At 70.6% G+C, this 57,671-nt stretch carries 40 protein-coding genes and 2 pseudogenes (2 of these 42 only partly in view); 23 read left to right on the top strand and 19 right to left on the bottom strand.

From position 1 onward, the window contains the following. The 4 genes from NQZ70_RS45420 to NQZ70_RS45405 form a co-directional block, all read right to left on the bottom strand. Positions 1-1,692: the 5' portion of a type VI secretion system Vgr family protein gene (locus tag NQZ70_RS45420; protein WP_129579797.1), read on the bottom strand. The gene continues 738 nt to the left of window position 1, outside the view; only the first 1,692 of its 2,430 coding nucleotides appear in the window; its start codon is at positions 1,690-1,692; the stop codon falls past the left edge of the window. Between the two features lie 238 nt (positions 1,693-1,930). Continuing rightward, positions 1,931-3,088, bottom strand: a complete 1,158-nt coding sequence (locus NQZ70_RS45415; protein ID WP_129581970.1) for a UDP-N-acetylmuramate dehydrogenase — start codon at positions 3,086-3,088, stop codon at positions 1,931-1,933. Beyond that, a complete protein-coding gene (locus NQZ70_RS45410; protein ID WP_129579796.1) occupies positions 3,085-7,101 on the bottom strand; it encodes a hypothetical protein in 4,017 nt (1,338 codons plus the stop codon). Before NQZ70_RS45410 ends, NQZ70_RS45415 begins: the two co-directional genes overlap by 4 nt. A 134-nt stretch (positions 7,102-7,235) precedes the next feature. Next, the gene (locus NQZ70_RS45405; protein WP_237244646.1) at positions 7,236-8,498 is read right to left on the bottom strand and encodes a PAS domain-containing protein; all 1,263 of its coding nucleotides are present in this window, start codon (positions 8,496-8,498) and stop codon (positions 7,236-7,238) included. A 552-nt stretch (positions 8,499-9,050) separates the two neighbouring features. On the opposite strand from NQZ70_RS45405, the gene NQZ70_RS45400 reads away from it, so the two are divergent. The 7 genes from NQZ70_RS45400 to istB all read left to right on the top strand — a co-directional run bounded on the left by NQZ70_RS45400 (position 9,051) and on the right by istB (position 15,677). Then, complete coding sequence (locus NQZ70_RS45400; protein ID WP_237244645.1) at positions 9,051-9,473, top strand: DUF6210 family protein; 423 nt, start codon at positions 9,051-9,053, stop codon at positions 9,471-9,473. Positions 9,474-10,762: 1,289 nt separating this feature from the next. Then, a complete protein-coding gene (locus tag NQZ70_RS45395; RefSeq protein ID WP_129579794.1) occupies positions 10,763-11,089 on the top strand; it encodes a hypothetical protein in 327 nt (108 codons plus the stop codon). A gap of 183 nt (positions 11,090-11,272) precedes the next feature. Next, a complete protein-coding gene (locus NQZ70_RS45390; protein WP_129579793.1) occupies positions 11,273-12,049 on the top strand; it encodes a hypothetical protein in 777 nt (258 codons plus the stop codon). 10 nt (positions 12,050-12,059) lie between these two features. Then, complete coding sequence (locus NQZ70_RS45385) at positions 12,060-13,010, top strand: hypothetical protein (RefSeq protein ID WP_207217645.1); 951 nt, start codon at positions 12,060-12,062, stop codon at positions 13,008-13,010. A 13-nt stretch (positions 13,011-13,023) separates the two neighbouring features. Beyond that, entirely contained in the window at positions 13,024-13,251 is a 228-nt protein-coding gene (locus NQZ70_RS53625; protein ID WP_129579791.1) for a hypothetical protein, read from the top strand. Positions 13,252-14,422: 1,171 nt separating this feature from the next. Then, entirely contained in the window at positions 14,423-14,953 is a 531-nt protein-coding gene (locus NQZ70_RS45380) for a Mu transposase domain-containing protein (protein WP_129579790.1), read from the top strand. Then, positions 14,940-15,677, top strand: a complete 738-nt coding sequence (gene istB, locus NQZ70_RS45375) for an IS21-like element helper ATPase IstB (RefSeq protein WP_129579789.1) — start codon at positions 14,940-14,942, stop codon at positions 15,675-15,677. The genes NQZ70_RS45380 and istB overlap by 14 nt, the downstream gene beginning before the upstream one ends. A gap of 291 nt (positions 15,678-15,968) precedes the next feature. Here the strand turns inward: istB and NQZ70_RS45370 are convergent, their stop codons facing one another. Further along, the gene (locus NQZ70_RS45370; RefSeq protein WP_129579788.1) at positions 15,969-18,626 is read right to left on the bottom strand and encodes a pentapeptide repeat-containing protein; all 2,658 of its coding nucleotides are present in this window, start codon (positions 18,624-18,626) and stop codon (positions 15,969-15,971) included. Between the two features lie 209 nt (positions 18,627-18,835). On the opposite strand from NQZ70_RS45370, the gene NQZ70_RS53620 reads away from it, so the two are divergent. The 3 genes from NQZ70_RS53620 to NQZ70_RS45360 are packed head-to-tail and all read left to right on the top strand — an operon-like array spanning position 18,836 to position 20,187. Next, a complete protein-coding gene (locus tag NQZ70_RS53620; protein ID WP_129581968.1) occupies positions 18,836-19,333 on the top strand; it encodes a LysR substrate-binding domain-containing protein in 498 nt (165 codons plus the stop codon). Then, positions 19,299-19,661 (top strand): FG-GAP repeat protein, encoded by a 363-nt coding sequence (locus NQZ70_RS45365; RefSeq protein WP_165374488.1) that lies wholly within the window; start codon positions 19,299-19,301, stop codon positions 19,659-19,661. Before NQZ70_RS53620 ends, NQZ70_RS45365 begins: the two co-directional genes overlap by 35 nt. A gap of 10 nt (positions 19,662-19,671) precedes the next feature. Continuing rightward, on the top strand, positions 19,672-20,187 hold the full coding sequence (locus NQZ70_RS45360; protein ID WP_129579786.1) for a putative immunity protein: 516 nt from the start codon (positions 19,672-19,674) through the stop codon (positions 20,185-20,187). Between the two features lie 168 nt (positions 20,188-20,355). On the opposite strand, the gene NQZ70_RS45355 is transcribed toward NQZ70_RS45360, so the two are convergent. The 4 genes and pseudogenes from NQZ70_RS45355 to NQZ70_RS45345 form a co-directional block, all read right to left on the bottom strand. Continuing rightward, entirely contained in the window at positions 20,356-21,615 is a 1,260-nt protein-coding gene (locus tag NQZ70_RS45355; protein ID WP_165374487.1) for a peptide-N-glycosidase F-related protein, read from the bottom strand. A gap of 240 nt (positions 21,616-21,855) precedes the next feature. After that, a pseudogene (locus NQZ70_RS53615) lies at positions 21,856-22,140 on the bottom strand (cupin domain-containing protein); the annotation flags it as partial. A gap of 343 nt (positions 22,141-22,483) precedes the next feature. Beyond that, positions 22,484-23,311, bottom strand: coding sequence for a hypothetical protein (locus tag NQZ70_RS45350; protein ID WP_129579785.1), 828 nt, complete (start codon positions 23,309-23,311; stop codon positions 22,484-22,486). Then, positions 23,308-23,589: a hypothetical protein gene (locus NQZ70_RS45345; RefSeq protein WP_129579784.1), complete on the bottom strand. Its 282-nt coding sequence runs from the start codon at positions 23,587-23,589 to the stop codon at positions 23,308-23,310. The genes NQZ70_RS45350 and NQZ70_RS45345 overlap by 4 nt, the downstream gene beginning before the upstream one ends. A gap of 417 nt (positions 23,590-24,006) precedes the next feature. On the opposite strand from NQZ70_RS45345, the gene parA reads away from it, so the two are divergent. The 4 genes from parA to NQZ70_RS45325 all read left to right on the top strand — a co-directional run bounded on the left by parA (position 24,007) and on the right by NQZ70_RS45325 (position 29,528). Further along, complete coding sequence (gene parA, locus NQZ70_RS45340; protein WP_129579783.1) at positions 24,007-24,690, top strand: ParA family partition ATPase; 684 nt, start codon at positions 24,007-24,009, stop codon at positions 24,688-24,690. Continuing rightward, on the top strand, positions 24,641-25,330 hold the full coding sequence (locus NQZ70_RS45335) for a hypothetical protein (RefSeq protein ID WP_129579782.1): 690 nt from the start codon (positions 24,641-24,643) through the stop codon (positions 25,328-25,330). The genes parA and NQZ70_RS45335 overlap by 50 nt, the downstream gene beginning before the upstream one ends. A 584-nt stretch (positions 25,331-25,914) precedes the next feature. Further along, positions 25,915-28,827, top strand: coding sequence for a PAS domain S-box protein (locus NQZ70_RS45330; RefSeq protein WP_129579781.1), 2,913 nt, complete (start codon positions 25,915-25,917; stop codon positions 28,825-28,827). A 278-nt stretch (positions 28,828-29,105) separates the two neighbouring features. Further along, on the top strand, positions 29,106-29,528 hold the full coding sequence (locus tag NQZ70_RS45325) for a response regulator (protein WP_129579780.1): 423 nt from the start codon (positions 29,106-29,108) through the stop codon (positions 29,526-29,528). A gap of 101 nt (positions 29,529-29,629) precedes the next feature. Here NQZ70_RS45325 and NQZ70_RS45320 read toward each other — a convergent pair whose 3' ends face one another. After that, positions 29,630-32,608 carry a HEAT repeat domain-containing protein gene (locus NQZ70_RS45320; RefSeq protein WP_129579779.1) on the bottom strand — a complete coding sequence of 993 codons (2,979 nt, stop codon included), beginning with the start codon at positions 32,606-32,608 and terminating at the stop codon, positions 29,630-29,632. 178 nt (positions 32,609-32,786) lie between these two features. Further along, complete coding sequence (locus tag NQZ70_RS45315) at positions 32,787-33,899, bottom strand: alkene reductase (protein WP_129579778.1); 1,113 nt, start codon at positions 33,897-33,899, stop codon at positions 32,787-32,789. Positions 33,900-34,041: 142 nt separating this feature from the next. On the opposite strand from NQZ70_RS45315, the gene NQZ70_RS45310 reads away from it, so the two are divergent. The 5 genes and pseudogenes from NQZ70_RS45310 to NQZ70_RS45290 all read left to right on the top strand — a co-directional run bounded on the left by NQZ70_RS45310 (position 34,042) and on the right by NQZ70_RS45290 (position 43,466). Further along, on the top strand, positions 34,042-34,485 hold the full coding sequence (locus NQZ70_RS45310) for a helix-turn-helix domain-containing protein (RefSeq protein ID WP_129579777.1): 444 nt from the start codon (positions 34,042-34,044) through the stop codon (positions 34,483-34,485). 228 nt (positions 34,486-34,713) lie between these two features. Continuing rightward, positions 34,714-36,375, top strand: coding sequence for an ATP-binding protein (locus NQZ70_RS45305; RefSeq protein WP_237244644.1), 1,662 nt, complete (start codon positions 34,714-34,716; stop codon positions 36,373-36,375). Continuing rightward, positions 36,372-36,812 carry a response regulator gene (locus tag NQZ70_RS45300; protein WP_044986901.1) on the top strand — a complete coding sequence of 147 codons (441 nt, stop codon included), beginning with the start codon at positions 36,372-36,374 and terminating at the stop codon, positions 36,810-36,812. The genes NQZ70_RS45305 and NQZ70_RS45300 overlap by 4 nt, the downstream gene beginning before the upstream one ends. Before the next feature lie 194 nt (positions 36,813-37,006). Next, positions 37,007-41,260, top strand: a pseudogene (locus NQZ70_RS45295) (HAMP domain-containing protein); the annotation flags it as partial. Positions 41,261-41,276: 16 nt separating this feature from the next. Then, complete coding sequence (locus tag NQZ70_RS45290) at positions 41,277-43,466, top strand: ATP-binding protein (protein ID WP_129579775.1); 2,190 nt, start codon at positions 41,277-41,279, stop codon at positions 43,464-43,466. 825 nt (positions 43,467-44,291) lie between these two features. On the opposite strand, the gene NQZ70_RS45285 is transcribed toward NQZ70_RS45290, so the two are convergent. Continuing rightward, entirely contained in the window at positions 44,292-45,533 is a 1,242-nt protein-coding gene (locus NQZ70_RS45285; protein ID WP_129579774.1) for a VWA domain-containing protein, read from the bottom strand. A gap of 297 nt (positions 45,534-45,830) precedes the next feature. Between NQZ70_RS45285 and NQZ70_RS45280 the strand changes: the two genes are divergently transcribed. Both NQZ70_RS45280 and NQZ70_RS45275 read left to right on the top strand, forming a co-directional pair. Next, positions 45,831-48,200: a DUF4215 domain-containing protein gene (locus NQZ70_RS45280; protein WP_237244643.1), complete on the top strand. Its 2,370-nt coding sequence runs from the start codon at positions 45,831-45,833 to the stop codon at positions 48,198-48,200. Further along, positions 48,197-49,213: a hypothetical protein gene (locus NQZ70_RS45275; RefSeq protein ID WP_129579773.1), complete on the top strand. Its 1,017-nt coding sequence runs from the start codon at positions 48,197-48,199 to the stop codon at positions 49,211-49,213. Before NQZ70_RS45280 ends, NQZ70_RS45275 begins: the two co-directional genes overlap by 4 nt. A gap of 95 nt (positions 49,214-49,308) precedes the next feature. Here NQZ70_RS45275 and NQZ70_RS45270 read toward each other — a convergent pair whose 3' ends face one another. From NQZ70_RS45270 to NQZ70_RS45240, 7 genes are all read right to left on the bottom strand, one after another. Next, positions 49,309-49,695, bottom strand: a complete 387-nt coding sequence (locus NQZ70_RS45270; protein WP_129579772.1) for an AgmX/PglI C-terminal domain-containing protein — start codon at positions 49,693-49,695, stop codon at positions 49,309-49,311. Positions 49,696-49,746: 51 nt separating this feature from the next. Next, complete coding sequence (locus NQZ70_RS45265) at positions 49,747-50,295, bottom strand: OmpA family protein (RefSeq protein ID WP_165374486.1); 549 nt, start codon at positions 50,293-50,295, stop codon at positions 49,747-49,749. 110 nt (positions 50,296-50,405) lie between these two features. Then, positions 50,406-51,074, bottom strand: a complete 669-nt coding sequence (locus NQZ70_RS45260) for a UPF0158 family protein (RefSeq protein ID WP_129579770.1) — start codon at positions 51,072-51,074, stop codon at positions 50,406-50,408. A gap of 230 nt (positions 51,075-51,304) precedes the next feature. After that, positions 51,305-52,690, bottom strand: a complete 1,386-nt coding sequence (locus tag NQZ70_RS45255) for a sigma-54 dependent transcriptional regulator (protein ID WP_129579769.1) — start codon at positions 52,688-52,690, stop codon at positions 51,305-51,307. Then, positions 52,687-54,150 carry a sensor histidine kinase gene (locus NQZ70_RS45250; protein WP_129579768.1) on the bottom strand — a complete coding sequence of 488 codons (1,464 nt, stop codon included), beginning with the start codon at positions 54,148-54,150 and terminating at the stop codon, positions 52,687-52,689. The genes NQZ70_RS45255 and NQZ70_RS45250 overlap by 4 nt, the downstream gene beginning before the upstream one ends. A gap of 118 nt (positions 54,151-54,268) precedes the next feature. Then, on the bottom strand, positions 54,269-54,505 hold the full coding sequence (locus NQZ70_RS45245; protein ID WP_129579767.1) for a hypothetical protein: 237 nt from the start codon (positions 54,503-54,505) through the stop codon (positions 54,269-54,271). A 920-nt stretch (positions 54,506-55,425) separates the two neighbouring features. Beyond that, positions 55,426-55,746 carry a putative quinol monooxygenase gene (locus NQZ70_RS45240; RefSeq protein ID WP_129579766.1) on the bottom strand — a complete coding sequence of 107 codons (321 nt, stop codon included), beginning with the start codon at positions 55,744-55,746 and terminating at the stop codon, positions 55,426-55,428. A gap of 155 nt (positions 55,747-55,901) precedes the next feature. On the opposite strand from NQZ70_RS45240, the gene NQZ70_RS45235 reads away from it, so the two are divergent. Both NQZ70_RS45235 and NQZ70_RS45230 read left to right on the top strand, forming a co-directional pair. Further along, entirely contained in the window at positions 55,902-56,831 is a 930-nt protein-coding gene (locus NQZ70_RS45235; RefSeq protein WP_129579765.1) for a LysR family transcriptional regulator, read from the top strand. Positions 56,832-57,022: 191 nt separating this feature from the next. After that, positions 57,023-57,671 carry the 5' portion of a hypothetical protein gene (locus NQZ70_RS45230; RefSeq protein ID WP_237244642.1) on the top strand. The gene runs 272 nt beyond the window's last position, so only the first 649 of its 921 coding nucleotides appear in the window; it begins with the start codon at positions 57,023-57,025; its stop codon lies beyond the right edge, outside the window.

The raw sequence follows: 57,671 nt of genomic DNA, 5'->3' as shown, positions 1-57,671 counted from the left end.
GGAGTATCCCCCGACCATGCTCAGGGCGAAGCCTCCCACGATGCTCTCGGAGATCCCCGCGGTGATCGCCGTCCGGTTGCCGCCCACGATGTTCTCGGAGGATCCTCCGATCCACGTGAACGCGTGGCCGTTCGTCTTGACCTCGTAGGTCGAGCCGGCGTTGGGCGCCCCCATCCGGATGTAGGTATTCGCGTGCGGCGTCGACAGGGTGATCCGCTCTTGACCGGCCTGGTCTTCGATCTCGAGCCGGTTCCGCCCGCCCGTCTGGATCACGTTGCGCGTGTTGTTCCCCGAGGTGACCGGGCTCGGCGTCAGCGCGTTGGGCGCGACCCCGACGACGGCCGGCCGGTCGGGGTCGCCCCCCTCGAAGGCGCACATGACCTCGGTTCCGGCGCGCAGCGGGAAGTGGAAGCCCTCGATGCCGCCGCCGTGGGGCTGGAGCATCCGGACCCAGGTCGACGCCTTCCCCCCGGTCAGGTCGCTCTCGTCGAAGTGGAACTTGATCCGGTAGCGGCCATGGGTGTCGATCTGCGCGTACTCGCTGACCGCCGCGCCGTCGACGACCGCGGGCTCGGTGCCGTAGATGCGCGGCCACGCGGTGACCTGCGGCGCGCGGAACTGCACCGTCGCGGGGATGGCCTTGGCCTCGATGCGATAGTTTTCACTCCACGACACGAACTCTCGAAGCTCGGGCATGTCCGGGGTCTGGCTGCACCAGTGCTCGGCCTCGATGGCCAGATACTTCGTGTTGAACGCGGCCCGCGGATGCTCGTCGAGCTCGAAGGTGAACCCAGGGAGCAGCGTCGCCGCGTTGCCCATCACCTGGTAGACGACGCCGGTCGCGGCGAGGCTCTCGGCCTTGATCCGCGCCAGCCGCGCCCCGTCGCCCGCTGAGAAGAAGCGCGCGCCGAACAGGCTGACCTCGCCGAAGCCGTTGGGGGAGACCACCGCCTGCCCGGTGACCGGCACGGCCGGATTGGCGTAGTTATGGTCCTTGAGGCGGACCGCGCTGGGCACGGCTTCATGCCGGCAGGTGAAGGCGTAGACGGAGTCTTTCGCGGTGTTGGCGCCGCCGGGCTGCGGGTAGTAACGAACGGGCTTGCCGCCATACGGCTGATGAACCGATTCGTCGTCGGTCAGCACCAGCGTCTCGCCGCCCTCGCCATGCTCGAAATAGTAATAAATGCCCTCGCGCTCCATCCACCGGGTGATGAAGGCGTAGTCGCTCTCGCGGTACTGGCAGACATGCTCTTCGGCGACGTAGGCGCCCTGGAGCTGGAGGGTGCAGTCCGTGACGCCGCCCTTTTGAAGCACGGCCTGGATGATCTCCGGGATGGCCTTCTCGGTGAAGATGCGGCTGTGAAACGCCATGGTCAGCAAGGCGAGGCGCGGGACCAGGGTGGCCCGGAAGACGCACCGGCCTTCGAAGTCGTTGATCAGCTCGATGCTGCCCAGGACGCCGCTTCGAACGAAGGGTGAGTCGCCGCTGTTCTCGCTGTCGCTCCGCTGCAGAGAGAGGGTCAGCGGCTGGCCCACGGCCGCGGCCATATCGAAGCCATGGCCGACGTCGTTGGTCATCACCAGGTAGAGCTCGAAGCGATAGAGCTTCGAGATGCCCTCGGTGCCATGAAAGGCGACGAGCCTGGTGGAAGAGGGCAGGGCGCTCGATTGAACGACGAATTGGTCGGGCATGGGGAGCCTTCGAGGGTGAGGAGCGGCGGCAAGGACAAGAACGCGCCGTGGAGCGTAGAGGGGCTCTGTGGCGATCGTGTGTCGGGACGCCTCCTAGTTGCTGTCGTCCAGGACGGCGCTCGCAGCTGAAGCGGTTATTTCCGCTCGGATCCGCTCGTGGCGCGGCGGGAGCCCGCGCGGTCGCCGGCGCGCTGGATGACCGCGCCGCCGGGGCCGGGGCGGCGGCGCGCGGGGCGGCTCAGCGGCCCTGGCCGGCCGCGTGGGCGTCGCCGACCAGATCGTCGATGTCGCCGGGCGCGAACCCGACCAGATCGGGCTCCGGCGTGAGCGCCACGCCGAACCGATCGAGCACCCCGCGCCGCACGCGCCGCGCGAGATCGAGGAGCTCCGCCGCGGTGGCGCCGCCGCGGTTCACCAGCGCGAGCGTGTGGCGCGTCGAGATGCCCGCGGCGCCGTGGCGCGTCCCCTTCGCGAACCCGGCGCGCTCGATGAGCCACGCGGCCGACAGCTTCACCCGGCCCTCGCCCGCCGGATATTGCGGGATCGCCTCGCCGGGCGCGAGCACGCCGGCGGCCTCGATGCGCGCGAGGGCGCCCGCCGCCGCGCCGGCCTCGAGCGTCGGGTTCATGAAGAACGACCCCGCGCTCCGGCCGTTCTCGTCCGCCGGATCGAGCACCATCGACTTGCCGCGGCGGAGCGCGATCACCGCGCGGCGCACCTCGGCGAGCGGCGGCGGCGCTCCTCCCGGAGGCGCGGCGAGCGCCCGCTGGAGCTCGGGGTAGCGGACGGTCGCGGCGCCGCCGGGGCGCAGCGCGAACGTGACCGCCGTGATGACGTACCGCCCGCGCCACGCGCGCTTGAACCGGCTGTCGCGGTACCCGAAGCCGCAGTCCGCCCCGGCGATGGCGACGGCCGCCCCGGTCGCGCGGTCGATCGCTCGGACCTCGGCGATCGTCTCCGCGACCTCCTGGCCGTACGCGCCCACGTTCTGGATCGGCGTCGCGCCGACGTCGCCCGGGATGCCGGACAGGCACTCGACCCCGGCCCAGCCCTCGGCGACCGCCCGCGCCACGAGGTCGTCCCAGCCCTCGCCCGCGCCCGCGCGCACGAGGACGCGCGGGCCCCGCCCGCCGTCGCCGGCGGCGTCCCCCCCGCCCGCGAGCTCGATCCCGCGGACGCGCACGCGCAAGACCAGGGCGTCGACCCCGCGGTCGGCGACGAGCAGGTTCGAGCCGCCGCCCAGCACGAACAGCGGCACCCCGCGGGCCTCGGCGAAGCGGAGCGCCTCGACCACCGCGGCCTCGTCGGCCGCCTCGGCGAAGAAGCGCGCCGGGCCGCCCACGCCGAGCGTCGTGAGCGGGGCCAGCGGGACCGACGCGCGGACGTCGAGGCTCAGGGCTTCTTCTCCGCGCCCTGCGGCCGCGCCGCGCCGCGCCCCGCCGCCTTCGGCGCGCCGCCTTCCGGCGCCGGCCGCGCCACCCGGATGCCCGCCATGAAGCCGCTGTCGACCGCCTGCACCCGCGCGACGAACGCCTTGTACTCGTCGGCCGACACCGTGCCCGTCGGCAGGCTCAGCGCGAAATCCTCCTCGATCGCCGCGCCGTAGCTGCCCTTGCGCGACGCCTCGAGGCCCGCGTGCTCGACCCGCACGCCCTCGGGCGCGCGCTGGACCGCGTACCCCTCCGGCAGCTCGATCCGGCGGCGCACGTGGTACTGGAGCGCGGTCTCGATCGCGAGCGCGCTCTTGCGCGCCCCGCGCGAGGCGTACGTGGCGCCGAGCGTGCCCGCGAACGCGCGCGGGAACGCGAGGTGCACCGGCTCCAGCCCCGGCAGCGTCCACGCCGCGGCGTCCTTGCCCTCCGGCCGCGCGAAGCCGTGGATCGTCACGGCCGCGCGGAGCGCGACCTCCCACGAGCCCTCCGTCGACGAGACCACGACGTCCTCGACGTCGGCCCACGGCAGCCAGCCGAGCACGACGCTCCGGAGCATCTCGCGCCGCGCCGTGCCGACCACCGTCTCGAACGCCTCCGAGAGCGCCTGCGCCGACCGGCCGTGCAGCAAGATCGTGAACGATCCCGAGGCGTTGCCCTGCGCGTCGACCGCGAGCCGGAGGTCGACCTCGTCGCCGGTCTCGCCGCTCGTGCCGGCGACCGTGACGAGCTCGCCGCCCGGCAGCATGGCGGCGCGGCCGCGCAGCTCGGGGCTGATGCGCCCGGGTGGGAGCGGCGGGCCCTCGACGTCGGCGTCGATCCACACGTCGCCGCCCGGCAGGCGCGCGATGACGAGCGGGTGGCGGAAGCGCCCCGCGTGCGGCGGGAAGTCGGACGACGAGCTGAACGGCTCGGTCTCGGCGATGGCGAGGTCGGCGCGCACGCCGAGCTCGCGCAGCGCGCGGTAGACGACCCACGACCGGCTGCCCTGGCCGAGCTCGATCATCGCGCGCGCCGTCGTGCGCTGCGGGCCGCCGGCCATGAGCGCCGCGAAATCCGAGAGCTCGGCGCCGCCGGCGACCTTCAGCGCCTTGCCGGCGGCCGCGACGACGCGCTCGAGCAGCGCGGGCGACGGCGCCCGCTCCGGGCCCGCCGCCTCCCGCGCCCAGCGGGTCATGTACGGGTCGCGGTCCGAGAGCGCGCGGAGGTTCTCGTCGATCGCCGCGGCCACGTGGCCCCAGGTCTGCGTCCCCAGGCTGACCCCCACGCCCATCTCCGTGCGCGGCACGCCGTCCTCCATGCGCCGCGGCGGCTGGTCCTTGATGCGCCAGACGCTGACCGTGGCGGCGCCCTCGACGCGCTCCTCCGCCGCGCCGAGCAGCGGGTGCGACCAGACCGCGAGCGGGAGCGACGACGGGCGGCGGACCTCGATCGTCGCCTCGCGGACGCTCGTCCGCTCGGGGAGCAGATCCCAGGTGTCGATGACGAGCTGGCCGCTGTCGCCCGGCAGGGCGTAGCCCTCGGTGACCTGCTCGACGTAGTCGCCCTGCTCGAGCTGCGAGAGGTCGCTGTGCTCCTGCGCGGCGTTCGACGCGGCGTCGGGCGCGAGGATGCGGCCGTCGCGCTTGTGGATGCGGCGGCGCAGGAGGCGCGGCATGCCGCGGCCCTCGATGAGCGGGCCGAAGGCGACCGCGCCCTGGGCGACGTCCGTGGTGCCGGAGACGCGGCGGAGGTCGTAGGTCACGTAGTGGACGAGCCCGTCGGGCGCGATCGTGAACCGCTCGACGTGGCGGAGCACCGCGACCGCGGCGCCGGGCAGGAACGCCTTGGCCTGGTCCTCCAGCACGAGCTTGCGCCCCTCGGCCTCGAGCGGCGGCGCCGGGTCCGGCGTGAGGCCGAGCGCGCGGGAGATGGGGCCGAGCGCGGCGGGGGCGTCGCGCGCGGTGGCGCGGTCGCGGGCGAGGCGGCCCCGCGCCGCGCGGACGTCGCCGCGGCCGGCGGCGAGGCCGAGCGCCTCCAGCATCACGCGCTCGCCCGGCGGCATGGCGTCGTACACGGCGAGCGCGCCGCGCAGGTCGCCGCGGGCGACCCGCTCGCGGAGCTCGACGCCGCGCAGGGCGTCCGGCGCGCGGCGGAGCCGGCGCAGCCGCTGGATCTCGGCGAGGACCGCGGCGCGGTCGCCGCTCGCGCCGAGGAGCGCGGCGAGGCACGCGTTGCCCGAGCGATCGAGCCCGCCGTCGCAGGCGGCCTTCACCGCGTCGACCCCGGCGCGGCCGTGGACGCGGTCGTCCACCGCGGCGAGCAGCGCCGAGCCCGGCGCGGCGGCGGCGAGCCTCGCGTACGCGGCCTCGGCGACGTCGGTGACGCCGGCGCGGCGGGCGACCATCGCGAGCTCGGCGAGGAGCATCCGGTCGGCGTCGGGGACCGCGGGCGCGCTCGGTCCGGCCGGCCCAGGCAGGGCGACCCTGACCCCGAGCTCGCGGAGCGCGTCCATCGTGCCCTCGCCCTGGCCGCCGCGGCGCTCGGCGAGCTCCGCCCGGTAGAGGCGCGCCTCCCACGACGCGGGCCAGGCGGCGAGCGCGCGATCGACGGCGGCGCGGGTGCGCTCGACGACCTTGGTCTCGGGCAGATCGCCCACGCGGCGGACGGCCCGCGCGTAGAGCAGGTCGAGGCGCGGCGAGCGCGGCGCGGCGCGGGGCGACGACCCCGGCGCGGACGCCGGCGCGGGCGCGCCGCCCTGGTCGAGGCGGCCGTCGCCCTCCGGGTCGAGGAGGCGCTCGGCCGCGCGCGCGTCGCCGAGCGCGAGCAGCGCGGCGGCCGCGACCTCGACGGCGGCGGGGCCGAGCCGCGCGCCCGGGGCGGCCGGCGCCGGGACCACGCTGATCGCGGCGGGCCGCGCCGCGGTCGCGGACGCGGCGGCGCCGGGGCGCGGCGCGCGGGCGCGGAGCGGGAGGCCGTTCTCGCCGAAGGCGCTGAGCTCGATGGCGCCGCCGTCGCCCTTCTGCGCCACGCGCACGACGACGCGCAGCGTCCCCGGCTGGACCTCCACGGTCGCGAAGCGCGTGACCTGCGCGCCGCCGGCCGCGTAGTCGCGCTGGAGGGCGGGCACGCCGCCCACCTCGAGCGCGGCGGCGGACGACGAGGCGAGCGCGAGGCTCACCCGCTGGGCGACCGGGTTGTGGAGGTCGACGACCACGGCGCGCGTGCCCTGGAGGGCGCTCACCGCGTCGACATCGATGGCGCAGGCGTCGGCGCGGACCACGATGGGCGAGACGGCCCTCGCGAACGGCGCGATGCCGGGGTACGAGCGCGCGAGCGGCGCGCCCGGCGCGGAGCTCACCGGCGAGGGGCGGTCGAGGCTCTGGAGCGGGGCCGCGTCGAGCGGGCCGACGAGGGCGGCCTCGTTCGCGCAGCCGCGGCGCGCGCTCCACGTCGCGGCCGCGGCCTCGTCGCCGACGTGGAGGGCGATGCGGTGGAGGGCGCTCGCGAGCGCGCCGCGCAGGAACGGCATCTCCGGCGCGCCGCGGCCGGAGACGTCGGCGAACGCCCAGGCGCGCTGGAGGCGGCGGGCGACCTCGGGGAGCGCCTCGCGCGAGCGGAAGGCGATCGCCGAGGCGTCGGGGGCGGAGCCGCCCGCGGTGCCGGCGCCGAAGACGAGCGCGTCGAGCGACGCGATCGCGGTGGCGAGCGCGCCCTCGTCGCCCGGCGCGTCGACGGCGGCCTCGATGGCGGCGAGGTACGGCGCCGCCGCGGCGGAGCTCGCGATCTCCGCCTCGAGCGCGGCGCCGAACGCGGCGGGCAGCGGCGCCTCGACGACGGACGGGGCCGCGGCCCCCCGCGGCGCGCACGCGGCGGGCGCGGCGCCGGCGAGCGCGAGGGCGAGCCCGAGGGCGGCGCGGCGCGCGAGGGCGCGCCCTGCGCGGCGCGGGCTCCCGGGGCGCTGGCCGACGTTCCTGGGGCTCTGGAGCGGGGTTGTCACGATCGGCGTCTCCCGGCGCCGCGCGGGGCGCCTGTCCGCCGTTCCTTACGGGGCTGAGATTGCCGAAGCAAACGCGAACTTCGGGCGGCGGGGCGATCCGGCCGACCCGCGAGGCCGGCTCCATCGCCTCCGGCTCAGCCGGAGCCGCCTCCCGGGAGCCTCGGCGGGGCGCCTCGTTCGGGCGCGCGCGCCGGCGCTGCGCCGGGCGACGCCGCGCCGCGCGCCGCCGCGGCGCTCGCCGCCAGGCGCTGCATGCAGAGCTTGAGGCCTGCGCGGAGGTTTCCCACGGTCGCGATGCCCGACAGGTCGAGCCCGAGGGAGACCATGGTCTGCGCCACGTTCGGCCGGATGCCCGTGATGACCCCCTCGGCGCCGAGGAGCCGGATGGCGCGGACGAGCTCGATGAGATAGCTCGCGGTCTTCGTGTCGACGACCTCGACGCCGGTGAGGTCGAGGATCGCGAAGCGGGCTTGCTTGTCCGCGATGGCGGCCAGGAGGTCGTCCATCACGTCGGCGGCCCTCTTGCTGTCGACGACGCCCACCATGGGGAGGGTCAGCACGCTGTCCCAGACCTCGATGATGGGCGTCGACAGGTCGCGGATCACCTGCTGCTGGCGCTCGATCAGCTCGAGCCGCGATTTCAGCTCGTCTTCCCTGAGCTTCGCCTCCGTGGCGTCGACCGTGAAGCTGACGGCGCCGTCGGGCTCCCCGCGGGCGTCGCGGATCGGGATGATGCACGTCTCCCAGGCCATCCCGAACGCCTCGACGCGGGTGCGGACGAGCTCGCCCCGGACCGCTCTTCGCATCGGCTCCATGTCCATCGGCGCGGGAGGTTCGTCGAACACGTTCATTCCGACGAACTGTCCCGGCGTCAGGCCGAGGGACTTCAGGTTCTTGCCCTCGTGGAAGGTGCAGAATCCGTCGCGATCCATCCGGGTCACGGCCGTGTCCACGTTGTCGAGGATGGCCCGGAGGATGACGTCGCTCTCCCTCAGCCGCTCGACGGCCTTGTCTTGCTCCGTGACCTCCAGCCCGAAGCAGAGCAGCCGAATCGCCTCGCCGCCGTCGTCGAGCACGGGCGCGAGTCGCCACTCGCACACGACGGCGCGCCCGTCCTTGCGGGTGTGGGTGCAGCGGATCGGGGCGCCCGGCTGCGCGAGCGAGCGCCGAAAGGCCTCGGCGTCCGGTCCGGTCAAGATCGTGTCCGTGAGGCGGCGGCCCACCGCTTCGTCAGCGGTAACTCCAAAGATGCGTTCCGCCTCGCCGTTCCACTCGGCGACGGCGAGATCGCCGAGGTCCCCCGCGCACTCGATCACCGCGAAAGACGTGCTGCGGACTGCCCTCATGGTGCTCGCGGGGAGCTCCGGGGAGCGGGGAGCGGTGGGTGTGCTCGTCATCGTTGGTCCTCAAGCTAACGTGGGCCGGCGGCCGGTGTCGAGGGCGACCGACGAGCGGCCCGCGAGGGACGAGAGGGGTGAGCCGAGCGTGTGAGGTGAGGTTCGATCGCGTCGCCGGGCCGCTGGGATCCGGCGTGCTGTTCACCGTCGCGCGGAGAGCTCCCTTACGCTCGCCGAGGGGCTGGGCGGGCTCAGCTTGGCGAGAGGACCCCCGGCGCGGTGGTGGGCTGCGAGGGAGCGGACTTTCCGGCGAAGGTTCTGCCGGGGGAGGAGAGGGAGTGAGGATCATGGCGCTCACCGTGTGGCGCCGCGGCGCCGTGCGGCGGGCGCGGCACGGTGGGCGCACGGCGGCGCGGCGCGCGGCGGGGGCGAGGGCGGGGGAGGCGCCGCAACCTGCGGGCGGCGCCGCGACCTGGGTCGGCTCGCTGCGCCGCAGCGGTTCCCCTGGGATCGTCTGCGGATCGCGGCTCCCTGTGGTAGCCTGCCGACCGTTCCGCCCTGCGATGCAGGCGCTTCCGGCGATGGTCCGGGCTGCTCATGGAGACGGGGATCATGACGGCGCTCATCCGACTCTACGACGCAGGACTGGGGCTCATCATCCAGCACCCGAGCGGAGTGCTCTATACGAACCAGACCTGTGGTGTTTGCTGCGCGCAGCCGGAGATGGAGGGGGTCTTCGTCCCGTTCGACGCCGAGGAGAGCTGGCTGCGGCTCAACGCCTACTTCGAGGGACCCAAATACGGAGGAACTGGCGCCATGCAGGGCCTCGACGACGAGGACGCGACGTTCATCGAGTCGGTCGTGCGTGACGGACGCATCGGTGTTCCGCTCATCGTGGACCGATCTCGCCTGAAAGAGTCGCATGAGGCCTGGGTGCACGTGCTCATTGAGGGCGAGGTCGAGCAGTTTGGTGTCGTCTCAGGTTTCGGCCCGTACCCCCGGCGAGGAGTGCTGACGTGGCCGAACTCGGACTAGCGACGGTGGGCGCACCGCCAGCACGAGCGGCAAACCGTTGAGCGGAGCGGCATCGTCCAGCAAGAGATGGGTGGCACCCATCTCGCCGGTGGACGTGCCTCAGAAAAAGACGGGAGGCACCCGTCTCCGGGTGGACGTGCCTCCAGAAAAAGACGGGAGGCACCCGTCTCCGCCACCACCACCGACGCAGTGAACGAGCTCGATCCGGGTCCGAGATTTGTTCTCGTGGCGCACGACCTGGACGGGATCTCGATGGCCCAGATAGCCGAAGACACAAGGCTGCCTCTCTCTGCACCCTACAAGCGACGCGCGAAAGCCATCGGTGCACTGCCCGATGTCTTGAGTCGCCCGGAGGCTAGAGAGATTTGTACGCAGAAAGTGGCGATGCGATGAGCATCAAAGGTATGGCTGTGCGCTTCCGGCGCGCCTTGCAAGACAACGAGGCGGAGCGAATGAACGACGCTATCATGTGGCTCGGCTCCGGCGCGATCTCCCAGGGGGCGTCGTGGGGGAACTCGCGGCGCCTGAAGGCGTGCTGGTGATGGTTGGACGCTACGTTCAGCGCGACCCTTCAAGCCAGGCACGGAGCGTCCGGGGAGGGGTCGCGTCCACGCACGGGCGGTAGCGCTGGGCTTGCGCGCTCGTCCACGCCCCCAGCAACATGTCCTGAGTCACGTCGTCGAGGTCGATGGCGCGCACACCGAGGCCGCGCAGCACGCCGCGGATGTCCGACGTCTGCTAGGCGATCTCGGCGATGGTGAGGGCGGCCTCACGACACAGAGCTCGGTCCGCAGAACGGATCACTGCTGGAGCGGTCAAGAATGCCCGCTAGAACCTCGTGCCTGCCCCTTGAAGGCGGCGTGCAGCTCCCGTCAAGAATTTCAACCTGTGCAAGTTTGCACGGAGCGGGCCCTGCGCGAGCGAGCTCCGCGCCCAGCTCCTCTCCTCGCAGCGTCCAGACGGAGCCTGCCCGTGATCCGCTCAGCCGGTCTGGGCGCGATCCGAATGGGGGTTGCTGACAGCCCCCACCCCGTCGAAGCTTCGCGTGACCAGCGTTCTCGGTTCATCGAAGCCAAATTCCCGAGGAACTGGATTACGCTCCGCTTCTCCGCAGAGCCGCCAACAAAGAAAAAACAATAGATTCAACGGGTTCACTCGTCCGTGTGACACTCCCACGCCAGGCTGATCGCCGTCGGGAGCGCGCGATGCCGCCCAGGTGGGGGTTGACGTAGGCAATAGTTCCATGGCCTCCTGGCCGCAAGGCTCTGCTCAAGCGCAACGAGGCCATCATGGTGCCGCAGAATCGCGAGAAGCACATCGAGGTGAAGGAGACCGACACGACGAGCATAAAACGCTTCGAGCAGATTGAGAGCAATCGCTCGGCGGCAGCGATCGGCAACCGAAAGGCCCCGGTCGGAGGTACGCAAACAAATCGCGTCAAGACGGACGAGGTCGAGCGAACCCGATGGATCCGGCGGCTTCGCGTCGGGGAAGCTCAGGATATTTGTTCCTTGACGCTCGGTGCGCAAGTTCCAGTCCCGTGCCGTGGAACGAGATCTGCTTCGAGGCTGAAGGGCATGAGCCTGCTCGGCCCTCGTTGGCATGCTGGACCCTGAACGGGCGCCTTAAGGGGAGATTCTTATGTTGACCCTTAGGTTAGGCCAGCGCAGCGCAGTGTTTCGCGGAGTGAAGGATAAGCGCTGCGCCAAGCGCCGTCTCTCCCCGGCCGCCCTGTCCAGGTCATGATGAACCCCCCCCCGAGAGCATCAGTGTACGAGTATAGACACGCGAATCTAAAGATGAAGATTCACTCCGATCAATTGACTGTGTTCCAGCAGGACGCGCTCCGGCGGTTTGAAATGGACATGGTTGAGCACCTCAGGCAATTCAGTCCTATACACTCTGACTTGATGGGGGATCGCGCCCTTCGAGAACTGATACGGTTCGGCGCTGACCAGGCAAACAGATATGGATTCTCCAAGCGTGGCCCAGTGCGGCTCTACATTGAGCTGATCTTCATTCTGGGAGTCGACTTCGATACAGATCCACAATTGCCATGGACCAAGGAGATACTGCGTGACCCGAATTTCTCAGACCAGATGTTGCGAGCTAAGCAGCTTTATGAGCGCGCCCTGTTCTATATAGAACGCGTGACTGGGCCCGATTATCATTTGTCAAGAACAGCTATCGGCCGTGTGTTCCAGGGGCGCATTGTTGATTCGAGAGTGTCAGCGGAATACATTAGTGATGAAGTTGTCGAGTACTTGTATGGCATACATCCTCAAAAGTGCGAGTATGTAGGAAGGCCCGTGCTCCACGAAATCTATCGCAAGGCCCTCCAATTGGCCGAGCAGCATGGAATCGGATGCTATTCTGGAGTAGCGCTCTGTGCAGGGCTGATGCTTGTTTTTGGTCACGGGTTTATTCACGATCCCAAGATCCCCTGGGTGAGTGCGGTTTTTGCCGCGCGCCCCGCCCACGAACCTGAGACGTGGTTAAATGAGTTCTACTCGCTGGCGATGGCGTATCTGACCCGCATCGCGGAAATGGCAAGAGGTGAACGTCTTGTGTATTGAATGCTCCACGATGCCCTCGGACCCCGACGCTGGCAATGGAGGAATCGCATGTGACGAGACGCGAGAATCTTGTCCTGAATCGCCAAGCCTGGCCTATGCGCGTGGCTTCCTCTTCATCGTGTTCGAGCAGCTCCCCGAGGTGGGGACGGGTAGGATCATCCGGAAGGTGGCGGCGATTCCACGGGACTTCTCGCTCACCCCAGCAAATCCATCGGGCGCGCTTACGCCTGCCGAACATGTCCTGAACCTCAATCCTTCCCAGAGCCAGTTCCTCTCCGCGAGCAACCGGCCGTTCGGGGCGGCGACCATGAACGGTCAGCCGCTCCTGATGGATGTGGCCAGGATCCAACAAGCAGGGGGACGGATCTATCAGGTGGCCGAGGTGGTGAACGACCTCGAGCGTTTCGCTGCGCAAAACCCGGCGGCTCGAGCACAGGTGGACAGGCTGATATCGACGATTCGAGACATCGAGGGGGAGGTGTTGGTCGAGGGGCGTACGCCCCCGGGCTCCGCCAGCCGACCCACCGCGGCGCATCAGAGCTATATCCGGTCCGCGGAGAATCTGTGGGCGGAATACCGCGCAAATCGGATGACACGGGCGCAACTCCAGCAGGAACTGGCGAACCTGGAGCGCGCATATGCACGGGCCCGCGTCGTCGGCCGTGTAGGTCGCGTGCTGATGGTTGTCGGGGTGATTGTGACAGCGGCAGAACTGGCCCAGGCGACGCACCGTTCGATCGAGCAGCGCTCTTTTCGGCCCGTAGGCGCCGAAGTCGTGCGGCAGGTGGGCGGCTGGGGCGGAGCCCTCTTAGGAGGCAAGATTGGCTTCGTTACAGGTGGGTTGTTCGGCATCGAGACGGGCCCCGGGGCCATCGTGACAGGAGCCCTTGGAGCCATAATCTTTGGCGCGTTCGGCTACTTCGGGGCCGATTGGGCAGCGGATTACATTTCACCAAACTAGGGCGGTGCCGTCGATGAACCGTCAGATTTCCAAGCTCCCTGTCCGACCACCCTGGGTCGAATATCCGGGCAACGATCCCTGGTGGGGCGGCTGGCGTCAAGGCGAATCGGAAGAATGGCTGCGCACGGTCTTCCTTCCGTTCTGGCAACGGCTAGGGCCCGAAGAGCGGGACTCATACTTGACGCGGTGGCCGCCGCCGGACGAGAACTGGAGGAGCTATCTCACCGAGAACTGGACGTAGCTCGCGTTGAACCAGGCCAGCACAGTGGCAGTGGCCGGCTTTTACCAAGCACGCTCAGTGACGCGCCCGCAGTGTTCCCCGCTCACGGTTTGTGATGGGGATGCCAGCGTGGCTGGGTGAGCCCCATCGCCGCAGAAGACCGAGCCCCGGTTCGGACGCGGAGGCCTCGCTGGTCGCTTTACGGTCAAGCACCCAGAGTTGCCATGCGTTCGCCAGGCGTTCGTGGAGTATCACGTCGCAGGGGCATGGGTGCAGGGTCATGGGGCCAAGGGGAGACGACGTGGTCGGTCTCGACCATGCCTTGATGTCAACCATGAGCAGCTTTCGGTAGGGCATCGGCCTCACGACGGCGACCCGCGCCGTCATCGGAAGGAGCCCGTCTCAGATCCCGACCGCGGCGTCCCGAACTGGCCCCATGAGGCTGCAAAAGACCTCGGAAGCTGGCCCCATGACCCTGCAAAAAACTGGGTCATGCCCCCGCGCGGGTGGCCCCATCCTCCTGCGTTTGGGATGGCCCCATGACCCTGCAAAAAACGCCGTCAGGTGGCCCCATGAGGCTGCAAACTAGCAGTCCGGACCTCGGGCCGGCCGAGCGCCAGCACCATGAAGGGTAAGCGCTGCATGAAGCGCCGTCGTTCCCCAGCCGCCACGTCCAGCGCATGATGGCGCGCATGAGAAGGACATCGTCGACAGAAGCGAAATGGGCTGATCGAGTCCGGGCGTGGCGCAAGAGTGTCAGGGACCGGCCTATTGGATCGCGACCGGGATGGCGAAGCGGATCGGCCTCGGGCCGGCCAAGTGGATCGGGGTCGGGTCGGCCAAGCGGATCACGACAGGTAGGCGCCTGACGGCAGGGAGGGCCCTCGGAGAGAGAGAAATTGGATCGAGCTTCCGTAATGCGTCGCACGCGCTGTCGGAGACGGCGCAGCGCCCTGGCGGGTCGCGAGGGGCAGGACGTGGGCGAGGTGCGCGCGGCGCTCGGTCGACGGATCGTCGAGATGGCGGGCACACGGCAGCACGGCACCACGAAGCGAAGGCCGCTCGAGGTGTTCGAGGCCGAGGAGAAGAGCCGGCTTCAGCCGCTGCCGCTGCACCCGTACGAGCTCGTGACCTGGAAGCGGGCGCGGGTGCATCGCGACTGCCACGTGAGCTTGGAGGAAGGCTGTACTCGGTGCCCTGGCGCCTGGTGGAGCGCGAGGTGTGGCTGCGCGCGACGCCATCGAGCATCGTGGTGTATGCCGACGACGAGGCCGTGGCACGGCACGAACGGCGCGGCGCCGGCCTGCGCAGCACGCTCGAGCGGCACCTGCCCGAGGGGCGCGCGGCGCTGCGACACCGGAGCCGCGCCTATTGGGAGCAGCGCGCCGACCAGATGAGCCAGGACGTGGGCAGGTTCGTCCGCGAGGTGTTCGACGCCGCCGACGTGCTCTCCCAGCTGCGCAAGGTGCAGGCGATCGTCACGCCCCTGGAGAAGTTCCCGCAGGAGCGCGCGCAGGCCGCGTGTCGTCGAGCGAGCCATTACGGCAACCTCAGCTACCAGGGCGTTCGCGACATCCTCCGGCGCGGGCTCGACTTCGAGCAGAGCCCACAGAGCGCTGCGCCGGCGGCGTGGGCGGATGCGCCTCCGCGGTTCGCACGCGACCTCCGGCTGCAGGCGGCGTCGCGGCTGTCGTCGACAGGAGGGGACCATGGGCCTCACTGACGAGCTGGTGCCGGTGCTCAAGAAGCTGCGGCTGTCGGGCGTGCTGCAGTCGCTGGAGGTGCGCGTGCGGCAGGCCGTCGACGAGCAGCTCTCGCATGAGGAGTTCCTCGTGCAGCTGCTGTCCGACGAGGTGGATCGCCGTGACGGGCGGCAGTTCGATCAGCGCGTCCGCCGAGCGGGCTTCGACAGCCTCAAGACGCTGGAGGACTTCGACTTCCAGTTCAATCCGAGGGCGCCGAAGGCGAAGGTGATCGACCTGGCGACCTGCTCCTTCGTCGAGCGCCGGCAGAACGTGCTGCTGGTCGGCCAGGCGGGGGTCGGCAAGTCGCACATCGCTCAGGCGCTCGGTCACCGCGCCTGTCGCGCTGGCTACCAGGTGCTGTACGTGGGCGCCGGCGACATGCTCAAGCAGCTGCGCGCCGGCCGCGCCGACGGCAGCTACGACCGACGGCTTGCGCGGCTGGTGGGGGTCGACCTGCTCGTCGTCGACGACCTCGGTCTCCGCTCGCTGACCGTCGAGGAGGCGGTCGACGTCTACGAGGTCATCCGGCTGCGTTACCAGCGCGGGGCGATGATCCTGACGTCCAATCGCGCCGTGGAGGAGTTCGGCGGCCTGTTCGGCGACCCGCTGCTCGCCAGCGCCGCCATGGACCGGCTGCTCCACGACGCCCACGTCCTCGTCCTCGAGGGCGACTCGTACCGCAACCCTCCCCCGGGCCGGTGACGCCGGGCGGCGGAGGCATCGAAGGAGAGCAAGACATGAGCACTCGAGCGGGTGGCAGGATCCGCTTGGCCGACCCCGAGCGTCGATCGCCCGGGTCGTGATCGCGACGCTGACGGCGCTCGCGATCACAGGATCCGCTTGGTCGACCCAGGCGCGATCCATGAGGCCGAGCTATGACACCCGGCCTCGAGCACGAAGCGCACGGAGGGCAGTACGCGGGTGGGCCCGCTCGCTTTGGCCGCTGATCCGCCCGCCTTCGTCACCGGCGTGTACCGCCGGAAGTAAAGGCTGCTACGGGCGTTTGGAGCCCTGCGGGAGCTTGGCGCCGTCGAACTTGGCGCCGTCGAGCTTGGCGCCAGTGAGCTTCGCGTACTGCAGGTCCGCGTCGCGGAAGTCGGCGCCGCGGAGGTCGGCGCCGGTGAACTCGGCGCCGGTGAACTCGGCGCCGGCCAGCTTCGCTTCGCGGAGGTCGGCGTTCGAGAAGACGACGCGGCCGCAGCGAGCGCCTTCGAGATCCGCCCCGCGGAGGTCGGCGCGGCGGAAGACGCAGTCGTAGAGATTGACCCCCTTGAGGCGCGCGTTCGAGAGCTTCGCCTCTTCGAACGGGATCACCATGAGGTCTGCCTTTCGCAGGTCGGCTCCCGTGAGATCGATGCCCGAGAGCTGCACGAACCCGCCGCTCAACGTGCGCCAGCGCGACCGCCAGCGGTTCCAACGCTCGACGCCGTCTTTGACATCACCTCGCAGCATCGCGCGCGACTCTTCGAACGTAGGAAGCAGCATCTCGATGAGCTTCTTCTCGCTCAGCTTGATGACTTTGTCGCCCTTGGCGATGCGCGCGTCGATCTCGGTCTCCGCCTTCGACGGGACGTGCGTCACGTACGGAATACGCGCGCCGACGAAGTGCGTCGCGTCCTTCGCCTTCTTCGCGATCGTTCCGCCGAGCTCGAGCAGCATGTCCTCGCGGAACTCGCGCGACGTGCGCACATCCATCTCCGACCTCTGGAATTTGCCTGCGTAGAGAACGCATATCCCGGCGAGGCGCTCCTCGAACATGCCCTGCGGCTTCTTCTCCGCCAGCGGGGTGAAGCCGAGATCGAAGGGAGTGACACGCTTCTTCGTGCCTTCGATCGCGCGGATGGCGAGGTTGCCGTTCCCGTCGATGTACGCGATCTCGGTTCCGTCCTCGGAGGCGGTGAGCGGGAGGATCTCGAAGCCGTGGAACTCAATGTCTTTCGGAGCCTCGGGCTCGTCGATCCATTTGCCCTCCTCGGCGTCGGCCGTCCTCGTACGGCCCGCGGAGTCGACGACGACCGCGCGGGCATCGTCGATGAACGCGACCTGCCCGAGGCGCTTGTCTGGATGTGAGAGGGTGGCTGTCACCTCACCCGAACGCGGATCGATGAAGACGAGCGCGCTGTCCGACGAATGATTGCTGATGTCACGATCGATGCTGACGGCGATCCATCCGGCCCGCGAGACGGCGACGCCGCCGCAGTGCTCGGGCGCGCCGCTCTCCAGCTCGATCGTATGGACGGGTGTCTCCGGATCGTCGAGCCGCCAGATTCGGACCGCGTCGGACACCGAAACGGCCCAGGTGTCGTCGGACCCGAACGTGCAGGCCGACACCTCGGCGTCGTGCGAGAGCGTCGCGGTGCGGACGCCGCGCGCACGGTCCCAGAGCTCGACGTTCGACGCGACGGGGAGCATCACCGTCTTTCCGTCGCGCGAGACCGCCACCACGCCCTGGGGAGAGGTCGCGTCGTTCGCGAAGATCGCCTTGCCCTTGTCGGTGATCTCGCGCACCACGACGGCGTTATTTTGCCCGACGATGAGCAGCTCTCCCTGCGGGAGGTTCGCGAGCGCCGCGGGGCCGCTCGCGCGCCGCTCGCTGACCGTGCCGTCGGTCCTTCGCCAAGACCAGATCCCCGACGAACCGGCGACGACGACGCGTTCGCGGCTCAGCGCGATCGCGTGTGGCGCGTCGATCCCGAGCTCGCTCGAAGCCGGCTCGCCGTCCGAGGTCCAGATGCCGATGCCAGACGCCGTCGAGCCTGCGGCGAGCCACTTCCCGTCGCGCGAGAGCGCCATCGCGGGGCCTTGGCCGTACGCGTGGTGGCGAGGCGTGCGGACGCGACGGATCTCCGCGCCGCTGCGCTTCCACCAGCGAAAGTAGCGATCGTTGCCTTGCGAGACCACCGTCTTGCCGTCGGCCAGGAACGCGAGCCAGCGACAACCGGCCGGCCCCCCGTCCTGCTCGCCCGAGCCGTAATCTTCCTGGAAGCGATGCGAGCCCAGGAGGCGGACGGGCTCGAGCGATGCGCCGTTCCAGAGGTGGACGTCGCCTTGTCCGTGGCCGCCGGCGAGCACGCTGCCCTCGGGTGAGAACGCGAGTACGAGGATCTTGGAGCTCTTTCGTCGGGCGAGCTCCTTCTTCGACTTGCGATCGAAGACGCGGACGATGCCCTTCTGTCCGCCGGTCGCGAACGTCGCTCCGTCGGGTGAGAAGGCGAACGCGAAGATCTCGCCTGCGGGCTCGCCCAGGTCGTGAAGTCGTTCGCCGGTACGCGCGTCGAAGACGTTGGCGACGGAGTCTCCGCCGTAGGTCGCGACGGCCGCACCGTCGGCGCTCACGGTCGCGAAGGCGAACTCCTTCGTCGCCTTCTCTCCGAGCTTCCACGAGAGCTCGCCGTCTTGACCGAGGCGCGCGATGGATCCACGCGCCCACAGGAGAAGGTCGCCGTCAGGCAACGCGAAGACGCCAGTGAAGCAACCGGTGACCGTCTGCTCGTCGAGGGCACGACCGTCGTCGACGGCGAAGCGATGCACCTTCGTGCGCTTCTCGCCGGTCACGAGCGCCACGAGCGTTTTGGAGTCCGGAGAAAAATCGAGACCAGTGAAGTTGCCGGGCGCGTTGAAGCGGGTGGCGCCGAAGACCTGTCGGATCATCGAACCGATCTTATTCGGATCCGTCGCCTTTCAGCGCTCCATCGGTCGTCATTTTCGGACGTGCGAGCCGGCGCGCACATGTGGTGACCGTCGGGGCTCGACAGGCGCTGACGTCGCCGCCGAGCCCACCGGGATCGAGGACGAAGCGGCGCCGTTCCCGGCCGGGGCGCTGTGGGGCCGCCTGGTAAAGCTGAACTGCTCGCGTCGCGCTGCCGAAGGGCCATCGCCTCGCGAAGCGAAGGGCGCTGCGCATCGCCGACCTCGAGAACGAACGCTTCTTTTGGACGCGTCGCCTGGTCAGCCCGCCCCTGTACGACGTCGTCGTGTCCGCGTTCGGCGCTCGAGGGCGGTCGCTGGTGATCCACGAAGAGGACGACGTCGAACCGTTGCTCACGCTCGTCGCGAGCGGCGAGGGCCTCACCTTCTTCTCCGAGAGAGCGGCTCAGGGTGCTGGCGCGCGGCGCGTGCACGCGAGCCGGTTCGGGGCCCCGAGGCACGAGACCGTCGTGGCCGGCGCCGCGACGCGATGCGCCGAGCAAGAACGCGCAGCATCGTCCCTGGTGACGCGGCGCCAATTTTCTGCTCGAATGAAGGCATACCACGTTCATGGCATCAGGTCCGCCGCGCCGCCGAGGACGTGGGGGCGGGCGCGCCTCGGTGACGTTCAGGTTCGTGGGTTGTACTTGTCTTGCGGAGGTAACCTATGAGGTTTGCGCGACACAGCAGCGGACGGTCTTTCCGCACGACGCCGAGCGCGGGTTCGACACGACCGGGCAGCAGGTCTTCTTCGAGATCACGCCGCCGAGCTCGAGCGTCTCGTTCGTCTCGGTCGCGGTGGGCGACGTGAACAACGACGGACGCCAGGACGTCGCCGCCGTCACACACGAGCACACCGACGGGCCGATGCGGGTCTGGATCCTGCGTTTCGGCGTCGGCGTCACCGATTTCGACTGCATCGGGTGCCCTGACGTCGTGGGCGCCCAGCGCGACGGTCTGGTCGTCTTTCGCGGTCGCGGCTGCGCGACGGCGCCTTGAGGGCTCCACCATGATTCTCCCCAAAAAACGTGATCCACGGTTCATCACCATCCGCCGCGGAGGGCTCCTGGACGACGGCACCCATCACGCGCTGGCGATCTGGGCCGCGGATTGCGCGCAGCACGTCGTGAGGTTCTTCGATGAATACAGGCCAGACGACGACCGGCCGCGCAGGGCGATCGCGCTCGTGCGGGCGTGGACCCGGGGCGAGGCTACGATGAGAGAGTGTCACAACGCGGCGTTCGCCTCCAACGCCGCGGGCCGCGAGGCGCCCCCCGCCGCCAAACTGGCCGCCCTCTCGGCGGGTCAGGCCGTGGCGGTGGCGCATGTAGCCGCCCACGAGCTAGGGGCTGCGGCGTACGCCATCAGGGCCGCCAGGGAAGCCGCACCACCGGGCCAAGGGGACGCGGCCGCGCGAGCCGAACGCCAATGGCAGTGGGAACAGCTGCCCGACGCGATACGAGACCTCGTCCTCGACGACCAAAAACTGCGAAACGCGCTCTGTTGGAACGTGTTCGTCGACTGAGCCGACGGCGCTGCCTCTATCGTACCCCCGGTCCATCGTCCACGGCGAACCACGTCTGGACGACCGATCGCCCCATCGACGAGGTCGCGACGGGGGTCCAGGGCGCAGCGCACCCGGCCCTCGGACAGCGTCGCGACGCACGTCGTCGAGGACGTCGGAGGGACGCATTCACTGAGCCTGCACGTAGAGCGAGAACGGGAAATTGCCTTGCCCGTCGACGAAGGTCGCGTCAGGGACGTCGATCACGAACTCGTGCATGCCGGCGCTCGCGGCCCCCCACGGGACGATCCGCGTGTCGATCGCGTCGCCAGGGCACCAATTGCTGAACGACTGCCACTCTTCGTCCGACCGCGGGGACCGCCCGTAGATGCCGTTGCTCTGGGTATTGTACTTGCGAAACGGCTCGCACGACGTGCGCCCGGGCCTGTACTGCAAGGCGAGCTTGCCGTCGATGTACACGTGATGCTCGCGGCGAATATACTCCTCGCCGCCCTGGTTGGCGCCGTGATTCGACGTGATCAGCACGAGCTGCGCATTCTGTGTAGCGGCCGGCAGCTCGAAGCGGACGGTCTTGCGGGTCGTGCCGACCTTGTCGCTGGCGCCCATGGCGTAATTGTTGAATTCCTCGCCGATCGCCAGCGGCAGCAGGACGCTGAAGTCCTGGGCCTCCTGCGTGCTGTCGGTATATAGCAGCAGCGATCCGAGCTGCGTGTCATTGCGACCAGCGCAGCCGGCGACCTCGTCGTTCGCGGCGTAAGGAACGCCGAAGATGCTCAACTCGAACCAAAAATCGTGCGCGGCCAGGAGGTCGGGGTCTTTCAAGATCGGTACGAGGTTGCTGGCCTCCCATTCGTAGGGGACCGTCGTCGGCTGCTTGTTCATGTCCATGAAGGGCGTGACGAACCGCGCGACCTCGATCCGGTCGACCTCGGCGGGAACGTAGGTCTGGACACCCTTGGGGACCAGCGCCAGGTTGACCGAGCCGAGTCGATCGTAGTTGTCGCACCGCGCTCCCACGACCACGCGGACCTTCAGGGTGGTTTGGACCTTGGCGAGCTGCTCGTCGGTCAACCTGGTCGCAACCAGCGAGTTGTCGTGGCGGATCACGCCGTCCGGGATCGGTTCGTCGACCGTCGCGGCGTAGCCGTCGTAGAACACGATGTTCTCCAGCACCGGGAGCTCCTCGGGATCCCGGGGCGGCACGTCGCCGCCGCCGCCGCTGGCGTCACTGCCGCCGCTGGCGTCACTGCCGCCGCTGGCGTCACTGCCGCCAGTGCCCGCGCTGGTCCCGGTCGCTGTGCTCGTGCTCCCGGTGCCCTCGGCGGCCCCGGTGCCTCCGCCAGTGCCCACGTCGGAGCGCTGTTCATTCGTGCACGCGGCGAGCAGGGCCAAGAGACAGAAGTATGGGATCGCGCGACGCTGGCTCATTCGCCAAACTTATCAGATCGCCGCTTCGACGTCGCCCTGGGCGGTCGGGTCGGTCGAACGGGAGCTCTTCGAGGGGCGCGGCGACGAGCACGACCAGGAGCGGCGCGGCGACGAGCACGACCAGCGCCGGGACGACGAGCGCCTGGCGTATTTTTCGCACGGTGCTGGTGGCGCTCGTCGCAGCGACGGTCGAATACAGAGGACCGATCTCCGGGTGGAGCCGGCAGGGAGCCCCATGACGGCCTTTAGATCGTCGTCTGGGTACGACCCGGAATCACCAGGCAGACGATCTCCGATCTCCAGGTATACGACGTCCTCCGTCGACCGGTTCACCAGATGATGCCCGTCGGGATCTCCCCCCGGGAACCCCATGCACATGCCGAGGTGGAGCGTTGTCTCTCCGGCATCGGTGATGAGCGTGGGATGACCTGAAAGGATGTAGATGTGCTCGTCCTGGACCGAATGCCAGTGACGCAGGGCCGACATCGCGCCGGGCTTCAACGTGGTGCGATTTACGCCAAAGTTCCTGTTTCGTCACGTGCTTTCTCCTTCTTTGCGTACCTGACGACGCGATTGCCGATCTGGGGCTCAAGCATCCCCATCCGCGACGCCGTCCGTGGCGAACGGCGTGCTTTCAGGCGCGCACTGCCGTGGAAATCCGAAGCAGCCACGGCCTACGTCGGCGCCAGCCGCTTGTCCGACTGTATCCTCGGGCTCGCTCTAACGGACGGCCTGCCGGACGAGCTCGTCAGCGCGTGTCGGGTCGCCTCGGTGGTTCCATCGTGCATCATCCAGCAGAGCCTTCCACGCCATGGTTTCACCAAATCACCGGCACCAGTCCAACGTGCCCGTAAGAACGCGGCGCGCGCTACGCTCGTCGCGCATTGGACACCCATGCTTCCAGCTGCGTCCGCTTTCGTGGAGCCATGCTTAGAGCGGGGTTCGCGAGCGCTTCGCGAACCAGGGGCCCCACCGCTGCTGCAACATCGTATATCCACGTGCTTCCGCCGCCGTCGGCATCACGAAGTGCCACCGAAACAACCTCGGTGGCGAGCCGCAGGCGCTCGATCCCGCCCGAGCGGAACAGCTCACACAGACGCGACGGAGCGATGGGAATATCAGCGAGGACGTTCGCGGCGACGTGCCAACGAATGCGCCCAGCGCTGGCTGCCTCGAGAAGAGCGGCCTCCGCGCTCGGCGACCTGAAGCGCGCGAGCCCGTAGGCGGCACCTTCGCGAGACGTCTGCTTCGGGGCGTCGCGGAGGAGCATGCAGAGGTCCGAGAGGGCATGTTCGCCAAGAATCTTCGCAAGCGCGGGACCAGCGTAGCTCTCGGCGAGCATCCCGGGGGCGCTCAACAGAATCTCGCGAACCAAGGCGTAGCCAACCTCGTGGCCGATGCAGCCGAGGAGATGCGCAACCAACCAGGGTGGGGCCTCTCCGGCGCGATAGGCGTCCACGAGAGCGCCGGCAGCGTCGGCGTCGGGCGCACGCCGCCCAAGCTCTGCCGCGACGTGCTTGAACCTCGCATGATCCGCGAGCGCGGCGGCGACGAGCTTGGTGGACGTGTCTGACATCATGGATTCGCCCTCGTCTGCTTGCTCCTGCGCCATGCCTGTACAACGAATTCCGAGTCGAGCCGCGAGCGGGTATGGCCCGCCCGCCGGATCAGGTTCGATGTCCGGCGGCTCTTTCACGCCGCCGAATCTTCAAGCGCTTGCTCGTAGATCCCTCGCAGGTGCGGAGATGGCCATTTGTGGTTGTATTCGTCCAAATACATGAGCAGCTCCCTCTCTGCGCCGTCGTGCCAGCGGCAAAGGAGGTCCGGGATCTCGTGTATGGCTTCCCAGAGGTCGTTGATCTGTCGCCGGGAGACCTCCTCGTGGAGCGTCCAGTTGCGCGTCGTGTACGATGCCACGTGGAGGACCCGTAGCGCTGCACGCAGGGTTGGCTCGGGTGCCATCCTTCTAATCATGCGCCCGCCTGCATCCTCTCCAAGAGGATCCGTCGTGCTCGCTCCGGATTGAAGCGGCCGCCTGGATGAACAGCAGGTCCCATTGGATGCCTTCTGTGACCTATGCCAACTCGTCGAGATGGCAGCCGGAATGTGAGGCTGATCGCCGCCCGGCGCACCCCGAGCCAGCCGTCGATGTCGTGGAGGTTGTGCGCCATACGGCTCTCCGCTTTATCTTAGCCTCAAAACGGCAGATGGCGGATGGCTCGCGCGGATGGCCGACCGCGATGGAGATCGCCTTCGCGCGCCGGCCGCTCGGCGCCGGCAAGGGGCGCGCGCTCCGTCCACGCTCCACGCTCCACGCTCGCGCGAGATCCCCGTCGGCCAGGGACCTCCAGAAATTGGGCGGCGCCGCGAAAATTCTGCTAGGGGGGGCTCATGATCATCGCGCTCACCGGACAGAAGGGTGGGATCGGCAAGAGCACCACGGCCGTGAGCCTCGCCGTGGCCGCGCTGGCGAAGGGCCGGCGCGTGCTCCTCGTCGACGCCGATCCCCAGGGGACCGTCCGTACGTGGGGCGACGTGGCCGCCGAGGCGGGGCACGAGACCCCGACCGTCATGGCCATGGGCGCCTCGATGCACAAGCCGGGGCAGCTGCCGGACGTCGCCGCCGCGTACGACCTCACGGTCATCGATTGCCCCCCGCGTCACGGCGAGATCGCGCGGTCGGCCCTGATGGTCGCCGACGTCGCCATCTATCCTTGCGGCCCCACGGCCGCGGACGCCTGGGCCCTCACCGCCGCGATCGAGGTGTTCCGCGAGGCCGCGGCGCTGCGGAGCGCGCTCAAGGGCTGCATCCTCATCACGCGCAAGCAGGGCCGCACGGCCCTCGGCAAATCGGCGCGCGCGGTGCTCGAGACGTCGGGCCTGCCGGTGCTCGCCACGGAGCTCGGCTATCGCATCGCCTACCAGGAGTCCCTCGCCTGCGGGCAAGGGGTGACGGGCTACGCGCCGCGGGACGCCGCGGCCAAAGAGATCACCCACCTTCTCGAAGAACTGGAGAAGCTTCATCATGGCGAAAAAGCAAGTCGCGGTCTCGCTAAGAAAGCCGCCGTCGCCTGAAAAGGTCGACGCGTTCGTCGCGGGCGGCGAGGGCGGCGCGCCGGCCCACGACGCGGTGAAGTCGAGGCCCGCCACCGACAGGCGAGCGCACGACGACAAGACGGCCGAGGCGAAGCAGGAGCGAGCGCCGGAAGCGCGAGCGCCCGAAGCGCGGGCGCCCGAGGCGCCGCCGAGCGCCGAGCCGCCGCCGTCCGTCGCGCCGCCGCCGCAGGCCAGCGCGGCCGCCGAGCCCCAGGCGCTCGCCACAACCGCGGAGCCGCCGGCCGTTCCGCCGGTGCTCGTCGGCAACGACGGCCGCGCGCGGCGCGCGGTCACGGTCTACCTCCCCGACCCGCTCGCGGACCGGCTGCTGCTCCACTGCATCGAGCACGATCGCGACGTGAGCAACCTGGTCGGCGAGGCGGTCGAGGTGCACCTCGACAGGCGCCTCGGGCCGGCGCCGGTCTCCGCGGCCCCCGCCGCCGGCGGCGCGGCCGCCGCGCACGATGCCGCGCCGCCGGGCCCGAGCTACCGCGCCGAGCCGTTCCGCGCCGAGCCGTTCCGCGCCGCCGACACCCGCCCGAAGGGGCGCGTCGGCCGGATGGTCCAGGTCGGGCGGGTGCTGATGACCCTGTGGCGACAGCGGCCCAGGGCGAGCTGACGCGAGCGCCCGGACGCGCGGCGCGACTCCCCCTCTCGAACCCGAACGAACCCCGGCGCCGACCCTGAACGAACCCCGGCGCGGGCCACCGCTCCGGGGTGGCCGGACAGCCGTTGACGGCGCGCGGGGTTAAATAAACAAGGATTTTCCCGTCTAGCCCCTATCTCGACGCGGCGGTGAGCCTCTCCGGTCCAAACAGGCCATCCGCCGGTCTGCCGAGTTTCAGCGCGCAGCCCGCGTCCAGCATCCAGACGGCATGACGCGCGTCGCCGCGGGCGCGGTCACACAGGCCGCTCCGCGAGGGCGCCCGCGCGGCCGCGGACAGGCGCTCTGTCGCGCTCGCGCCGGTCGCTCGCGGCCAGACGCGGTGAGCGCAATTACCGCGCTGTCGTGAGCGCGGGCCGCGCCCGCCGGGCCGACGCCGCGCCTTCCGGGGGGGACGTTGACATTCATGGGGTGACCGGGCAGGCTCTGAGTCGCCGCGACGCCGCGCGAGAAGCGCACTGCTCCCGCCGCCGAGCGCGCCGTGGCTCCAGCGTCACGGGGCCGTTCGCCGCGGCGGCGACTGACCACCAGGACGAGCGATGACCCAGCATGTTCGGGACGAGGGGACGACCGCGCGTGGGCTCAACCAGAAGGAGGCGCACGTCGCGAAGGAGGCGCAGGTCTCGTCCGACGCCGGTCGCTCCGTCCACGCGATGTTCCTGGAGGCGCCCACCGCCATCGCGGTGTTCCGTGGCCCCGACTGGGTGATCGATTTCACGAACCGGCTCGCGCAGCGGCTCTTCCGCGACCGCACCACCGTGGGCAGGCGCCTCTTCCAGTGCGCCCCGGAGCTCGCCGGCTCCCAGCTGGCCGAGCTGCTCGAGCGGGCCTACGGCTCGGGCCAGCCCGCCGCCGCGTGCGAGCTCCTGATCCTGCTCGACCGCGGCGCCGGCGACGGGGCGCTGGCCGAGGGCTATTTCAACGTGACGCTGCAGCCCATCCCGGCCGGCGCCGGCGGGGCGCACAGCGTGGTGCTCTTCGCGGTCGAGGTCACCGACCAGGTGCTCGCGCGGCGCCGCATCGAGCAGCTCGCCGAGCAGCTCGAGCACGAGCGCCACAAGCTGGAGCAGATCATCCAGCAGATGCCCCACGCGGTGTACATCGCGGAGGCCCCCTCGGGGCACCTCGTGATGGGCAACGCCCAGGGCGCCGCGCAGCTGGGCCGCCCCTTCGTCGCGTCGGAGGACGTCGAGGCGTACAGCGCGGCCTACCGCGGCTTCCACGGGGACGGCCGCCCCTACGCGCCGCACGAGTGGCCGCTCGCGCGCGCGGTCCTGAGCGGCGAGCTCGTCCGGACCGAGCCGGTGGAGATGCTGCGCACCGACGGCACCCGCGCCATCATCGAGTACAGCGCCGCGCCCATCCGCGACGCCTCGGGGCAGATCGTGGCCGGCGTCGTGGTGGGCGTCGACGCGACGGAGCGGATCCGCGCCCTGCGCGAGGAGCGGCGCCGCAGCGAGCAGCTCAAGGGGCTCGCCGAGGCGTCGCTCGCCGTCAACTCGGCGACGTCGCTCGAGCGGATGCTCGCGGAGATCACCGAGCGGGCGCGCGCGCTCATCGGGGCGCACCAGTCGGTCATCAGCATGACCGACGACCAGAACTGGGCGCACGCCATCAACGCCGTCAGCCTGTCGGACAAGTACGCCGCGTACCGCGGCTACGACGCGAAGAGCGACGGGTGCGGGATTTACACGCTGGTCTGCGAGACCAACAAGCCGCTCCGCATGACGCAGGCCGAGCTCGAGGCGCACCCGGCGTGGCGGGGCTTCGGCGGCGAGGCGGCGCGCCACCCGCCGATGCGCGGCTGGCTCGCGGCGCCGCTCATCGGGCGCGACGGCAGGAACCTCGGGCTCGTCCAGCTCTCGGACAAGGAGGAGGGGGAGTTTACCGGCGACGACGAGTCGATCCTGGTGCAGCTCGCGCAGCTCGCCAGCGTGGCCATCGAGAACGCGCGGCTGCGCGAGGAGGCGCTCGCCGCCGAGAAGCGCTTCCGCTCCATGGTCGAGGCGACCGCGGTCGTCGTCTGGCGGACCGATCCGCGCGGCCACGTGGTGGAGGACTCCCCGTCCTGGCGCGGCTTCACCGGGCAGCGCCACGAGGAGTGGGTGGGCTACGGCTGGCTCGACGCCGTCCACCCCGACGACCGCGAGCGGGCGAGCGCCGCGTGGCGAGGGGCCGTCGCGTCGAGGGCGCGGTACGAGGTGGAGTACCGGCTGCGCCGGCGCGACGGCTCGTGGGCCCACACCGTCGCGCGCGGCGTCCCGCTCATCGCGGACGACGGCTCGATCGACGAGTGGGTCGGCTGCAACGTCGACGTGAGCGACATCCGGCGCGCCGAGGAGGCGTTCCGGGTCCAGCACCGGCTCGTGCGCACCATCGCCGAGAACGCGACGCTCGGCCTGTTCATGATGGATGCGCACCAGCGCTGCACCTTCATGAACCCGGCGGCCGAGAAGATCACCGGCTTCACGTTCGACGAGATCCGGGCGCTCGATCGCCCCCTGCACGAGATCGTGCACCACACGCGGCCGGACGGCAGCCGCTATCCCATGGAGGAGTGCCCAATCGACCGGGCGCTGCCGCGCAAGAGCCAGGAGCAGGGAGAGGACGTCTTCGTCCGCGAGGACGGCTCCTTCTACCACGTGGCCTTCACCGCGAGCCCGATCCTCGACGGCGACGTCCCCGTGGGCACGGTCATCGAGATCCGCGACATCACCGAGCAGAAGCGCGCCGAGGCGGAGCGCGAGCGCCTCATCGCCGCGCTGGAGCGGAGCAACAAGGAGCTCGACCAGTTCGCGTACGTGGCCAGCCACGACCTGAAGGCGCCCCTCCGCGGCATCGCAAACCTGACGCAGTGGATCGAGGAGGACCTCTCGGGGACGCTCCAGGGCGAGTCGCGCGAGCACATGAGCCTGCTGCGCGGCCGCGTCCGCCGGATGGAGGCGCTCATCGACGGGATCCTCGACTACAGCCGCGCCGGCCGGGTGCGGCACGCGGCGGAGCCGGTCGACGTGGGCCAGATCCTTGCGGACGTCGTCGAGCTGATCGCGCCGCCGCCCGAGGCGAGCGTCGAGGTCGCGCCGGGGCTGCCGGTGCTGCGGACCGAGCGGATCCCGCTGCAGCAGGTGTTCATGAACCTCGTCGGCAACGCGCTCAAGCACGCGCGGCGCGCCGACGCGCGCGTGCGGATCGGGCACCGCGACGCCGGCCTGCTCCACGAGTTCTTCGTCGAGGACAACGGGCCAGGCATCGCCCCGGAGTTTCACGAGCGCGTCTGGGGCCTCTTCCAGACGCTCGAGGCGCGCGACAAGGTCGAGGGCACGGGAATCGGGCTGTCCGTGGTGAAGAAGATCGTCGAGAGCCGCGGCGGACGCATCTGGATCGAATCGTCCCCAGGACAGGGCGCGATCTTTCGCTTCACCTGGCAGAAGCGCGATCCGATCGATCCCTGAAACGTGGCGCTCGCGCCGCGGAGCGCGAAAGCAGCAGGCTCAGCAGGTGTGCGAGAGCTCGTCATTGGAGTTGAACCCGACGGACCGGTGGTCCAAGCTCGAACGATGAGACGCCTCGAGAGAGCCTGCGCGGGTAGGGGCAGGTCGGAGTGCGTCCAGGCTCACCGGCGGCCGCGAGACCTCCGCGGCGGTCGCCGTGCTGCTATGGGAATTGCCGCGGCGGCGATCGCGCGGAGGTTGACGTTCACGTCCTCCTCGCCAAGGAGATCCAGGAGACCATGAGCGTCGAAGAAAAACTCCTCAACATCCTCCTCGTCGAGGACGACGAGGTCGATGTGATGAACGTCCGACGGGCGTTCAAGCGCAACAACATCTCGAACCCCCTCTGGGTCGCCGGCAACGGCGTGGAAGCGCTGGAGATGCTGCGCAGCGGCGCCATCCCCGTGGAGCGCCGGCTGATCCTGCTCGACCTGAACATGCCGAAGATGAACGGCATCGAGTTCCTTCGCGAGCTGCGGGCCGATCCGGATCTCGTGGCCACGTCGGTTGTCGTGCTGACCACGTCGAACGACGATCGCGACAAGGTGGGGGCCTTCAACCTCAACGTGGCCGGTTATCTCCTCAAGCCCGTCACATTCCTCAGCTTCGTTGAGCTCATGGCAGCGCTCAACAAGTACTGGAGACTCGTCGAGCTACCTTAGCGAAACTCGCCGGCTTTCTGCCCACCTTCGCGAGGGGCGGTGAGGCGGCGATACGCGCGGCGCCCCACTTTATCGCGCGTATCGCGATAAAGTGGCGCTGGCTACTTGCTCCGCTTGACCACGCCGAGCGCCTTCTGCGCCGCCTTGATGGCCGCCTGCGCCTCCTTGCCCTCCGCCCCCGCGAGCGCCGCCGCGATCGCGGTCGCGACCTCGCGCCGGCTGTGCGGGTGCACGTCGGCGAGCTTCAGGTAGAGCTGCGCCTTCTCGGCGAAATCGGCGTCGCCGCCCCGCGCCTCGATCCGCTCGAGCAGGCAACCCGCCACCGCGGTGTCGTCCATCTTCTTCAGCGCGTCGAGCGCCGCCGCCCGCTTCGCGAGCTCCGGCCGCGCCTCGATGAGGTCCACGAGCGGCGCGAGCGCGACGGGGCCGAACGCGCGGATCGCGTCCGCCACGATGCCGGGCTTGTACCCCTCGGCGTACGCCGACAGCAGCTCGCTCAGCCCGCGGACGTCGCCCAGGTAGCCGAGCGCGTACGCGGCGATCTTCGCCTCCCGGTCGTCCTCGCCGCGGCTCGCCAGCATCCGCGCGAAGGTCTCGACCATCTCGACGTCGCCGAGCTGGGCGAGCGCGTACGCGGCCTCCTCGCGCACGCCGCGGGCGGCGTCCGCGTAGAAGGCGCGGCGGAGCGCCGGGAGCGCGGCGAGGTCCCCCAGCTCGGCGAGCGCCTTGAGCGCCTCGAGCCGCTCCTCCTTGGTCGGCGCCGCGCCGAGCGCCTTCGCGAGCTCCTGAACCCGCTCCATCCGGGCGGCGCGGCGCGCGCGCACCGCGGCCCCGCCCGGCCCGGCCGCGTCGGCGACGTCGAGCGCGTCGCGGGCGAGCGCCCGCAGGCCGGCGTCCTTCGCGTGCTCCGCGACCCGGCCGAGCATCGCCGCGGCCTCGGCGCGGGCCGGGCCGCCGTGCTGCACGACCGCCTGCAGCACCCGCACCGCGGTCAGCTTGGCCACGCGGCCGGCCTTCACCGTGAGCGCCTTCTCCGCGGCGGCGAGCGCCTCGGCCCCGAGCGGCGCGAACGTCCGCGCGATGGTCGGCGTCGCGGTGCCGTCCGCCCAGATCGGGAAGATGCTACGGACGAGCTCGCCCGGCGGCAGCGACGCGTAGTAGCGCGCGTGGTGGACCGCGGCGACGTAGCGGCTCATGGCGCCGGCGGCCCGGCGCCGCGCCACCTCGTCCGGGGGGAGCGTCTCGTCGGGCCGCGCCACGGCGACGCTCTCGTAGGTCGGCACGCGCTCGATCGCCCCGCCGGCGCGATCGATGTGCGTCGCGCCGGCGAGGCGCACGAGCGCCATCTCGAGCACCTGGTAGAGCTTGATGAAGTCGTCGAGCCGGTCCGCCGGATCGGGCCGCTGCGGCAGGGCCTGGAGCAGCGCGGCCTGCTTCTCGAGGCGGAGATCGCGGAGCCGCTCGGCGAGCGGGTCGATCGCGCGGGCGCTGAGGCCGGTCAGCCCGGTGGCGAGCGCCTCGGCGAGCTCCTCGCGGACCTCGCCGAGCGCGATGGCCGCGGGCGAGGCGCCCGCCTCGCGGGCGGCGGCGTTCCACGCGGAGCCCTCGAGCGGCCCGCTCCGCGCGGCGGCCCCCGGCTCGACGACCGGGAGCAGCGAGAGGCCGAGCGGGCCCTCGACGATGGCGGCGAGCGGCCACAGGGTGGGCAGCGCGGCGTCGATCCCGACGTCGCCGAGCAGCGCGCGCAGCCGGGCGTCGCGGAGCGAGCCGGCGAGCCGCTCCTCGAGCGCCGGGTCGTCGGGCAGGTGGAGGGCCTCGCCCTTGTCGTCGACCGCCGAGAGCCGCGCGCCGCGCGCGAAGAGCGTGTCGATGCGCACGGCCACGGGCACGAGGTCGGGCGCGAAGACGTCCTTGCGGTGCTCCTGGAGGGCCGCGAGCGCGGCGCCGACGTCGGGCAGCGCCCGCGCGAGCACGGCGTCGAGGGCGCCGGCGTCCAGCGGGCGCTTGTCGCCGAGGTCGGTGAAATCGAGCCGGAGCGGCGGGTAGCCGGGGTAGGTCGTCGCCCGCGCCCCGGCGAGCACCTCGCCGGCGAAGCTCCGCTTCGGGTCGCCCCGCTTCGCCATGAACGCCGGGACGATCTGCTTTTCGCTGAAGTGCCGGCCGGACTCGAGGTCGAGGAAGCGGCTCTCCCGGATGACGAAATCGTCGCTCGTGGTCCGCGTCGAGAAGGCGTACTCGACGAGCGTGAGCCCGTCGATGGGCTTGCGGTCGGACGCCTTCCACGTCTTGCCGACGAGCTCCTCGACGTGGCGGTCGTCGAGCGGCTCGCCCGCGAGGTGCTTCTCGAGCTTGCGGGCGGTGAGCAGGAGATCGGCGATCAGGTTCGCGTAGGCGACCGCCGGGAGCGCGCCGCGGCGAGCGCCCGCCTGAGGGCCGGCCGCGGCCTGCGGACCCCGCGCGGCTTTATCAACGACCCGCGCGCCCGCGGCCTGCCCCCGCAGCAGCGCGGCGAGGTCGAGCGTCCGGGCCGAGAGCCGCCGGAGGCGGTTTTCCCGGAGCCCCTCGGCGAGCTTCTCCATCTGCTCGATGCGGTCGGCCCCGATCGTCGCGACGCCGGCCACGCCGAGCTCGCGCACGAGCGTGCCGACCTGCTCGACGCCCGATTTCATCAGCGCCTCTGGCTTCGCGGCGCCCTTCTTCACGCTCTTCCGCGCGGTCTCCCCGCCCGGCGCGCCGGGCGGCGCCGCGTCGCTCACGGCGAACGACTCGGGCGCGCGCGCCCAGGCGACGAGCAGCGCCGCCGCGTGCTTGCAGAACGCGGTGTTGAAGGTGCGCGCCGGGCAGGTGCAGCGCCCCTTGAACCCGGGCGCCGGCGCGTCGCTGTAGACGAGCGTCACCTTGTAGGGCGACGCCCCCGAGCCCCGGGCCTCGCAGAACAGCTTGTTCTCGTAGCGCGCGAGGTTCAGGAGCTGCCCGCCGTCGTACAGCAGCGTGCCCTTCTTGAGCTCCCCCGCGTCCTGGATGAACGCCCGGAGCTCGGCGGCCCCGATGCGCTGCACCTCGCCCGGCGCCGCGCTCACCGCGCCTCCGCGGGCGAGCGCGCCGCGCCCGGCGCCGGGGGAAGTCCATCGTTCGGGAGCGGAGGAGCGGCGGCCGACATCGGCCTCTGAGCCTATCATGGGCCGCGGCGCCGGAGCTCCTGGCCCAGGCGCCCGGCCGGGGCCGCGGATCCCGGGCTCAGGCCATCGCGCCCTCGGGTCAGAGCGCGGCGCTGGCGGCCTGCGCCTCGCCGAGGCGCGGGTAATCGACGAAGCCGCGCGGGCCGTCGGAGTAGAAGGTCGCGACGTCGGGCGCGTTGAGCGGCGCCCCGCGCCGCAGGCGCTCGGGCAGATCGGGGTTGGCCAGGAACGGCGCGCCGAAGGAGACGAGGTCCGCCGCGCCGCTCCGCAGCGCCCGCTCCGCGGTCTCCCGCGTGTAGCCGCCGTTCGCCATGAACGCGCCGCGGAACCGGTCGCGCAGGAGGGGCGACACCCGCTCCGGGGCGTCCGGCGGCTCCGCGGAGATCGCCTCGACGACGTGCAGATAGCCGATCTTGCGCGCGGAGAGCTCGGCGGCGACGTGGCCGAAGAGCGCCTTCGGATCGGAGTCGCTCATGTCGTTGAAATCGGCCCGCGGCGAGACCCGCACGCCGACCCGGTCGGCGCCGAACACGGCGGTCACGGCGTCGGTGATCTCGAGCAGGAACCGCGCGCGGTTCTGGACCGAGCCGCCGTACCGGTCCGTCCTCCGGTTCACGCCGTCGCGGAGGAACTGGTCGATGATGTACCCGTTCGCCGCGTGGAGCTCGACTCCATCGAAGCCGGCGGCCTTGGCCTGCCGCGCCCCGTGCTCGAACTGCGCGACGACGCCCGGGATCTCGTCGATCTCGAGGGCGCGCGGGGTGCTGTACGGCTGCGGGCCCTCGGGCGTGTGCGCGTGGCCCTTGCGGATGGCGACGGCCGAGGACGAGAGGGGCGCCTGCCGGTTCGGCTGGAACGAGACGTGCGACGCCCGCCCGACGTGCCAGAGCTGCGCGAAGATGCGCCCGCCCGCCCGGTGGACCGCGTCGGTCACGAGCCGCCACCCCTCGACCTGCGCGTCGGTGTGGATGCCCGGCGTGCGCAGGTAACCGATGCCCTGCGGGCTGACCTGCGTGGCCTCGGTGATGATGAGGCCGGCCGAGGCGCGCTGCTCGTAATACCGCGCATGCAGCTCCGTCGGCACGTGACCCTCCGCGCGGCAGCGCGTCATCGGCGCCATGACGAGGCGGTTCGGCAGCGACAGGGGACCGAGCGCGAGCGGGCTGAACAGCAGGTCAGAGGCGGTGGTCACGATCGATTCTCCTTGCAAAAGAGACGTAGCTTCCGAAAGGGAAGTAGCATCCGTCGGACGAGCATCATGCGTCGTAGCTACCTCGTGTCAAGGCACTTCCTTTTTGGTAGTGAAGAGGTCATGCTGCGCACGGGGACGAAGAATGAAGCACTCTTGCCAGCACCTCTGCGACAGGTTCCAGACGGCGATGAGCGTGCTCGCCAAGCCGTGGAACGGCCTGATCATCGCGACGCTCGAGGAGGGGGCGCTGCGCTTCGGCGAGATCGGCGAGCGGCTCGACGCGATCAGCGATCGGATGCTCTCCAGCCGGCTGAAGGAGCTCGAGGCGCTCGGCCTCGTGGAGCGGCGGGTGCTGCCCGGCCCCCCCGTCCGCGTCGAGTACGAGCTGACCGCCGCCGGGCGGGGGTTCGGCGAGGTGGCGCAGGCGATCTCGCGGTGGGGGGAGCTGCTCGCGGAGAGCGCGGCGCGCGCCGGCGGGGCGAAGGGCGGCCCGCGCGCGGCCAGGCCCGGCCCGCGCGCGGCCAGGCCTAGCCCAGCGGCGAAGCGCGCTCGGCCGCGCGCCGCTCAGCCACGCAAGGGCCCGTGACGGATGCCACGAGGGGTCCGCCAGATCCCGAATGTCACTCAGGGATAGCCTGACGCCGAGCCCTCGTGTGGCGAGGTAGCGAGAGGAATGCCTCTACCGAGCTCGTGGAAGGCCTTGCCGCTCGGGGGAAATGATGATGTGATTCGAGGGCTTCGCACGATCGGAAGCCGCCGATGATGCGAGGCGTCAACGCGATGGCGTCCTCCGGGCGCCGCGGTGGATCGTCGTATGGACCCGAAGCACCAGCGCCGACCCGCGGGGATGAGGCTCGCGCACCAGTTCTGGCTGTCGCTCGTTGTTCCGATCGCGATGGCGATCGCGGTGTATGGGCTGTTCTCCTCGGCGCACCGCAAACAGGTGCTGCGTCAGGAGGCCACGGCGGAGCTCCGGAATTACGCCACGCTGCTTCAGGCGTTCGTCGAGAGCGCGCTGCAGCGCAGGGACATCGCGCTCGTCCGGCGGCGCGCGGAGCACTTCGCGAGCGCCGAGCGCATCCAAGGCGTCGCCGCGTTCACCCGGGAGGGCGAGGCGGTCTTCATCACGGAGGGGGTCAAGGGGGAGCAGGAGCGCCTCGAGGCGCTCGCCCACCGGGCGTTCATCGAGGGAGGGGACATCGAGGAGCGCACGAGCCTGGTCGGGCAGCCGGTGCTCGTCCGCACGGTCGCCATCCAGCCGAGCAGCGCCAATCCACCGCTGGTGGCCGTCCTGGTGCGCGACCGGCATTATATCGAAGTGCTGGAGAGCTCGTTGAATCGGGGCCTGGCGGCGACCGGCGTCGTGCTGCTGCTGGTCAGCGCGGTCGTCGCCGGGGTCGTGGGTCGCTTCACCGTCGCGCTCCCTGCGAGGGCGATCCTCTCCGGGGCCGAGCGCGTGGCGAGCGGCGATCTCGACGCGGCCGTGCCCGAGAAGGGCGCGGAGGAGCTGTCGCGCCTGGCCCACGCGTTCAACACGATGACCTGGTCGCTCCGGGAGGCCCGGGCGCGCGCCGAGCGGGAGGAGATGGCGCGGGTGAACGTGGAGCGCAGGCTGCAGCAGGCGCAGGCGCTCGCCGCCGCGGGGCAGGTGGCGACCTCGCTCGGCCACGAGATCGGCTCGCCGCTGAACGTGATCCAGGGCCGCGCGCGCCGGGCGGCCGACCTGCCCGGCTGCCCGGAGCACCTGCGCGCCGAGCTGGAGACGATCGCGCGGCAGTCCGAGCGGATCACGCGGGTCGTCTCCCGCCTCGTCTCCCTCGCTCGGCCGTCGCGACCGCAGCAGGGGGACGGCGATCTGCGGCGCGCCATCGACGATGTGGTCGCCTTCCTCGGCCCGGAGTGCAAGAAGCGCGACATCGAGACGAGCGTCGAGTGCCCGCGGGACAGCGGGTCGTGGGCGCGCGTCGCCCTCGACTCCGATCGCCTGTTTCAGGTGGTGTTCAATCTGTGCCTGAACGCCATCGAGGCCCAGGACGGCGGCGGCGAGCTCGTGGTGCGCGTCCTGCCCGAGTACGATGGTCCGGCGGGCTCCCGCGCGGTGTGCTTCGAGGTCGAGGACGCGGGGCCCGGGGTGCGCGCCGAGGACATGCACCAGATCTTCGAGCCGTTCTTCACGACGAAGTCGACCCGCGGTGGGAGCGGCCTCGGCCTCGCGATCGTCCAGGGGATCGTCCAGGAGGCGGGCGGCTCGGTCGAGGTCGCCTCCTCGTCGACCGGCGGGGCGCGCTTCCGGGTCACCCTGCCCACGGTCGCGTCCGCCTCGCCGTCGAGCCGGGACGCGAGCCCGGCTGCGAGCTCATCCGTGGGCATGCAGGCGAGCCCGGAGGCGAGCTCGGCAGTCGACGCGGAGGCGCGCCTGGCCATGGGCCCGGAGGCGAGGACAACAGGGGGCACGGAGGAAGGACAGAAGGGATGAGTTCGAGCTCACCGAACGTGTTGATTGTCGAGGACGACGACGACCTTGGCCGGTTCGTCGTTGACATCGCAACGGACCACGGCTACCAGGCGACGCACGTTGCCGATGCCCTGTCGGGCCTCCGCCTGCTCCCATCGGGCAAATTCGAGCTGCTGATCACGGACATCCGCATGCCGGGCATGGACGGCATCGAGCTGATCGCCCGGGCCAAGCAGCACGACCCGTCCCTGGCGGTCATCGCCATCACCGCGTTCGGCTCCGTCGAAACGGGGATGCGTGCCCTGCGCGTCGGCGCCTCCGATTACCTCTCGAAACCTTTCCGTTCCGATGAGCTAAGCTCTCGCATGCGGCGCGCGCTCGAGCGGCGCGCCCGCGAGATCGAGCACGCTCGTCTCCAGCGACAAGTCGAAGAAGTTCTGCGCCGCGGCAAGTCGTGAGACGGCGGCGCACCCGGGGCCCCGTGACGCCGACCTCCCCCGGCGCCGCGCGGGCCTGAACAGCCTCCAGCGGGATCGAGATTTCCAGGCGCGCACTCGTCGTCAGGAAGGTATCCATGCAACCGAACAACATCGCGGCGACCAAGGACAAGAACGGACACGGCGCCAGCAAGAAGAAGCCGCCGTCCCGCAGGCGCGGCGCCGACGGGACCCACCTGGATGTGCGAGAGATGCAGCTCCAGGCGATCCTGGAGGTGCTCAAGGCGGTGAAGGCGGGCAACTTCTCCGCGCGCGTCGGCATCGGCGAGGTGCCGGGGACGATCGGTCAGATCGCCGACGAGGTGAACGACGTCGTCCAGCAGCTGCAGACGGTCGGCTCGGAGATCACCCGCGTCGCGCGCGAGGTAGGCACCGAGGGCAAGCTCGGGGCGCAGGCCGAGGTCCAGGGCGTCAGCGGGACGTGGAAGGACCTGACGGACAACGTCAACGTGCTCGCGGGCAACCTGACCAACCAGGTGCGGAACATCGCGGTCGTGACGACGGCGGTGGCGAACGGCGACCTGTCGAAGCAGATCACGGTCGAGGCGAAGGGGGAGATCCTCGAGCTGAAGAACACCATCAACAAGATGGTGGAGCAGCTGCGGGCGTTCGCGTCGGAGGTGACGCGCGTGGCGCGCGAGGTAGGCACCGAGGGCAAGCTCGGGGCGCAGGCCGAGGTGCGGGGCGTCAGCGGGACGTGGAAGGACCTGACGGACAACGTCAACGTGCTCGCGGGCAACCTGACCAACCAGGTGCGGAACATCGCGGTCGTGACGACGGCGGTGGCGAACGGCGACCTGTCGAAGCAGATCACGGTCGAGGCGAAGGGGGAGATCCTCGAGCTGAAGAACACCATCAACAAGATGGTGGAGCAGCTGCGGGCGTTCGCGTCGGAGGTGACGCGCGTGGCGCGCGAGGTAGGCACCGAGGGCAAGCTCGGGGCGCAGGCCGAGGTGCGGGGCGTCAGCGGGACGTGGAAGGACCTGACGGACAACGTCAACGTGCTCGCGGGCAACCTGACCAACCAGGTGCGGAACATCGCGGTCGTGACGACGGCGGTGGCGAACGGCGACCTGTCGAAGCAGATCACGGTCGAGGCGAAGGGGGAGATCCTCGAGCTGAAGAACACCATCAACAAGATGGTGGAGCAGCTCCGGACCTTCGCCGCGGAGGTGACGCGCGTCGCGCGCGAGGTAGGCACCGACGGCAAGCTCGGCGGTCAGGCGCAGGTGCCCGGGGTCGCCGGCACGTGGAAGGACCTGACCGACAACGTGAACCAGCTCGCCGGCAACCTGACCAACCAGGTGCGCAACATCGCCCTGGTGACGACGGCGGTCGCCAAGGGCGATCTCTCGCAGAAGATCACCGCCGAGGCGCGGGGCGAGATCCTCGAGCTGAAGGACACCATCAACAAGATGGTGGAGCAGCTGCGGGCGTTCGCGTCGGAGGTGACGCGCGTGGCGCGCGAGGTAGGCACCGAGGGCAAGCTCGGGGCGCAGGCCGAGGTGCGGGGCGTCAGCGGGACGTGGAAGGACCTGACGGACAACGTCAACGTGCTCGCGGGCAACCTGACCAACCAGGTGCGCAACATCGCCCTCGTCACGAAGGCGGTCGCGAGCGGCGACCTGTCCCAGAAGATCGCGGTCGAGGCGAAGGGGGAGATCCTCGAGCTGAAGGACACCATCAACAAGATGGTCGATCAGCTGCGCGCGTTCGCCGCGGAGGTGACCCGCGTGGCGCGCGAGGTAGGCACCGACGGCAAGCTCGGCGGTCAGGCGCAGGTGCCCGGGGTCGCCGGCACGTGGAAGGACCTGACCGACAACGTGAACCAGCTCGCCGGCAACCTGACCAACCAGGTGCGCAACATCGCCCTCGTCACGAAGGCGGTCGCGAGCGGCGACCTGTCCCAGAAGATCACGGTCGAGGCGAAGGGGGAGATCCTCGAGCTGAAGGACACCATCAACAAGATGGTCGATCAGCTGCGCGCGTTCGCCGCGGAGGTGACGCGCGTCGCGCGCGAGGTAGGCACCGAGGGCAAGCTCGGCGGCCAGGCGCAGGTGCCCGGGGTCTCCGGCACCTGGAAGGACCTGACGGAGAACGTCAACGTCATGGCCTCGAACCTCACCTCGCAGGTGCGCGGCATCGCCAAGGTCGTGACCGCGGTCGCGAACGGCGACCTCCGCCAGAAGCTGGCCCTGGAGGCCAAGGGCGAGATCGCCTCGCTGGCCGACACCATCAACGACATGACCTACACGCTCCGCGTGTTCGCCGAGCAGGTGACGACGGTGGCGCGCGAGGTCGGTATCGAGGGCAAGCTCGGCGGCCAGGCCAAGGTGCCCGGCGCGGCCGGCACGTGGAGGGACCTCACCGACAACGTGAACCAGCTCGCCGGCAACCTCACCACGCAGGTGCGCGCCATCGCCGAGGTCGCGACCGCCGTGACCAAGGGCGACCTGACCCGGGCCATCTCGGTCGAGGCGCAGGGCGAGGTCCTTCAGCTGAAGGACAACATCAACCAGATGATCTCGAACCTGCGGGACACGACGCGCGCCAACCAGGAGCAGGACTGGCTGAAGACCAACCTGGCGCGCTTCTCCGGGATGATGGCCGGGCAGCGGACCATCGAGGCGCTCTCCCGCCTCATCATGTCCGAGGTCACCCCGCTCGTCTCGGCGCAGCACGGGGCCTTCTACGTGCTGGAGTCCGAGGACAAGCACCCGACGCTCAAGCTCACGTCGAGCTACGCGTTCCAGAAGCGCAAGGGCATCTCCAACCGGTTCGCGCTCGGCGAGGGGCTCGTCGGGCAGTGCGGGCTCGAGAAGAAGAGCATCGTCGTCACGGATCTGCCGGACGACTACATCCGGGTGAGCTCGGGCCTCGGCGAGGCGCCGCCGCGCAACATCTGCGTCCTGCCGGTGCTCTTCGAGGGCGGCCTCAAGGCGGTGATCGAGCTGGCGAGCTTCCAGAACTTCACGCCCATCCACCTCACGTTCCTCGAGCAGCTCACGCAGTCGATCGGCGTCGTGTTCAACATGATCGGCGCCAGCATGAGGACGGAGGAGCTGCTCCAGGAGCTCCAGAGGTCCAACACCGAGCTCGGCTCGCGCTCGCAGGAGCTGGAGGAGAAGGCGTCGGAGCTCGAGATCAAGAACCGCGAGATCGCCCGCGCCAGCGCCTCCCTGGAGGAGAAGGCCAGGGAGCTGTCGCGCACCTCGAAGTACAAGTCCGAGTTCCTCGCGAACATGTCGCACGAGCTGCGCACGCCGCTCAACAGCCTGCTCATCCTCGCCAGGATCCTCGCGGACAACGAGGAGCACACGCTCACGCCGAAGCAGGTCGAGTACGCGAAGACGATCGCCGCCGCGGGGCAGGACCTCCTCCAGCTCATCAACGAGATCCTCGACCTCTCCAAGATCGAGGCCGGCAAGATCGACGTGAAGACCCAGCGGGTGTCGCTGTCCGAGCTCGCGGAGTACGTCGAGCGGAGCTTCCGGCAGATCGCCGAGCAGAAGGAGCTCGAGTTCTGGGTCCGGGTCGGGACCGGCGTGCCCTCGACGATCGTGACGGACCTGCAGCGGTTGCAGCAGATCCTGAAGAACCTGCTGTCGAACGCCTTCAAGTTCACGTCGTCCGGGCGGATCTCGCTCGAGATCGAGGTGGCCAGCCGGGGGCTCGGGTTCAAGCGGGACACGCTCGTCAAGGCGAAGACCGTCCTGGCGTTCGCGGTCACCGACACGGGCATCGGCATCCCGCCGGAGAAGCAGACGCTCATCTTCGACGCGTTCCAGCAGGCCGACGCCTCCACCAGCCGCACCTACGGCGGCACGGGCCTCGGCCTGACCATCAGCCGGGAGCTGGCCAGCCTGCTCGGCGGCGAGATCTCGCTGAACAGCACGCCCGGGCTCGGCAGCAAGTTCACCCTCTACCTGCCGGCGGAGCGGCCCGAGCAGAAGGCCGCGCGGCCGGCGCGCGCCGAGCTGCCCGAGCCGATCGCGCCGCTGCTCACGAACGGCTCCGCCTCGGTCGCGCTCACGGGGCGGAACGTGCTCGTCATCGACGACGACGCGCGCAACGTCTTCGCCATCACGAGCCTGCTCGAGCGGCGCGGGGCGCAGGTGCTCCTCGCCGAGAACGCGCGGCACGGCATCGAGATCCTGCGCGAGTCCGACGCGAGCATCGATATCGTGCTCATGGACATCATGATGCCAGAGCTCGACGGTTACGAGGCGACGCGCGAGATCCGGAGCGATCCCCGCTTCAGCGAGCTGCCGATCATCGCGGTGACGGCCAAGGCGATGCCGGAAGACAGGCAGAAGTGCCTCGACGCCGGCCTGAACGACTTCGTGGCCAAGCCCGTCGACGAGGGGCGGCTGATGTCGGTCATGCTGCACTGGCTGCGGCCCGACTGAGCCACGGAGCCGCCCGGTGTCCACCGCTCCCGCGACGACCAGCATCCTCCTTGTCGACGACCAGCCCGAGAACCTGGCCGCGCTCAAGGCGATTTTGGTCGACGAGAGCTACCGCCTCGTGACCGCCGCGAGCGGGAAGGACGCGCTCCTCAGGATCCTGTCCGAGGACTTCGCGGTCATCCTGCTCGACGTGCGGCTGCCGGACATCGACGGCTTCGAGGTGGCCTCGCTCGTCAAGCAGCGGGAGCGGTCGCGCCACACGCCGATCATCTTCCTGACCGCGGCGACGGACGATCTCTCGGCCATCTACAGGGCGTACGCGGTCGGCGGCGTCGACTACCTCTTGAAGCCGCTCGAGCCGGAGGTCGTGCAGGCGAAGGTCGCGGTCTTCGTCGAGCTCCACCGGCGCGGCGAGCAGATCAAGGAGCAGGCCGAGCTCCTGCGCAAGGCCGAGCAGCGGCGGCGCGACGCCGAGGTCGAGGATCTGCGGCGCGCCGCCCAGGCGAGGTACCAGAACCTGGCCGACGCCATCCCGCAGTGCGTCTTCACGGCGAAGCTCGACGGCAGCGTCGATTACGTGAGCTCGCGCTGGCTGGAGTACACGGGGCTCGCCTTCGACGCGCTCCGCGGCTGGGGCTGGCAGGCCGCGGTGCACCCGAACGACCTGAACCAGTTCGTCAGCAAATGGCGCCGCTGCGTCGAGTCCGGCGAGCCCCTCCAGGGCGAGTGTCGCCTCAGGTCCCGTCACGGGGTCTACCGGTGGCACCTCTGCCAGGCGGTCCCGGAGCGGGACGTGTGGAAGCGCGTGGTCGGCTGGCTCGGCAGCTTCACCGACATCGACGACAGCAAGCGCCACGAGCAGGAGCGCATCCACCTCCTGACGCGCGAGCGGGCGGCCCGCGCCGAGGCCGAGGCCGCGGTGCGCCGCTCGGAGCTCCTCGCGGAGGCGTCGAGCTCGTTCTCGGCGTCGCTCGACGAGGCCAGCGTCGCGGCCGCCCTGGTGCGGATCGCGGCGGAGCGCATCTGCACCTGGTGCGTGCTCGACCTGCGCAAGGAGGGCGGCGCGTGCAGGGTCGCCGCCGCGCATCGGGCGCGCGGCGCGGCGCGGTTCGCGGAGCGGTTCGGCCCGCGGGAGCTCCCGCTCACCGAGGGCGGCGTGGGCGCGGTGCTGACGAGCGGCCGCCCCGACCTGCGCGTCGAGTGCGCCCCGCGCGACGTGGCGAGGGCGCTCGACATCGACGATCCGGCCGAGATCCAGCAGATCGGGGCGAGCAGCTACCTGTGCGTGCCGCTCGTCACGCGCGGCAACGTGCTCGGCGCGCTCAGCATGATCTGGGTGGAGCCGGGCGAGCGCTTCGAGCCCCCGGATTTCGCGGTCGCCCTCGACGTCGCGCAGCGGGCGGCGCTCTGCCTCGAGAACGCCCGCCTGCTGCGGCTCACGCGCGAGGCCGTGCAGATCCGCGAGGATTTCGTGGCGGTCGCCTCGCACGAGCTGAGGACGCCGCTGAGCGCGCTGGTCTTGCAGATCCAGGGCCTCACCCGCGCGATCGGCCGCTCGGACGGCGGGCTGCCGGCCGCGCAGGTGCTCGCGAAGCTCGCCCAGGCGGAGGCGCAGATCGAGCGGCTCACGCGGCTCATCGACACGCTGCTCGACGTGACGCGCATCAACAGCGGCCAGCTCGAGCTCAGCCTCGAGGACGTGGACCTGTGCGACGTGGCGCGCGAGGTGGCGGGCCGCCTCGAATCCGAGCTGGAGCGGGCCGGCTGCTCGATCGACCTGGACGTGCCGGAGTCGGCGATCGGCCGGTGGGACCGGCTGCGCATCGATCAGGTGATCACCAACCTGCTCATGAACGCCATCAAATACGGGCGCGGCAAGCCGATCCAGATGCGGATCTCGGTCGACGGCAGGTCCGCGGTGCTCCAGGTGATGGATCAGGGCATCGGGATCGCGCAGGAGTACATCGCCCGGATCTTCGGGCGCTTCGAGCGGGCGGCGCCGACGAGCTCCTATGGGGGCCTCGGCGTCGGCCTGTACATCGTGGATCAGATCCTCCGGGCCCACGGCGGGAGCATCCAGGTCGAGAGCGCGCCGGGCATGGGGGCGAGGTTTCAAGTGGCGTTGCCGCTCCCGCCCCGAGCGGCTGGATCCTCGGGGCCGCTGGGCGAGCGCCCTGGATCTCCGTTGACCGGTCCTGCCGGCTGAGATCCACCCCCCCGAGCTCGTTGGGCGCTCCCGGAGGTGCGGGCGCCGCTGCGTTGCGCCACGGTTGCAACCGGTGGTTTCAACCATGAAAGGCGGCCCACGCCCATCCCGGGAAAACGGGCGATGCCGGCATCCAGCCATCGTTGGCCTGCAACGTGCAACATGATCGTAACAGAGCGCCCGGTGCAACCACCGGGGGCAGTCCCTCGCCGATCACCACGGAGACACGGAGGCACGGAGCGAACCCAGACCCGTGCCTTCGTGCCTCCGTGGTGCGCGCGTGCATCCGCCGTGAGAGGCGGAAAGGCGAGTGGATCTCCCGGGTGGACATGTTCACGTCCGGACGGGCGCTCCAGGGCTCGTGATCTCCGCATTGCGACGCTGCGTAAACGATCGAAACAGTTTATAGGTTGACGAGCCCTCCGCTGAGCGACGTGATCGGTCCGCCACCCAATCGGTAGTTCAAGTGAAACTTTCTATCAGCCTAGTCGGCCCCTCGATCAGCACTGATGCGCTGATGGCCCAGCCCCCCTCGCTGGAGGCGGTGGGTCGCGCGGCCGGCACCCGCCGGCGGGTCTCCGCGAGCGCTGCCCGGGGCGCCACGTCGCGCAAGCGCGCCGCCGCGCGGCGGACGGACGAGCGCGCCGCGAAGGCGATCCGTCGCGCGCGATAACGCGGCGCGGATGTCGAGGGCGCGCGCTCGCTGACGAAGGCGACGGCCCCGGGCGCGCCGATCGGGCTCAGGCCCCGCGATGCGGGGCCACGGAGGCACAGACGACGCAGAGGAAAGAGAAGAGCCTCTGTGTCCTCTGTGCCTCCGTGGTTTTACCGCGCCTCGGCCTCGAGCAGCGGGCCGAGGTCCTGTCCTTTCATCAGCCGCTCCACCACCTTGACGAGGAGCTTTGGCGTGCAGCCGAAGCAAGGGGTCCCGAGGGCGGCGAGCTTCTGCGCCATCTCGTGGTCGTAGGAGGGCTTGCCGCTGTCGGACAGCGCGAGCAGGCAGATCGACTTCACCTTGCTGTCGGCGAGCTGGCGCATCCGGGCGACGAGCTCCTCCGCGTTGCCGCCCTCGAAGAGGTCGGTGATCAGGATGAGCAGCGTCTTCTCGGGGCGCTCGATGAAGTTGGCCTGAGCGTAGGCCACGGCGCGGTTGATGTCGGTGCCGCCGCCGAGCTGCGCCGTGAACAGCACGTCGACCGGATCGACGAGCATGGGTGTCACGTCGACGACCTCGGTGTCGAAGAAGAGGAGCCGCGTGCGGAGGACATCGAGCGACGCGAAGATCGCGGCCATGATGGAGCTGTAGACGACGCTCTCACCCATGGAGCCCGACTGGTCGACGAGGATGGCGACGTCCCACTCGTGCCGTCGCGTCTGGTTCGCCCAGAAATAGAGTTTGTCGGGCACGATGCGGCGCCGGTCCGCGTCCCATCCTTTGAGGTTCTTGCGGATGGTGCGCTTCCAGTCGAGGTTCCTGAGGACGCGCAGTGGGCTCGTCGTGTTCCGCCGCAGCGCGCCGAGGACGGCGGTGCGGACCTCGGACTCCAGCGCGCGCCGCACCTCCTCGACGACCTCGCGCACGATCTGCCGCGCGGCCTCCCGCGCGGCGTCGGGGATGAGGCCTCGCGCGCTCATGAGGGTGGCGACGAGCTCGACGTTCTTCTCGAGGAAGGGCAGCGTCTCGGGCTCGAAGAGGAGCTGAGTCAGCCCCTTTCTCTCGATGGCGTCCTTCTGGACGAGCGCGACGATGTCGTGGCTGAAGAACTCGCGCACGGCGGACAGCCACTCGGGCACGTACGGCCGCGAGCCGCCGAGGTTCCCGGCGCGCTCGTCGTAGATGAACGAGAGGGCCTTGTCGAGGTCGCCGAGCCGCCGCGGGTCGACGTGGAGGGCGGGCGCTGCGCCGCCGAGGCCGCCGAGGGAGAGGCGCGGGTCGACCCGCTCGGCCTCCGGGCCGAGCGCGAGCCGCCAGCGCAAGAGCGCGTCGCGGTCGGCGTCGGAGAGGTCGTCCGGCGCGGCGGCGGGGGAGGGGGGCGGAGGGGCTTTTCCGGGCTTGCGGGCGCTCATCGCGGCGGGGGGTCGAGGGGATGGCGAGCTGTCCAGAGGACCTGTCTGGCGGACGCCCGGTGAGCCGTCCAGAGGCGCATGCGACGAGCCGTCGAACGCGCTGCGCGAGCGCTGTGCGCGCGCGCTGCACAGAGGCAGAATAGGGGGCGCAGCGGACGGGCACAAGGAGAACGGGCGCGCGCGACGCTGACGAGCGCGCGCGTTCGTCAGCGTCGCGCGCGTCGCGCGCGTCGCGCGCGGTCGCCGGAGCGAGCGGCCGGGTGGGGCGGGCGCGAGGCGGAGGAGGGCGAGGGGACGATGCGGGCGCGGACGGGGACGCGGGGCATGCTGTCGGGCGGGGGCGCCGCGGGACGCCGTCGCGGCGGGGCGCTCCGCCGTGCGGCCGCGGTGGCGCTCGCGGCGGCGCCGGTCGCGGTCGCGGCGGCGTGCCTCGAGGGCGGGGTCCCGTGCGGCGACGGCTTTTGCGCCGTCGATCACGAGTGCGTGTTGACCAGGGAGGCGACGCACCTGTGCCTCGCCCCCGGCAAGCGCGACCTCTGCGGCAACGGGGTCGTCGAGGGCGGCGAGATCTGCGACGACGGGAACACGGCGGACGGCGACGGCTGCAGCGCCGACTGCCGGTCCGACGAGGAGTGCGGCGACGGGGTCGTCGATCCCGCGCTGGAGGAGGTCTGCGACGACGGCAACGCGAGGGACGGCGACGGCTGCAGCGCCGACTGCCGGTCCGACGAGCGGTGCGGCAACGGGGTGGTCGACAGGGCGCGCGGGGAGACGTGCGATTGCGGCGCGGGCGGCGTCCTGCCCGCCGAGGCGCAGTGCCGCGGGGCGCAGAACGCGGCGTCCGGCGGGTACTGCCGGGACGACTGCCAGGTCCACTGCGGCGACGGGCGGGTGGCCGAGGAGGAGGCGTGTGATCCGGGGTCGCTCATCACCACGCCCTGCGCGGCGCTGCGCTATGATTTCGGCCGGCCCGGCTGCACGAGCGCGTGCGATGGGCTCTCGACGGCGTCATGCGGGGACTGGAACTGGCGCCTCCAGGAGCCCGGCACGACGGCGCCGCTGCTCGCCGTGTGGGGACACGGGCCGAACGACGTCTTCGCCGTCGGCGATTCCGGCGCGATCGTGCATTACGACGGCCAGCGCTGGGAGCCCATGGACTCGGCGTCCACGATGTGGCTCGGCGGCGTGTGGGGGAGCGGGCCGAGCGACGTGTTCGCCGTCGGCAATCGCGGCACGATCGTGCATTACGACGGCCAGCGCTGGGAGCCCATGGACTCGTCCACGACGGCCGTCTTGCTCCGCGTCTGGGGGAGCGGGCCAGAGGACGTGTTCGCCGTCGGCCTGGCAGGCACGATCCTGCACTACGAGGGCGAGCGCTGGGCGGCCATGACGTCGCCGGCGTCCGCGGCCCTGTACGGCGTGTGGGGGAGCGGGCCGCGCGACGTGTTCGCCGTCGGCGATCGCGGCGAGATCGTGCGCTATGATGGCGACCGCTGGCAGCTCATGGATTCGCACACACCGGCAGCGCTGCTCGGCGTGTGGGGGAGCGACTCCAACGATGTCTTCGCCGTCGGTGAGGACGGCGAGATCGTGCACTACGACGGCGAGCGCTGGGAGCCCATGGCGTCGCCGGCGTCCGTGGCCCTGTACGGCGTGTGGGGGAGCGGGCCGCGGGACGTCTTTGCCGTGGGCCTGGCAGGCACGATCCTGCGTTATGACGGCGAGCGCTGGGAGCCCATGGTGGTCCCCTCGAAGCTGCTGTACGGCGTGTGGGGGAGCGGCCCGAGCGACGTGTTCGCGGTCAGCATCGACAGCGCGATCGTGCATCACGACGGCCAGAGCTGGCAGCCCATGGAATCGCCCACGCAGGAGGCGCTGGTCAGCGTGTGGGGGAGCGGGCCGAGGGACGTCTTCGCCATCGACGACGACGGCAGGATCGTGCATTACGACGGCGAGCGCTGGGCGTTCATGGATACGCCCCTATCGTCCGGTTTGTCCGGCGTGTGGGGGAGCGGGCCGGCGGATGTCTTTGTCGTCGGCGAGAGCGGAGCGATCTTGCACTACGACGGCGAGCGCTGGGACGTCATGGAGTCGTCCACGCTCGACCTCTTGTTCGGCGTGTGGGGGAGCGGGCCAGACGACGTGTTCGCGGTCGGCGTGGCGGGCACGATCCTGCACTATGACGGCGAGCGCTGGCAGCCCATGGCGACGCCCGTGCAGGTGAACCTGGGGCCCGTGTGGGGGAGCGGGCCGAACGACGTCTTCGTCGTCGGCGAGAGCGGGACGATCTTGCACTACGGCGGCGAGCGCTGGGAGCCGATGGACTCGCCCGAGTTCGCGCTCCCGCGCGCGGTGTGGGGGAGCGGGCCGAAGGACGTCTTTGCCGTCGGCGAGAGCGGCACGATCCTGCGTTACGACGGTCGGCGCTGGGAGCCGATGGACTCGCCCACGTCCGCGCGCCTGCTCGCGGTGTGGGGGAGCGGGCCGAAGGACGTCTTTGCCGTCGGCGAGCGGGGCACGCTCCTGCACTACGACGGCATCTCCTGGTTGAAGCTCAATTCCACGACGGACCTTCACCTCCTCGACGTGTGGGGCGACGGCGGCACCTCGTTCATCGTCGGCGAGGGCGGCGTCATCTACCGTCATATCCGGATGGCGCCGCCGTGAAGGCCGCGCAGGCTCCCTCCTTCCAGAGAGCGCGCCGCCGCGCGACGTCGCTCGTGTCGCTCGCGCTGCTGGCCGCGGTCGCGGCGCCCGCGCGCGCCCAGGCGCCGCCCGCCCTGCCGCCGTGGCACCAGGGCGTCTCCGAGGAGCGGAAGCAGAGGGCACACGCGCTCTTCAAGGAGGCGAGGGACCTGCACCGGCGGATGATGCTGGCGGAGGCGCGGGAGAAATACCAGGAGGCGCTCGCCTCATGGGAGCACCCCGAGCTCCGGCTCTACCTGGCGCGGGTGCTCCGGAGCATCGGGCTGCCGCTCCTCGCCCACGAGAGCCTGCGCCTGTCGCTGCAATGGGGGCCTGGCTCGCTCACCCCCGAGCAGGAGCGGGAGGCGCGCGCGACCCTGCGGGCGCTCGCGCAGCGCGAGCTCGCCGCCGTCGAGATCCGCTGTGATGAGCGGGGGGCGCGCGTGCTGCTCGACGGCAAGCCGTGGTTCATCGGTCCGGGCGTCGCGCGCCGGATGGTCACGCCCGGAGAGCACGTGATCACGGCGAGGAAGGAGGGGTATTTCACCGTCGTGAAGCCCGTCCTCGTGCTCGCCGGCAAGGAGGCCTCGGGGCGCGTCACGCTGAGCGTCGACGCCGTCATCGCCGAGCGGCGGTGGGCTCCGTGGGTCCCCTGGGCGACGCTCGGGGCCGGCGCGGCCCTGGGCGTCGCGGGCGCCGGCCTGTGGTGGCGGGCCGACGTGCACCACCGGGACGCCGACCGGCGCCTCGGGGGCGGGTGCGATCCGTGGTGCACGCCGTCGGCCCGCGACGCGTATGACCTCAGCGTCGTCGAGAACCGGCTGGCGATCGGCGCGTTCGTCGCGGGTGGGGCCGCGATGATCACGGGGACGGTGCTGCTCCTCATGAACGGGCCCCAGTCCCACCGCACCGAGGATCGGGGCGGTGTTCGGATCGAGCTCTTGCCCGTGCTGCCGGGCGACGTGGCCGGCCTGTCGGCTCGGCTCGCCCTCTGATCCAGCGGGGGCGCGGCGGGCAGGGTGGAGCGCCGTCGGGCGCCGGCGCGCCGCGCTCCCGCGGCGCATGTGCCCCAACCCCCTGCGCGCCGGCGCTACGCCTTCGGAGCCCCGGCGGTGAACTCCCAGACGAATTTGCCCTTTCCTTGCTTCTCATCCGGCGGGGCGAGGACGAGCCCGTCGATCGCCTTCACGACGCAGCTCGCCACCTCGTCCGACGCGGTGGTGCCAGCGGGATCGACGGCGACGTTCGTGATGCGGCCGCTGTCTTCGAGCACCGTGAAATCGACGGCGACCTTGCCCTGCGCGCCGGGATTCCGGGCGAGCTCTGCGTCATAGCATGCCCTGATCTCGTCGCGCCTCGTCTCGAGCAGCGCGGCCGTATCGTCGCGGTACATCTCGGCGTTCCGCACGGCGAAGGAGCAGCCTGCGGACGCGCTCACAAGAACCATCATGGTAAGACCCGGCAACAACTGCTTCATGCTCGCCTCCTCGCGGGGAGCGCCGATCGTGGCTCGGCCTCGGATCATCGTTCACTGCCCGGCGTTCGCGGTCTTCGCCGCGGTGTCCTGCTCTACGATGTTGAACTCGACTCGGCGGTTCTTCTCGCGGCCCTCCGCCGTGTCGTTGTCCGCGATGGGCCTCGACGTGCCGAGGCCCCGGGCGGTGAGCATGCCCGCAGGGATCCCGTGGTCGACGAGGTACTTCATCACGGCCTTCGCGCGGCGATCCGAGAGCTTCAAGTTGTGGTCGTCCGAGCCCTCGGCGCTCGCGTGACCCTCGATGGCGATCTTCTTGATGTGCTTGTGCGCCTTGATCGTGTCGACGACCTCGTTCAGCAAGCTGTGGGACTCCGTCCGGATCGTCGCCTTGTCGTACTCGAACTGGATCTTCTCGTTGATGACGATCTTGTCGTCGGTCACGACGACGCGCTCCGGCGGGGGCGGCGGGGGCGGCGCGGGCGGGCGGCCCACGACGCTGAACGCCCTATCCCCTTCGAACGCGGTGACGCCGCCGCAGGCGCTCGAGCCCAGGCCCATGCCCGTCAGCAAGGCACCGACGACCCAGGGCCGGAGGCTCATGGCGCGCCGCGGGCTGCGCCGTGCGACGAGCCAACGGCGAGGGCTCGGGCAGATCATCACATCTTGTTTGTCATGGATACTCTTCATGATCGCGTCTCCATCGCCCGCCGTCACGGGACCAGGCCATCGGGTCGCTCTGCGTCTCTCCTCGACGAAACCACGGGAGCGTGAGGGCCGGAGCGCGTCGCGCGCAGGAACTCCGCGAGCGCCGTGAGCGCGTGGAGATCGCCGGGCGCGAGGTCGCTCGTCATCGCGTGGAGCTGCCGGCGAGCCGAGTCGACGGCGCGAGATCGCATCGACTCAGCGCCGGCGCCGGGCAAGGCGCGCTCGAAAGAAGCGGGTATGAGGCCGCGGGCGTCGAACCAGTCGAGGATGGCAGCACGGATCCGCTCCGTCCGGAAGACGCGCCAGCGGCGGAGCTGGTCCGGCCTGCCAGAGAGCACGGCCTTGAACCGCCGAAATGACCCCGGCCCCTGGAGGCACTGCAGGAGCAGCACCTGGAGCTCGATGTCGTCGACCGTCGGGATGAACGCCTGCAGCCATCGATACTGATCGCGCGCAGCGATGGCCTCGACGCGCACGCAGGCCGGATCCGCCTCGACGCGCACGCGCGTGTCCGGATCGGCGAGCCCGTCGACCAGCCGGATCAGGGCGCCCGTCTCGAGGTGGAGAAAATAGCGGATGTGCTGAGCGGTGTTATCGAAGGCGCTCGCGAGCGCGCTCCAGTCGACAGGGACTCTCCGACCCGCAGCAGCGGACTCTGTCGTGGTCGTGCTCATGTTCGCGCCCGGTCCGCAGGCAGCTCTCATGCCACCCACGCAAGAGGCGCGCGCCCACGCTGCGCAGCGCGCCCGAGGGTCATCCGTCCTGCGCTGGCCGCCGTGGGTGTCGCGTTGTGCAACACGTCGACGAGGGGCGGAGTCGCGCGCCTCGCGTCGCCTTCAGCGACCGCCGCTCACGTCGGGCAGGGCGCGGCGCGGGCGCGCTCGGCGGCAGGGCGGCCGGACGATCACGGCTTCGGATCGCTCGAGCGTCCGCCGCGCATGCCGTACCGCTCGAGCTTTCGATACAAGGTCGCCCGGTCGAAGCCCAGGATCTGCGCTGCCTGGCTCTTGTTCCCGCCGACCACCTCCAGGACGCGCAAGATGTAGCGTCGCTCGACCTCCTCCATGGGGACGAGCTCGGTCGGATCGTCGCTCGAGACGAGGACATGGGAGCGCGCGTAGGTCCGGATCTTCTCGGGCAGGTCGTCGACGGTGATGTGATCGTACCGCGCGAGCGCGACCGCCCTCTCGATGCAGTTCTGGAGCTCGCGCACGTTGCCGGGCCACGCGTAGGCCATGAGCTTCTCCGCCGCGGGTGCCGAGAGCCCCTTGATCGGCCTCGCCTTCACGGCCGCGAAGTGCTCGAGAAAGTGCTGCGCGAGCAGCAGCACGTCGCCGCCGCGGGAGCGGAGCGGCGGCAGGTCGACGTGGACCACGTTGATCCGGTAATAGAGATCCTCGCGGAAGCGGCGCTCTTCGATCGCCGTCTCGAGGTCGCGGTTCGTCGCCGCGATGAGCCGGACGTCCACCGGGATCTCCTCGTCGGCGCCGACGGGCCGGACGACGCGCTCCTGGACGGCGCGCAGGAGCTTCGGCTGGAGCCCGATCGGCAGCTCGCCGATCTCGTCGAGGAACAAGGTCCCGCCGCGAGCTCGCGCGAACAGGCCGCTCCTCGCGCCCTTGGCGTCGGTGAACGCGCCTCGCGCGTGGCCGAAGAGCTCGCTCTCGAGGAGGGCGTCCGGGACCGCCGCGCAGTTCACCGCCACGAACGCGCCCTCGCTCCGCCGGCTGCGCTGGTGGACGGCACGGGCGACGAGCTCTTTGCCGGTCCCGCTCTCTCCCGTGATGAGGATCGATGTGTCCGAGTCGGCGACCCGATCGAGCAGATCGAACACGCTCCTCATCGCCGGGCTGCTGCTGAGGATCTGCTCGTACCCGCGGGCGTCGGCCACGGCGCGCCGCAGGCGGCGGACCTCCTCGCGGAGGGCGCGGTGGCGCAGGGCGCGCTCGACGGTCAGCCGGAGCGCGTCGAGCTCGAACGGCTTGGTCACGAAATCGTATGCGCCGGCGCGGATCGCCGACGTGGCCGTGTCGAGGCTGCCGAACGCGGTGATGACGATGACCGGCAGATCGGGCCGATTCTGGACGATCCGCTCGCAGAGCTCGAGGCCGTTCATGCCGCGCATGGTCATGTCGGTGACCACGACGTCGAAGTCCTCGACGCCCAGGAGCTCGAACGCGTCGGCGGCCGATGTCCGCCACGCCGTCCGGAATCCACGCTTCTTGAGCCCGGCGTCGAGGAGCTCGCAGACGCCGCGCTCGTCGTCGACGATCAGGACGCGCCCCGTCATGGCTTCCACTGTGGCAGGAACATCGTGAAGCAGCTCCCCGAGCCCACTCGGCTATCGACATGGATCCAGCCGCCGTGCTCCTTGACGATCCCGTAGGTGACCGACAGGCCGAGCCCCGTCCCCTCGCCCACGGGTTTTGTCGTGAAGAACGGCTCGAAGATGTGCTCGAGGATGCCGGCCGGCATGCCTTCTCCCTCGTCACGAACGGACAGCGCGACGTAATCCCCCGCTGCCCCACCTCCCTGGTCGGCGGGGGGACTGGCGCGTTCTGCCCGGACTCCGACCATCAGCGTGCCGCCGGCCGGCATGGCCTGGATGGCGTTGACCACCACGTTCGTGAGCGCCTGCTGGAGCTGGTCGGCATCCGCGTGGACGAACAGCTCCGACGTGTCTCCTTCCCGAACGATCGTGACGCCCTGCTTCTCCGCCAGTGGCCTCAGCATCGTGAAGGTGCTGCGGAGCACGCTCCCCAGCGAGGTCTCCTGCTTCTCCGCGCTGCGGCGCCGGGCGAAATCGAGCAGCTGGCGGATGATCTGGGTCATCCGCTGCGCCTGCTCGAGGATGACCTGTCCGTTGGTCGGCACCTCGTCTCCCGTGACGTCACCGTCCACCAGCATGCGTGCGCGCCCCGCGACGACCTGGAGAGGCGCGCCGAGCTCGTGTGCGATCCCGGAGGCGAGCTTGCCGACCGTGGCGAGCCGCTCGGCGTGGCGGAGCTGCTGGAGCGCGGCGAGCCGCGCGACCGCCTCGGACTCGAGCTTCTGGTTCGCCGCAGCGAGGCGATCGCACATCGCGTTCATCTCCCGCCCGAGCTCGCCGATCTCATCCTTCTGGTGCAGCGACAGACGCCGGGAGAGGTCACCCGCGCCGATCCGCCGCGCTTGATCGATCAGCGTTCGCATGGGACGTCCAACCAGCCCGACTCCGAGGGACGTGGTTAGCAACCCGCATACCAGCGTCAGCGCGGCTGTGGTGAGGGTCGTGCTCAGGATCATGCTCCGGATGGTCCGGCGCGCGCCCGCCAGCGATTCGGAGAGCTGCAGCGCGCCGACGCGGCCGCCGGGCACCGGCACGGGCATGCAGGTGACGAGCACGTCCGCGTCCTCGCGGGGGATCCTGTGCACGACCGTTTGCCCCATCGAGACGGGGACGAGCAGCGCCGGCGCCAGTCCTGACTGATGCGCCTCGCTCGCCTGCTCGTCGAGCCAGACCCACCGGATGTCCACCTGTCGCTCGCGTTCGTTGGCGTCGTCGACCAGGCGCAGCGCGCGAGCCTGCCCTTCGGAGCGCCACACCTCCGTCACGGCGGTGGCCAGCACGCGGCCCATCGCGTGGTGGTCCCGCTGCACGTCGTTCTCGAAGATCCTGGCCTCTCTGCGGATCTGGACGTAGGCGCTCAGCGCGAGCACGAGGAAGACCCCGAACACGAGGGCGAGCGTCAGCTTGCGCGCCAGCTTCATGCCGACGGCGTAGCGCAGGTGGTGCGCGGCGGGCTACCCGCACGAGGTCGCCGCAAATTACGACATGCCGCATTTTGCAACACCAGGGAGCCGCGGTGGACGGCTCTGGTGTGTGATCTCACCTCGGCTTCTCAGGTACCTTTTCCGGGCAGCAGAACAGGTGATCGGGCACCAGCATGGCGCAGCCGTCTTTCCAGGGGTCGTCGGGCGCGTAGTCCGTCCGGTTCTCCGCGGGATAGAAGTACGCCCTGGGCTTCTCCGGATCCGTGCAGGCGCTGTCGCGCTCCGGCGCTGCCTCGCGGCGCTTCGGCGCACCGGCGCCCCTGGAGCAGGCCGCGAGCGCGACGGCGGCCACGAGGAGCGCGAGGAGCGCCGCGCCGGGGCCGCGTGCCCAGGGCGACGCGCGCCTGGGCTGTCGTCGCGGGGATGGTCGTCGGTGAGGGCTGAGTGCGTTCGGGGTTTCCGGGGGCGTGGAGATCATCGTTCATGTCCTTCCCGCGTCCGGCGTGCCGGCCAGGCGTCGCTCTCGCTTGGTGAACCTGGACGGACGTACCGCTTCCCTCTCAGCGCAGCCTTGCATGTCGCCTCTGCTCGCGCGCTCTCCAGCGCCGCCGTGCGGCAATTCTCCCTTCAAGGATTGCATCGGGCCTGCAGCGGGATGGACTTCAAGCGCATGCAGGTCCGCGAAGAGCAGCCGAGACCCGCGCAGGCCGCTTCGAAGCTCGGATAACAGCAGCCGTCGGCGAAGACCTCGTTGGCGCCGCAGTCGTCGAAGATCTGAGCGGGATGGGCCGGAGCGGCGCATCGCGCGGGCTTGCTGGGCGGTTTGGGATGCGCGCTGGGCGCATGACCGGAAGCAGGGCTCCGGTCGGGCTCGGATGCCGGCGCGCTGCTGGCCGCGGACTCGGTGCCGGGCGCCGGCCCGTGGTCGGACGTGGGTGCCGGTGTTGGCTCGGGGCCGTCCGCCGGCTCGGGCCCGTGCGTCGGCTCATGGCCGGGCTCTCGCTCGGCATTCGAAGCATGCTCTCGACCGGTCGGCGCGGCGCTGGGCTCTCGCCCGGCGTTCGAATCAGGCGCTCGACCGGTCGGTGCGCCCGGGGCTGCGGCCGAGGGGGTCGGGCTCGGCGTGCTCGTGCAGTGGACGAGGAACAGGAGCAGCGAGAGGGAGCGTCCGAGATCGAGCGTCCGGATCGATGCGATCTTCCGCGTCATCCTGGGAGCATCGCACGATGGCCCGCGCGAAGCCAGGAGGGCTCCCATCGCACGCGCGTTCGATCAGCCGCTGGCGCCGCCCCCCGCGCCCGCGATGTCGGTCGAGGCGTAGTGTCTCATCTCCTGGATGCGCTCATAGAACGGCTTCACCTTGGCGAAGAAGGACGGGAACGACGCCGCCTTGCGAAACCCCTGGAGGTGGCCCTCCAGCGAGTCCCAGCGGATGCGGACGACGAAGCTCGCCGGATCCTCGATGCACCGGGAGATCTCGTAGTCGAGGCAATGCTCGGAGCCGCGCAGCTCCGCGGCTGCGTCGCGATAAGCGGACAGGAACGCCTGCTCTTGGTCCGCGGGGATGGCGTAGCGAATGTACTCGATGATCATGGCAGCTCCCTGGGTCGGGTGGCCGGGGGCGCTCCGTGCGGCGGCGCGCGCCGTCCGGAGAGCAGGGATACGCGACGGCGGCCCTGCCGTCGAATCGACAGTCGGAGCGGCCGGCCATCGATGGTGTCTATGGACCGGCGTGCTATCCATCGAGCATGCGCCTGCAGTCGGTGGACACCCACCTCGTCGTCGCCTTGCATGCTCTGCTCCAGGAGAAGAGCGTCACGCGCGCCGCGCGCCGCGTCGGCGTGACGCAGCCCTCGATGAGCCACGCGCTCTCACGGCTTCGCGCCCATTTCGGGGACCCGTTGCTCGTCCAGGTCGGCAGGCGGATGACGTTGAGCGAGCGAGCGCGGGACCTCTTGCCGAGAGCGGCGGAGGCCGTCGAGCGTCTCGAGCAGGTCTTCAGCCCGGCCGAGCGGTTTGATCCGCGGCGCTCCAGGCGCACGTTCCGGCTCGTCGCGACCGACAACCTCGAGCTGCTCGTGCTGCCGGCCTTGGCCCGGCTCCTCGCCGCGGAGGCGCCGCAGGTCGACGCGCGGTGCCGCAACATCCCGGCGGATTTCGCCGAGCTCCTGCGCTCCGGCGAGCTCGACGGCAAGCTGGGGCGGGGCGGGCCGGTGCCCGACGGGTGTCGGTCCACGATGCTCGCGGCCGAGCGGCTCGTCTGCGTGATGCGGCGAGGCCACCCGGCGTCCCGGAAGCCGCTCACGGCGGCGCGCTACGCTGCCTGTGAGCACCTGATGGTCTCGCCGCATGGGGAGGATCACGGGGTCATCGATGGTGAGCTGGCAGCGCGGGGGCTGCGCCGGCGGGTGACCCTGACGGTGTCTCATTTCCTCGTCGCTCCGTTCATCATCTCCGGCTCCGACCTGCTGCTCACCGTGTCCGCGCGGGTCGCCGAAGCCGTGGCTTCGAAGCTCGACCTGGTGGTGCGGCCGTGTCCGGTCGAGATTGCGGGCTACGCGCTGACGCTCGTCTGGGCGGAGCGCTCCGAGCGCGATGAAGGGCACCGCTGGCTTCGCGCCGCCATTGCGAGGGCCGTCGCCTGCGAGCCGGTCGCGGGCCCGGGCGCGTCCGGCTGAGGATCGGCGCGAGCTGCGCCGGGCGCTGGTCCAGGTCGGGGCGTGATGGGGCCGGCCTGCCACGCGGCGTGGGCCTGCGATGACACGTGCCTCGAGCGCGGCGCGGGTTTTTCGGGGCGTGCTCTGCGGCACGGGCCGTGCTCCTCCGGGCCGGCATGCCGTGCACGCGAGCCGCTGCGCTGATCGCTCTGGTGACGCTGACTTCCGGCTGTGCCGCCCGGTCGCGGCCCGGTTCTCCCGTTCCGATCGAGATCCCGGTCGCGCATGCCCAGCGCACGGCCGAAGCCCAGGCGGCCGGGAACGCGGCGCCCGGCGGGGTGGTCCTGGTCTGGGGCAGCGCGGGCGACGGAGCGCCGCGGACGTGGCATATCGCCGAGGGCGGCGCGGTGATCCGCGAGGAGCCTGGGATCGTCGTGGCGACCCGGCGAGGGGAGTGGCGCTGGGAAACGCGCGAGGAGCAGGTGGCGACGTCGGCCTGCGAGATGGGGCTCGGGGAGATGCGCGAGCCGGGCGAGGGCACGGCGATCCGCGCGGCGCTCGTGCTCCGCGCGAAGGGCGAGCGCCAGGAGGTGATCTCGCCGCCCGATGGGGACGAGAGCAACGAGATCCACCACACGGCCGCGCTGATCGGGAGCGTGGGGCCGTATCTGTTCATCGAGGAGCGGACGTACACCGACCTGTGCGGGGCGCACGGCTTCGAGGGCGCGGCGTTCGTGGCGTGGGACGCGGAGCGGCGCGCGGCCGTCGATCTGCTCGCCGAGGTGCGCGGCGTGTCCGCGCTGCAGAGCGCGGCCGAGGCGCTGCTCGACGAGGGCGAGGACGGCGCAGGGGCCGCAGGGC

Origin of the sequence: Sorangium sp. So ce836 (assembly GCF_028553905.1) — a bacterium.
GTDB classification, from domain to species: Bacteria; Myxococcota_A; Polyangia; order Polyangiales; family Polyangiaceae; genus Sorangium; species Sorangium cellulosum_D.
The sequence above is the reverse complement of the archived record's forward strand: the minus strand, read 5'-3'. Positions and strand labels throughout refer to the sequence as shown.

Bases quoted from the DNA above. Each gene is read 5' to 3' on its own strand.
- NQZ70_RS45405 (WP_237244646.1), bottom strand. From the start codon at position 8,498: ATGACGAGCACACCCACCGCTCCCCGCTCCCCGGAGCTCCCCGCGAGC.
- NQZ70_RS45400 (WP_237244645.1), top strand. From the start codon at position 9,051: ATGACGGCGCTCATCCGACTCTACGACGCAGGACTGGGGCTCATCATC.
- NQZ70_RS45395 (WP_129579794.1), top strand. From the start codon at position 10,763: ATGGTGCCGCAGAATCGCGAGAAGCACATCGAGGTGAAGGAGACCGAC.
- NQZ70_RS45390 (WP_129579793.1), top strand. From the start codon at position 11,273: ATGAAGATTCACTCCGATCAATTGACTGTGTTCCAGCAGGACGCGCTC.
- NQZ70_RS45385 (WP_207217645.1), top strand. From the start codon at position 12,060: ATGCCCTCGGACCCCGACGCTGGCAATGGAGGAATCGCATGTGACGAG.
- NQZ70_RS53625 (WP_129579791.1), top strand. From the start codon at position 13,024: ATGAACCGTCAGATTTCCAAGCTCCCTGTCCGACCACCCTGGGTCGAA.
- istB (WP_129579789.1), top strand. From the start codon at position 14,940: ATGGGCCTCACTGACGAGCTGGTGCCGGTGCTCAAGAAGCTGCGGCTG.
- NQZ70_RS45370 (WP_129579788.1), bottom strand. From the start codon at position 18,626: ATGATCCGACAGGTCTTCGGCGCCACCCGCTTCAACGCGCCCGGCAAC.
- NQZ70_RS45360 (WP_129579786.1), top strand. From the start codon at position 19,672: ATGATTCTCCCCAAAAAACGTGATCCACGGTTCATCACCATCCGCCGC.
- NQZ70_RS45355 (WP_165374487.1), bottom strand. From the start codon at position 21,615: ATGAGCCAGCGTCGCGCGATCCCATACTTCTGTCTCTTGGCCCTGCTC.
- NQZ70_RS45345 (WP_129579784.1), bottom strand. From the start codon at position 23,589: ATGATTAGAAGGATGGCACCCGAGCCAACCCTGCGTGCAGCGCTACGG.
- parA (WP_129579783.1), top strand. From the start codon at position 24,007: ATGATCATCGCGCTCACCGGACAGAAGGGTGGGATCGGCAAGAGCACC.
- NQZ70_RS45335 (WP_129579782.1), top strand. From the start codon at position 24,641: ATGGCGAAAAAGCAAGTCGCGGTCTCGCTAAGAAAGCCGCCGTCGCCT.
- NQZ70_RS45330 (WP_129579781.1), top strand. From the start codon at position 25,915: ATGACCCAGCATGTTCGGGACGAGGGGACGACCGCGCGTGGGCTCAAC.
- NQZ70_RS45325 (WP_129579780.1), top strand. From the start codon at position 29,106: ATGAGCGTCGAAGAAAAACTCCTCAACATCCTCCTCGTCGAGGACGAC.
- NQZ70_RS45310 (WP_129579777.1), top strand. From the start codon at position 34,042: ATGAAGCACTCTTGCCAGCACCTCTGCGACAGGTTCCAGACGGCGATG.
- NQZ70_RS45305 (WP_237244644.1), top strand. From the start codon at position 34,714: ATGGACCCGAAGCACCAGCGCCGACCCGCGGGGATGAGGCTCGCGCAC.
- NQZ70_RS45300 (WP_044986901.1), top strand. From the start codon at position 36,372: ATGAGTTCGAGCTCACCGAACGTGTTGATTGTCGAGGACGACGACGAC.
- NQZ70_RS45285 (WP_129579774.1), bottom strand. From the start codon at position 45,533: ATGAGCGCCCGCAAGCCCGGAAAAGCCCCTCCGCCCCCCTCCCCCGCC.
- NQZ70_RS45280 (WP_237244643.1), top strand. From the start codon at position 45,831: ATGCGGGCGCGGACGGGGACGCGGGGCATGCTGTCGGGCGGGGGCGCC.
- NQZ70_RS45270 (WP_129579772.1), bottom strand. From the start codon at position 49,695: ATGAAGCAGTTGTTGCCGGGTCTTACCATGATGGTTCTTGTGAGCGCG.
- NQZ70_RS45265 (WP_165374486.1), bottom strand. From the start codon at position 50,295: ATGAGCCTCCGGCCCTGGGTCGTCGGTGCCTTGCTGACGGGCATGGGC.
- NQZ70_RS45260 (WP_129579770.1), bottom strand. From the start codon at position 51,074: ATGAGCACGACCACGACAGAGTCCGCTGCTGCGGGTCGGAGAGTCCCT.
- NQZ70_RS45255 (WP_129579769.1), bottom strand. From the start codon at position 52,690: ATGACGGGGCGCGTCCTGATCGTCGACGACGAGCGCGGCGTCTGCGAG.
- NQZ70_RS45250 (WP_129579768.1), bottom strand. From the start codon at position 54,150: ATGAAGCTGGCGCGCAAGCTGACGCTCGCCCTCGTGTTCGGGGTCTTC.
- NQZ70_RS45240 (WP_129579766.1), bottom strand. From the start codon at position 55,746: ATGATCATCGAGTACATTCGCTACGCCATCCCCGCGGACCAAGAGCAG.
- NQZ70_RS45235 (WP_129579765.1), top strand. From the start codon at position 55,902: ATGCGCCTGCAGTCGGTGGACACCCACCTCGTCGTCGCCTTGCATGCT.